The organism is Marinobacter sp. DUT-1 (genome assembly GCF_050379415.1).
Lineage (GTDB): Bacteria > Pseudomonadota > Gammaproteobacteria > Pseudomonadales > Oleiphilaceae > Marinobacter.
Map to the genome: position 1 here is coordinate 170,125 of NZ_JBNRLS010000002.1, position 57,671 is coordinate 227,795.

General features: G+C 59.1%; 46 protein-coding genes and 1 tRNA gene (2 of these 47 only partly in view). 38 read left to right on the forward strand and 9 right to left on the reverse strand.

The window, feature by feature from the left end:
* From ACQUTG_RS06410 to ACQUTG_RS06440, 7 genes are all read left to right on the forward strand, one after another.
* Window positions 1–1,601, forward strand: partial view of a secretin N-terminal domain-containing protein gene (locus ACQUTG_RS06410; RefSeq protein WP_428918614.1) — the 3' portion only. It extends 658 nt beyond the left edge of the window; the window shows 1,601 of its 2,259 coding nt (coding positions 659–2,259); the start codon falls outside the window, past its left edge; its stop codon occupies window positions 1,599–1,601.
* Window positions 1,601–2,080: a prepilin-type N-terminal cleavage/methylation domain-containing protein gene (locus tag ACQUTG_RS06415; protein ID WP_428918615.1), complete on the forward strand. Its 480-nt coding sequence runs from the start codon at window positions 1,601–1,603 to the stop codon at window positions 2,078–2,080. Before ACQUTG_RS06410 ends, ACQUTG_RS06415 begins: the two co-directional genes overlap by 1 nt.
* Entirely contained in the window at window positions 2,070–2,474 is a 405-nt protein-coding gene (locus ACQUTG_RS06420; protein ID WP_428918616.1) for a type II secretion system protein, read from the forward strand. Before ACQUTG_RS06415 ends, ACQUTG_RS06420 begins: the two co-directional genes overlap by 11 nt.
* The gene (locus ACQUTG_RS06425; protein WP_428918617.1) at window positions 2,449–2,928 is read left to right on the forward strand and encodes a type II secretion system protein; all 480 of its coding nucleotides are present in this window, start codon (window positions 2,449–2,451) and stop codon (window positions 2,926–2,928) included. Before ACQUTG_RS06420 ends, ACQUTG_RS06425 begins: the two co-directional genes overlap by 26 nt.
* Before the next feature lie 36 nt (window positions 2,929–2,964).
* A complete protein-coding gene (locus ACQUTG_RS06430; protein ID WP_428918618.1) occupies window positions 2,965–13,473 on the forward strand; it encodes a SpvB/TcaC N-terminal domain-containing protein in 10,509 nt (3,502 codons plus the stop codon).
* Window positions 13,470–14,102, forward strand: a complete 633-nt coding sequence (locus ACQUTG_RS06435) for a hypothetical protein (RefSeq protein WP_428918619.1) — start codon at window positions 13,470–13,472, stop codon at window positions 14,100–14,102. Before ACQUTG_RS06430 ends, ACQUTG_RS06435 begins: the two co-directional genes overlap by 4 nt.
* 151 nt (window positions 14,103–14,253) lie before the next feature.
* Complete coding sequence (locus tag ACQUTG_RS06440; RefSeq protein ID WP_428918620.1) at window positions 14,254–14,433, forward strand: hypothetical protein; 180 nt, start codon at window positions 14,254–14,256, stop codon at window positions 14,431–14,433.
* Here the strand turns inward: ACQUTG_RS06440 and ACQUTG_RS06445 are convergent.
* The 4 genes from ACQUTG_RS06445 to ACQUTG_RS06460 all read right to left on the reverse strand — a co-directional run bounded on the left by ACQUTG_RS06445 (window position 14,389) and on the right by ACQUTG_RS06460 (window position 16,534).
* Window positions 14,389–14,859: a hypothetical protein gene (locus ACQUTG_RS06445; RefSeq protein WP_428918621.1), complete on the reverse strand. Its 471-nt coding sequence runs from the start codon at window positions 14,857–14,859 to the stop codon at window positions 14,389–14,391. The genes ACQUTG_RS06440 and ACQUTG_RS06445 overlap by 45 nt on opposite strands.
* A gap of 76 nt (window positions 14,860–14,935) precedes the next feature.
* The gene (locus tag ACQUTG_RS06450) at window positions 14,936–15,424 is read right to left on the reverse strand and encodes a hypothetical protein (RefSeq protein ID WP_428918622.1); all 489 of its coding nucleotides are present in this window, start codon (window positions 15,422–15,424) and stop codon (window positions 14,936–14,938) included.
* Window positions 15,425–15,460: 36 nt separating this feature from the next.
* Window positions 15,461–16,015: a hypothetical protein gene (locus ACQUTG_RS06455; protein WP_428918623.1), complete on the reverse strand. Its 555-nt coding sequence runs from the start codon at window positions 16,013–16,015 to the stop codon at window positions 15,461–15,463.
* A gap of 276 nt (window positions 16,016–16,291) precedes the next feature.
* Complete coding sequence (locus tag ACQUTG_RS06460; protein ID WP_428918624.1) at window positions 16,292–16,534, reverse strand: hypothetical protein; 243 nt, start codon at window positions 16,532–16,534, stop codon at window positions 16,292–16,294.
* A 335-nt stretch (window positions 16,535–16,869) separates the two neighbouring features.
* Between ACQUTG_RS06460 and ACQUTG_RS06465 the strand changes: the two genes are divergently transcribed.
* Both ACQUTG_RS06465 and ACQUTG_RS06470 read left to right on the forward strand, forming a co-directional pair.
* Window positions 16,870–18,081: a pilin gene (locus tag ACQUTG_RS06465; RefSeq protein WP_428918625.1), complete on the forward strand. Its 1,212-nt coding sequence runs from the start codon at window positions 16,870–16,872 to the stop codon at window positions 18,079–18,081.
* A gap of 140 nt (window positions 18,082–18,221) precedes the next feature.
* Window positions 18,222–19,568: an erythromycin esterase family protein gene (locus tag ACQUTG_RS06470; protein ID WP_428918626.1), complete on the forward strand. Its 1,347-nt coding sequence runs from the start codon at window positions 18,222–18,224 to the stop codon at window positions 19,566–19,568.
* Window positions 19,569–19,648: 80 nt separating this feature from the next.
* Here ACQUTG_RS06470 and gltA read toward each other — a convergent pair whose 3' ends face one another.
* Window positions 19,649–20,923, reverse strand: coding sequence for a citrate synthase (gltA, locus tag ACQUTG_RS06475; protein ID WP_428918627.1), 1,275 nt, complete (start codon window positions 20,921–20,923; stop codon window positions 19,649–19,651).
* A gap of 477 nt (window positions 20,924–21,400) precedes the next feature.
* Here gltA and sdhC point away from each other — a divergent pair, with 477 nt between their 5' ends.
* From sdhC to ACQUTG_RS06565, 18 genes are all read left to right on the forward strand, one after another.
* The gene (sdhC, locus tag ACQUTG_RS06480; protein ID WP_428918628.1) at window positions 21,401–21,778 is read left to right on the forward strand and encodes a succinate dehydrogenase, cytochrome b556 subunit; all 378 of its coding nucleotides are present in this window, start codon (window positions 21,401–21,403) and stop codon (window positions 21,776–21,778) included.
* Window positions 21,775–22,116, forward strand: coding sequence for a succinate dehydrogenase, hydrophobic membrane anchor protein (sdhD, locus tag ACQUTG_RS06485; RefSeq protein WP_428919247.1), 342 nt, complete (start codon window positions 21,775–21,777; stop codon window positions 22,114–22,116). The genes sdhC and sdhD overlap by 4 nt, the downstream gene beginning before the upstream one ends.
* Window positions 22,117–22,119: 3 nt before the next feature.
* A complete protein-coding gene (gene sdhA, locus ACQUTG_RS06490; RefSeq protein WP_428918629.1) occupies window positions 22,120–23,892 on the forward strand; it encodes a succinate dehydrogenase flavoprotein subunit in 1,773 nt (590 codons plus the stop codon).
* A gap of 16 nt (window positions 23,893–23,908) precedes the next feature.
* On the forward strand, window positions 23,909–24,613 hold the full coding sequence (locus ACQUTG_RS06495; protein WP_428918630.1) for a succinate dehydrogenase iron-sulfur subunit: 705 nt from the start codon (window positions 23,909–23,911) through the stop codon (window positions 24,611–24,613).
* A gap of 307 nt (window positions 24,614–24,920) precedes the next feature.
* On the forward strand, window positions 24,921–27,758 hold the full coding sequence (locus ACQUTG_RS06500; RefSeq protein WP_428918631.1) for a 2-oxoglutarate dehydrogenase E1 component: 2,838 nt from the start codon (window positions 24,921–24,923) through the stop codon (window positions 27,756–27,758).
* Window positions 27,759–27,783: 25 nt separating this feature from the next.
* A complete protein-coding gene (odhB, locus tag ACQUTG_RS06505; RefSeq protein ID WP_428918632.1) occupies window positions 27,784–29,010 on the forward strand; it encodes a 2-oxoglutarate dehydrogenase complex dihydrolipoyllysine-residue succinyltransferase in 1,227 nt (408 codons plus the stop codon).
* A gap of 35 nt (window positions 29,011–29,045) precedes the next feature.
* Window positions 29,046–30,488 (forward strand): dihydrolipoyl dehydrogenase, encoded by a 1,443-nt coding sequence (gene lpdA, locus ACQUTG_RS06510; RefSeq protein ID WP_428918633.1) that lies wholly within the window; start codon window positions 29,046–29,048, stop codon window positions 30,486–30,488.
* Window positions 30,489–30,524: 36 nt separating this feature from the next.
* Window positions 30,525–31,691, forward strand: coding sequence for an ADP-forming succinate--CoA ligase subunit beta (sucC, locus tag ACQUTG_RS06515; RefSeq protein WP_428918634.1), 1,167 nt, complete (start codon window positions 30,525–30,527; stop codon window positions 31,689–31,691).
* The gene (sucD, locus tag ACQUTG_RS06520) at window positions 31,691–32,563 is read left to right on the forward strand and encodes a succinate--CoA ligase subunit alpha (RefSeq protein ID WP_092002410.1); all 873 of its coding nucleotides are present in this window, start codon (window positions 31,691–31,693) and stop codon (window positions 32,561–32,563) included. The genes sucC and sucD overlap by 1 nt, the downstream gene beginning before the upstream one ends.
* A gap of 158 nt (window positions 32,564–32,721) precedes the next feature.
* Window positions 32,722–33,936 (forward strand): tryptophan--tRNA ligase, encoded by a 1,215-nt coding sequence (locus ACQUTG_RS06525; protein ID WP_428918635.1) that lies wholly within the window; start codon window positions 32,722–32,724, stop codon window positions 33,934–33,936.
* A gap of 48 nt (window positions 33,937–33,984) precedes the next feature.
* The gene (locus ACQUTG_RS06530; protein WP_428918636.1) at window positions 33,985–34,815 is read left to right on the forward strand and encodes a segregation and condensation protein A; all 831 of its coding nucleotides are present in this window, start codon (window positions 33,985–33,987) and stop codon (window positions 34,813–34,815) included.
* 42 nt (window positions 34,816–34,857) lie between these two features.
* The gene (scpB, locus tag ACQUTG_RS06535) at window positions 34,858–35,478 is read left to right on the forward strand and encodes an SMC-Scp complex subunit ScpB (RefSeq protein WP_428918637.1); all 621 of its coding nucleotides are present in this window, start codon (window positions 34,858–34,860) and stop codon (window positions 35,476–35,478) included.
* 35 nt (window positions 35,479–35,513) lie between these two features.
* Window positions 35,514–36,476 carry a 23S rRNA pseudouridine(2605) synthase RluB gene (gene rluB / locus ACQUTG_RS06540; RefSeq protein WP_428918638.1) on the forward strand — a complete coding sequence of 321 codons (963 nt, stop codon included), beginning with the start codon at window positions 35,514–35,516 and terminating at the stop codon, window positions 36,474–36,476.
* A 158-nt stretch (window positions 36,477–36,634) separates the two neighbouring features.
* A complete protein-coding gene (locus ACQUTG_RS06545) occupies window positions 36,635–37,294 on the forward strand; it encodes a GntR family transcriptional regulator (protein WP_428918639.1) in 660 nt (219 codons plus the stop codon).
* 1 nt (window position 37,295) lies between these two features.
* Window positions 37,296–40,790 carry a chromosome segregation protein SMC gene (gene smc, locus ACQUTG_RS06550; RefSeq protein ID WP_428918640.1) on the forward strand — a complete coding sequence of 1,165 codons (3,495 nt, stop codon included), beginning with the start codon at window positions 37,296–37,298 and terminating at the stop codon, window positions 40,788–40,790.
* Between the two features lie 128 nt (window positions 40,791–40,918).
* Complete coding sequence (gene zipA / locus ACQUTG_RS06555) at window positions 40,919–41,986, forward strand: cell division protein ZipA (RefSeq protein WP_428918641.1); 1,068 nt, start codon at window positions 40,919–40,921, stop codon at window positions 41,984–41,986.
* 72 nt (window positions 41,987–42,058) lie between these two features.
* Window positions 42,059–44,092 carry an NAD-dependent DNA ligase LigA gene (gene ligA / locus ACQUTG_RS06560; RefSeq protein WP_428918642.1) on the forward strand — a complete coding sequence of 678 codons (2,034 nt, stop codon included), beginning with the start codon at window positions 42,059–42,061 and terminating at the stop codon, window positions 44,090–44,092.
* A gap of 185 nt (window positions 44,093–44,277) precedes the next feature.
* Complete coding sequence (locus tag ACQUTG_RS06565) at window positions 44,278–47,034, forward strand: hypothetical protein (protein ID WP_428918643.1); 2,757 nt, start codon at window positions 44,278–44,280, stop codon at window positions 47,032–47,034.
* A gap of 4 nt (window positions 47,035–47,038) precedes the next feature.
* Here the strand turns inward: ACQUTG_RS06565 and mnmC are convergent, their stop codons facing one another.
* Both mnmC and ACQUTG_RS06575 read right to left on the reverse strand, forming a co-directional pair.
* Window positions 47,039–48,916, reverse strand: coding sequence for a bifunctional tRNA (5-methylaminomethyl-2-thiouridine)(34)-methyltransferase MnmD/FAD-dependent 5-carboxymethylaminomethyl-2-thiouridine(34) oxidoreductase MnmC (gene mnmC / locus ACQUTG_RS06570; protein ID WP_428918644.1), 1,878 nt, complete (start codon window positions 48,914–48,916; stop codon window positions 47,039–47,041).
* A 3-nt stretch (window positions 48,917–48,919) separates the two neighbouring features.
* Window positions 48,920–49,537, reverse strand: coding sequence for a peptidylprolyl isomerase (locus ACQUTG_RS06575; RefSeq protein WP_428918645.1), 618 nt, complete (start codon window positions 49,535–49,537; stop codon window positions 48,920–48,922).
* Between the two features lie 155 nt (window positions 49,538–49,692).
* Here ACQUTG_RS06575 and ACQUTG_RS06580 point away from each other — a divergent pair, with 155 nt between their 5' ends.
* The 5 genes from ACQUTG_RS06580 (at window position 49,693) to ACQUTG_RS06600 (ending at window position 53,749) form a co-directional block, all read left to right on the forward strand.
* Window positions 49,693–50,517: a CheR family methyltransferase gene (locus ACQUTG_RS06580; RefSeq protein ID WP_428918646.1), complete on the forward strand. Its 825-nt coding sequence runs from the start codon at window positions 49,693–49,695 to the stop codon at window positions 50,515–50,517.
* Window positions 50,518–50,520: 3 nt separating this feature from the next.
* Window positions 50,521–51,726: an MFS transporter gene (locus ACQUTG_RS06585; RefSeq protein WP_428918647.1), complete on the forward strand. Its 1,206-nt coding sequence runs from the start codon at window positions 50,521–50,523 to the stop codon at window positions 51,724–51,726.
* Window positions 51,716–52,333: a flavin reductase family protein gene (locus tag ACQUTG_RS06590; protein WP_428918648.1), complete on the forward strand. Its 618-nt coding sequence runs from the start codon at window positions 51,716–51,718 to the stop codon at window positions 52,331–52,333. The genes ACQUTG_RS06585 and ACQUTG_RS06590 overlap by 11 nt, the downstream gene beginning before the upstream one ends.
* Before the next feature lie 22 nt (window positions 52,334–52,355).
* Window positions 52,356–53,273 (forward strand): LysR family transcriptional regulator, encoded by a 918-nt coding sequence (locus ACQUTG_RS06595; protein WP_428918649.1) that lies wholly within the window; start codon window positions 52,356–52,358, stop codon window positions 53,271–53,273.
* 104 nt (window positions 53,274–53,377) lie between these two features.
* The gene (locus tag ACQUTG_RS06600) at window positions 53,378–53,749 is read left to right on the forward strand and encodes a DUF7352 domain-containing protein (protein ID WP_428918650.1); all 372 of its coding nucleotides are present in this window, start codon (window positions 53,378–53,380) and stop codon (window positions 53,747–53,749) included.
* Between the two features lie 37 nt (window positions 53,750–53,786).
* Here ACQUTG_RS06600 and ACQUTG_RS06605 read toward each other — a convergent pair whose 3' ends face one another.
* Window positions 53,787–54,446, reverse strand: a complete 660-nt coding sequence (locus tag ACQUTG_RS06605) for a cupin domain-containing protein (protein ID WP_428919248.1) — start codon at window positions 54,444–54,446, stop codon at window positions 53,787–53,789.
* 71 nt (window positions 54,447–54,517) lie between these two features.
* The gene (locus tag ACQUTG_RS06610; protein ID WP_428918651.1) at window positions 54,518–55,048 is read right to left on the reverse strand and encodes an isochorismatase family protein; all 531 of its coding nucleotides are present in this window, start codon (window positions 55,046–55,048) and stop codon (window positions 54,518–54,520) included.
* Window positions 55,049–55,096: 48 nt separating this feature from the next.
* On the opposite strand from ACQUTG_RS06610, the gene ACQUTG_RS06615 reads away from it, so the two are divergent.
* From ACQUTG_RS06615 to ACQUTG_RS06640, 6 genes are all read left to right on the forward strand, one after another.
* Window positions 55,097–55,303, forward strand: a complete 207-nt coding sequence (locus ACQUTG_RS06615) for a DUF2905 domain-containing protein (protein ID WP_410330022.1) — start codon at window positions 55,097–55,099, stop codon at window positions 55,301–55,303.
* 127 nt (window positions 55,304–55,430) lie between these two features.
* Window positions 55,431–55,521 (forward strand) — tRNA-Ser (locus ACQUTG_RS06620).
* Window positions 55,522–55,684: 163 nt separating this feature from the next.
* The gene (locus tag ACQUTG_RS06625; RefSeq protein WP_428918652.1) at window positions 55,685–56,191 is read left to right on the forward strand and encodes a YeeE/YedE thiosulfate transporter family protein; all 507 of its coding nucleotides are present in this window, start codon (window positions 55,685–55,687) and stop codon (window positions 56,189–56,191) included.
* A complete protein-coding gene (locus tag ACQUTG_RS06630; protein WP_428918653.1) occupies window positions 56,188–56,799 on the forward strand; it encodes a DUF6691 family protein in 612 nt (203 codons plus the stop codon). The genes ACQUTG_RS06625 and ACQUTG_RS06630 overlap by 4 nt, the downstream gene beginning before the upstream one ends.
* A 12-nt stretch (window positions 56,800–56,811) precedes the next feature.
* On the forward strand, window positions 56,812–57,621 hold the full coding sequence (locus tag ACQUTG_RS06635; RefSeq protein WP_428918654.1) for a fused DSP-PTPase phosphatase/NAD kinase-like protein: 810 nt from the start codon (window positions 56,812–56,814) through the stop codon (window positions 57,619–57,621).
* Window positions 57,621–57,671, forward strand: the start of a protein-coding gene (locus tag ACQUTG_RS06640) for a DUF6969 family protein (RefSeq protein ID WP_428918655.1). 618 nt of this gene lie beyond the right edge of the window; the window shows 51 of its 669 coding nt (coding positions 1–51); the start codon lies at window positions 57,621–57,623; the stop codon falls past the right edge of the window. Before ACQUTG_RS06635 ends, ACQUTG_RS06640 begins: the two co-directional genes overlap by 1 nt.

A 57,671-nucleotide genomic window follows, 5' to 3' on the forward strand; every position in this document is an offset into this window, starting at 1 on the left:
ATGAGGTCAAGAGTGTGCCAGTCACCCTGTTTGCCGAAAACGTGACACTCCGGCAGGCCCTGGATCTGATCTTCCGGTCGACGGACACCCAGTACAAACAGATCGGCTCCAACACGCTCCTGATCGCACCGGATACTCCCGAAAAGCGTTCCCAGTACCAGGATCGGCTCCTGCGCACCTTCAGCCTGAACTCCATCAAGGCCGCCGAGATGGCGGAGATCCTCAAGTCCGGTCTGCGGCTGGAGTCTGTGGTCATCAACGAGCGAATGAACACCCTGAGCATTCGCGAGCCGGATGACATCATCGCGCTTGCCGAGAAACTCATCATCGCCAATGACCAGCCCATGGGGGAGGTCATTCTGGATGTGGAAGTGCTCGAACTGGACCGCACCAAATCCGAACAGCTGGGCCTCAACCTGGGCGAGCAGATCACGCTGGCCTATCCGCAATTCGAGACCGGGGACTCCATCCGGGACGACGTGCTGACGAAAGGGGTGGTCACCATCCCGACCATCACCTTCAACTACCTCAAGCGGGACGTGGGCGCGACGATGCTGGCCAGTCCCTCGCTGCGGGTGCTGGACAACCAGCAGGCCAAACTGCACATCGGTGAGCGGGTGCCGTTGCGCTCCTCCACCATCCTGGACGCCACCGGCCAGACCCGCACCACCTTCGAGTACCGGGATGTGGGTATCAAGCTTGAGGTCATGCCGGATATCCACCTCGATGGCTCGGTGGCGGCAAGCATCGGCATCGAGGTCAGCGCCCTGGGCGCCAACCTCGGCACACCGGACGAGCCTGCCATCAGCATCCTCACCCGCCGGGTGGAAACGGGCATGCTGTTGCGTGATGGCGAGACCGCCGTCATTGGCGGGCTGATCCAGGATATGGACAGCAACAACCGCGTCCGCCCCGTGGGCCTGGGCGAACTCGGCACGATTGGCAAACTGTTCAGTAACACCACCGACGAAAAGCGCCGGACCGACGTGATGCTCACCATCACCCCGCGGGTGGTGCGGCCTGCGGCGATGCCACCCCAGGCGGTCCGGTCTTTCTACTCCGGTAACTCCGAGCGCTTCACGTCCGAGCCCATGTTCGACTACATCGGCTCGAAGGCCAACGTCCGCATGCATGGCAAGAGTGCCGAACCGGGCCCGATGGCGCCGGCGGTTGCCGCGGCTGAAGACCTCGCCGAAAAAGCTGACGGTGAGGGCGCACCCGGCCTGGCATTTACCGAAGACAGTTATCAGACCACCTCCGGCAAAACCCTCACCGTCAGCGTACGCGCCGGTGACCTCGGTGCCATTGAGGAACTCCCGCTGGACGTTCTGTTCAATCCCGAGCTGGTGAGTTTCAAGGGCGTCCGCCCGGTGGGCGGCGGAACGCTTACGGCCGCCGCCGAGACCGGCGACAAAGCGGGCATGGTCACCATCAGGCTCTCTGGCCGGCCATCGGGAGCCTCCGGAAGCCTGATCGACATAGAACTGGAAGCCCGTAAGGCCGGCATCTCCTACCTGATGGCCCGCCCTGCAATGCTGGCCACGCCGGAGGGAGAGGCGCAGCCGGTAGACGGATTCAACTCGCGGGTGGTGGTGCGGTAATGCAGCGTTCCGCCGGGCTTTCACTGATCGAGCTGATGGTGTCCGTGATGATCCTGTCGGTTCTGGCGGCAGTGGCCTTGCCCTATGCGGAACGGGAATACATGCGCAAGAAGGAACTGGAATTGCGGGAAAGCCTGAGGACCATGCGTAACGCCATCGATGCCTTTCACAGCGACTGGCTCAAGGGCCGGATTCCGCCCGGCAGCGGCACCGCCAGTGAGGACGGCTACCCGGTTTCCCTGGAGGTGCTGGTGGAGGGCGTCGACAGCGGGACCATGGAAGGCGGCCGGCGGTATTACCTGCGCCGGATTCCCCGCAATCCATTTGCGGACCAGAGCCTGGAGACGACCAGTCACTGGCAGCTGCGCAGTTACCGGGATGAGCCGGATACCCTGGCCTGGGGAGGCGAGGATGTTTACGACGTATGGCCGGCCACCCAGGGCACGGCGCTTGACGGGAGTTGCCGCTGTGACTGGTAACCGATACGCGAGGCGACAGGCCCAGCAAGGCTTCACCCTGATCGAGGTGCTGGTGGTGATCGTGCTGATTTCGATACTGGCGGCGGTTGCCGTGCCGGTGGTGTCCGGCTCCGTTGAAAAGGCCCGGGAAGCCGCGCTGAAGGAAAACCTCCAGGTGATGCGCAAGTCCCTGGACGATTACTTTGCCGACCATGGGCGCTACCCGGCGAGCCTCGAAGCGTTGGTGGATCAGCGATACCTCCGCTTCATCCCGGAGGATCCGGTGCTGGAGGCCCCCGCGCCACAGTGGCAAACCGAACTCACCCGCTACAGCGACGGAGGGCAGGGCATTCACGATGTCCACAGCACCTCCGGGGGAACGGCGAACGATGGCAGCCGCTACGCGGATTGGTGACCGGCGCGCCGAACAGGGCGTGACCTACCCGGTGGTGCTGGGCCTGCTGATGGCCTTTGCCCTGGGCACGTCGGTGTCGGTGCCACTGGCATCGACGGAAATGAAAAGAATGCAGGAGGCGGAACTGCTGTTCCGCGGGATGGCCTACCGGAACGCCATCCATTCCTATTACGAGGCTGTCCCGCAGGCGCCGGAGTATCCGGCCGAACTGGATGACCTGATCAACGACCGGCGGTTTGCACACCGCCGACACATACGCCGGCTCTACGCAGACCCCATAACGGGTGGTGCCTGGGAGCTGATACGCACAGCCGGAGGCCGGATTGCCGGTGTCCGCAGCCGGAGCGGGAGGAAGCCCCTGAAAACGGGCAACTTCCCCTCAGGCCTGGAAGAATTTGCCGCGGCAACGCGGTACCAGGACTGGTGGTTTGTCTTCACCACGGACAACCCCTGATAAAAACTCGAAGAACGTAGTCTCGGGAGAAATAACATGGAATTCTGGCGCCAGAACCGCCGTACGTTTGCGTTTGTTGCCCTGTTTTCGTTGCTGGCCCCCCAGCTTGCGCAGGCGGCAACCATTACCATGGACTCGGTGCGAAGCTCCCCCAAGGGCTGGTCGCTACAGTCGGCGGCCGCCTTGCCCCCGGAAATCCAGGCGGTCGAATCGGCCACCCTGGAACAGGCCTTTGACCGGGACACGGCCACGGAATACACCGCCTACGACGACCAGAGTTTCGATATCACCCTCGAAGGCGAACGGGATGTAACGGCGATCCGGGTCTTTGGTGCCGCACCCTACACCCTGACCGTCCAGGAAAAGGCAAACACCGGCTGGCGGGACATCCAGGGTCTGAAAGGGCTGGACCTGACCAGCCTGCCGCCCACCTGGAACAGTTTCAGCACCAACAATGCGGCCAGGACCGAACAGGTGCGCGTGGTGCTGGAAATGGCGGATTCCCCCGCCACCGGACTACGGGAACTGGAAATCTGGTCCAACGGTGAACACCTGCCCGTCGAAACCGGCGAACAGCTGAGCACCCTGCTGGAAGAACAGGACCTGCCAGACCAGGCGGTCATGGCCCGGGCCACCCCTGCGCACGGCGAAATCGGACGCCGCTCGGAAACCAATCCCGACGACCCGACAGACAACACCTTCACTGCCCAACTCCCGATGCCCGCGAGCCAGATCAAGTACGCGTGGCTTGCCTACGAACTGAATGGCCTGTCGCACTGGGCGGAAGCGATCCGCGTTATCAACGACCAGCCGGCACTGGGTGGTGTGGTCGTCGAAGGCAGTGACAGCTGGAACGCGCAGCTGGAACGCATCAGCCCGACCTGGCTGAAACAGGGTGCTAACCGCATCCGCTTCACCGCCCCCTCCGACAAGGATTTCCTCTACCAGGTGCGTAATGTGCGCCTGGTGGTGGAGATGGACAACGGCGCCAACTTCGTCAGCTACGTCAGCGCCAGTGCCACCGACGATAACGCCACCATCGATAGCCTCTACGATGGCCAGACCGACAGCGGCATGGTGGTGTACAGCGGCACCGGCGTTGGCACCTCCACCAATACCTCGAGTAACGAGACCGCTCTGCCGCCAGGCCTGATCGATAATCCCGGCAACGGCCTGCACCTGGGCTGGGTGAAAGGCAAGGCCGCCTGGAAACAGGCACTGGCAAGCCAGACCACCATGGCCGCTGGCTCCGTGGTCGAACTGGGCTTCGATCGCGAAGTGGAACTGGAAACCGTCGGGTTTTATCTGCGGGGCAGTCTTGCGGGTAAGATCGGTGTTCAGCTCTACGTGAACGGCGGCTGGCAGGAAACCGGCGCACCGGACGTCTCGGCACGCTCCCTGAAGGGCGGCTGGAACGAGATCCCCGTTGCCAGCGGCAACCGTGTGCGTGGCGCCCGGTTGGTGTTCACCGGCGGTGAGGGCAGCGCCGGGGAAGTGCGGGAACTCACCGTGCGCGGCTCCGGTATCGGTGGTGCCTGGCTGCCGCCCGAGGTGGTCGTCACCTACCCGGATGCCGGCCAGTATTACGGCCGAGAAGCCTACATCCGCGGCTTCCTGCAGGGGTTGGAGAACGAGAGCGGTGAGGCGGAGCTTTTCATTGCCGGTCGCCCCCTGAATCACGTCAATGGCGAATTCCAGACTCTGATCAGCAAGGACGACATCGGCCTGGAAGAACAGCCGGACGATACCGCCTGGACCGTCCAGCTGGAAGCTGTCTATCCCGATGGCGAGCGCAGCTCCGTCATCGTTCCCCTGTACGTCAACAAGGGCGCCCTGCCGGAAGAAGGCGCCGTCAATGACGACAACGTCGATATGCCCCCGGTTACCAGCGTCCCGGTGACACCGGAGGAAGGCAACACCGGTGGTACCGGCGGCGCGGTGATAGACGTTGGCCCCGGAGCGGTCTACACGGACCTCGATATCAATATGATGCCGCTGCGTGGCATTGACCTGGCCACCATGGACTCCTGGATGACCAACGTCACCGGGCCGGACAATGGCTATCGCTTCCTGCCTCACGGCAAGCATTTCAAGAAGAAGGTGGAAGTCCGCATCAAGTACAACCCGAGCCTGCTGCCGCCGGGCTTCAGCGAGGACGACATCCGCACCTTCTATTTCGATGAGAACGCCGGCCAGTGGAAAGAACTGGAGCGCAAGTCCATCGACAAGGGCAAGAAGGAAGTGGTGGCGCTGACCGACCACTTCACCGACATGATCAACGCGGTGATCCAGATCCCGGATTCACCGCAGAACACCCAGTTCAACCCGACCCAGATCAAAGACATCAAGGCCGCCGACCCCGGCGCGAAGGTCAACCTGATTGAGCCACCCCAGGCCAACAACATGGGCGATGCGCGCCTGAGCTACCCGATCGAAGTGCCACCGGGTCGCCAGGGCATGCAGCCACAGCTGGCGGTGCAGTACAGCTCCGGTGGCGGCCACAGCTGGCTGGGCCACGGCTGGGACCTGAGCACCCAGGCGATCACCATTGATACCCGATGGGGCGTGCCGCGTTACGACGCAGAGAAGGAAACCGAAACCTATCTCCTGAACGGCAGTCAGCTGACACCGATGGCCCACGTGGGCGAGCCGGAAGCGCGCTCTGCTGAAAAGGTATTCCACACCCGGGTCGAAGGCGGTTTCCAGAAGATAATCCGCCACGGTGACAATCCCACCAACTATTGGTGGGAAGTAATCGACAAGTCCGGAACCCACTATTTCTACGGCGGCGACGATACCCGCAATGGGCCACAGGCTGATGACACCCTGCGTACAGCCTCCGGAAACATCGGGCACTGGGCGCTTCGGCTCGTGCGCGACAGCAATGGCAATGAAATCCGCTACTACAACACCCGGGTGACTGATTCCGGTCTGGGTGACGGCAAGGGTGGCGTTGCTGGCTATCAGATCTATACCGATCGTATCGAATACACCGGTTACAAGGGCCAGAAAGGTGCCTATGCAGTCAGCTTTACCCGGGATCGGGAGCAAGGCGGTTTCAACAGCTCAACCGATCGCCGCCAGGATGTGAACATCGATGCGCGCCTGGGCTTTAAACGCGTCACTGCAGATCTGCTCAAACGCATCGACATTACCTACAAAGGCCAGCCGGTCCGCAGCTATACCTTCGAGTACGAGCAAGGCGCCTTCGCCCGCACCTTACTGAGCAAGATGAACCAACTGGACAGTAAGGGCGAGTTCTTCAATGCCCACAGCTTCAGTTACTACAAGGACATCCTGAATTCCGACGGCAATTACCAGCCGCTGGCGGGCGAGGACCAATGGGCTAACACCGATGATCACATCGAGGCAGGTCTGTCCCTGGATCGGAACGGTTTTGAGGACGGTGCCAGTGCCACCAGTGGTATTGCGTCAAAATCAAAAGGGGACAGTAGCGCCGTAACCGCCGGCCCGAACGACGGTAACCTTGCTTGCAAAAGCAGCACCATCGGTGACACCCGGAACTCCACCAAATCCAGCAGCAAGGGGTTGCTGGCGCTGGCGGACATCAACGGGGACGGGCTGCCCGACAAGATCTTTGTCAGAGACGGCAGGATGCAGTTCCGCCCAGGTACCCCTGGCGGCGGCTTCAGCGGTCAAACCGTTCCGGTGGTCGGTGCTACCCGTTTCTATGAAGACACGGCCACTTCCAGTGCCAATGGGCAGCAGGCGGTGCTCGGTTGCAGCGGTGTTTCCGCCTCCTACAGCTCGGTGACGACCAATACCTACACCAGCTCCCGCACTTACTTTACCGATGCCAACGGCGATGGCCTGATCGATATCGCCATGAACGGCACCATCTATTTCAACCGACTGGATGATGGTAAACCGACCTTCCTGACCCATTCCGGAGACACGCCAAACCCGATTGAGGCGGGCGCCGATATTGATAGCGACGGCCTGGTGACCTTCGACCCACAGGAATACGAGCAACGTATTGACGACAACCCGCTTCATGACACCGTGCGTGTGTGGGAAGCCCCATACGATGGTCATATCGCCATCAGCGGGCCGGTGGCGCTGGTTGAGGACAAATCAACGGATCGTCGGAACTATGAGGATGCAGATGGTGTCACCGTGCACATCGAGCACGGGGGCAGGGCACTCTGGTCTGCCACCCTCGCAGCCAACGATTACACCCCCAGAACTCCCGAGGGTGTGTCGCGCATTCCGGTTACCCGTGGGGATCTGGTGTTCTTCCGGGTGCAGTCCGTGTTCGATGGCCTGTACGACCAGGTGAGCTGGGCGCCGGAGATCCGTTACCTGGATGTTCCCGCCGTCAGCGACGCCAATAACAAGCCCCTCTATACCTATCATGGTGACGGTGATTTCCTTGCCGTCGCCTATCCCGGCCAGACCGTCAATGCGCCCATCGCCGGCACCGTGCGCGTGGATGCGCCACTACACAAACAGGCAACCAGCGACAACGTCACCGTAACCGTTACCCTGGAAGACGAGGTGATCTGGCAACGGGAACTGGCAGCCGGGACGGAAGGTACGTTTAATCCGGATACGGTGGTGGAGGTCTCGGAAGGAGACACGCTTTCCTTCCGGATGGAAGCCAGCACCCGCATAGACTGGCAAGCCCTCGACTGGAAGCCCGCGCTGATCTATACCGCGGCTGAAGACAGCAACGTGAATGTCACCGACGGTGACGGCAATCCGCAGATCGTCATTCCCGGGATACCCTCGGCATCCCTGTACTCCGCTACCGTAACCCCGGTGACGGCGCCACTGACCATCCCGGAAGAGGTGCAGGTCCCTCTGAGCAATATCGGGGAGCGTACAGAACCGATGCCGGACGACGGCACCGTGGAAGCGGTGGTCACCCCCACAGCCACCTTTGACGCCAATGAGGGCGAGGTGGTGTTCACCGTCAAGCGCGATGGGGCGCTGGTCCACAAGGAAATGCTGGTGGTCTACGACGGCCAGCTGCTGCGCCCGGAAGACGTGCCGGAAGAAGACGAGAACAGACCGGACCCGTATCTGCCGACGCCGGAAGTGCGCTTCCCGGTGGTTCCGGGGGAAACCTACTGGCTTGAATACCACACGCCGGACACAAAGCTGGCGCAACGCGTCGAGTCCTCCGGGAGCGGGGTTTATTACCACAACACCGGTAACGGTACCTGGAGCACGTCGGTGTCTGAATCGGTCACCAGCGGATTCTATACCGTGCGGCAGGATTTCCGTTTCGGGCCGATGTTCCGCCAGTGGGGCCAGTTTGTCTGGAATGGCAACCGTGGCGCTGCTGAAAAGCCGATTGATGAAGCGAAGCTGGTGCTCGATCCCAACCTTGGGAATGACCGTTCCACGGACGGGTTTGAAGATATCAGTAACTCCGATCAGCTTGAATCCGAGTTCGATGCCAACGGTTACGATTCGACGTCTGCCGATCTGGTTCTGATGTTCCCGGGTATTGGCGGCAATACCTGGGAAGGCTACGACGCTGAGAGTTACATCCAGCCAGGACTGATGAGCAGCTCCCGCTATGGCCTGGACAACCCGGGCGATCCGGACCCGGTGGCAGGTGCCGGCGCCCGTGCGATTATCAAACTGACGCACAGTTACAACAAGAGCCGGACCCTCGGTGGCTCGGCCATGGGAGTCAGCGGCGGTGCCGGGGAGACCAACGGCGAATCCCGCACCCTGGTGGATTTCCTGGATATGAACGGCGACCGGTACCCGGACATCGTTGGTCCGTCACGGATCCAGTACACGTTGGCTAACGGTGGACTGGAAGCCGCTCCCATCAGTCTCGAGGAACTCGACGGGTTACCCCGTGTAAACAAAACCGAGGCGACCTCCTTCAACGCTGGGGGCTCGGTTGGCAGCTCCGAACCCCAGAAAGAACGAACCTTCGGGGGAATGACGATTATTTATGCCAACTCGCCCCCCTCGGTGGGTATCACCGGCAACCTTGGCAACAGCGAGGACCAGGAACAGCTCGGCTGGACCGATATCAATGGTGATGGCCTGCCGGACCGCATCTATAGCAACGGCACAGTGGCCCTGAACCTCGGCTATGATTTTGCGCCCGCCGAAAACTGGGGTGCCGTCAACCGCAAAGGTGAGAGCGAGAGCGCGGGCCTGAGCCTGGGCTTTAACTTCGGTGTCATGAGTATTGCCGGCGGGCTCTCTCTGTCCCGATCTGAAACCTCGCCTCAACAACAGTTATTTGACGTAAATGGCGACGGCTTGCCGGATGTTGTCGATTCGGCTGGCAGTGGTCCCATCAAAGTTGCCATCAACGCCGGCAGCGGTTTCCTGGCGCCCATGCTGTGGCAGGGAGCCCATGTAACCAACCAGACTGCGTCGGTTACCGAGGGTGGCAACGTCGCGGCCACCTTCTGCACGCCCTTCCCGCCATTTGCTCCGGTGTTCAAGGCCTGTGTTAACAAGGGTCGCAGCAAGTCCAAAGGCATCAGCCGCGAGGAACATTCCCTCAACGACATCAACGGCGACGGCTACCCGGATTTCCTGACCTCCGGCAATGACGGTGACCTGCGGGTGAAGCTCAACACCCACGGCCGTACCAACCTGCTCAAGTCTGTCCAGCGCCCACTGGGTGCCAGCTTCGAGCTGGACTACGAGCGGACCGGCAACACCTACGACATGCCCCAAAGCCGCTGGGTGCTGAACAAGGTGACCGTGCACGACGGCTTTGAAGGCGATGGTGTAGACAGTCTGCTGAAGACCTTCAGCTATGCCAACGGCTATTACGACCGCCGGGAGCGGGACTTCTTCGGTTTCGAGACCGTGAACGTAGCAGAGCGTGACGCCGGTAAACCGGAACAGCCAGTCAGCCGCAGCATGACGCAAACCTACCTGAACGGCAGCGTGTACGAGCGCGGCTTGCTGGTCAACAGCAAGATGACCGACGGCCAGGGCAACCCCTGGACCGAATCCACCAAGGCCTACCGGTTCGCCGACATTCACAGTGGACAGACAGTACCACTGGAGGCACTGCCGTCGGTGACCGCGGCCACCATCTTCCCCCAGGTCACAGAAGAAACCACTCGCTTCTACGAAGGCCAGCGAACACCGGGTAAATCCACCCGCGTCCGCTACCTGGAATACGACGACGTAGGCAACGTCACCCACCTGATCGACGAGGCCGACAGCGGCACCGAAGACGATGTGGAAGCCGTCATCAGCTACTTCCGGGATGAATCCGCCTGGATCATGGGGTCGCCGGAGTCCATCCGGGTGACCGGCGCTGGCGGCCTGCTCCGTGAACGGTTCTCCGACATCGAGCCGGGCACGGGCAATGTGAAAGCCATCCGACAGACGGTGGAAGAGGGCGAAGCCCGTTACGACTTTGCCTACGACCAGTACGGCAACCTGACCAAGGTGACCGGCCCGCAGAACTATCGCGGCCAGCGTTACGGCCTGGACTACTTCTACGACCCCGATGTCCACACCTATGTGGAGCGGATGAAAGACAGCTTTGGCTATGTTTCCTCCGCGGACTACGACCGGTACTGGGGCGAGGCGAAGGAAACCGTCAGCATCAACGGCCAGCGAATTATCACGACCTACGACTCCGTAGGCCGCGTGAAAACCATCACCGGACCGTATGAGCAAAAAGAAAACCAGGCAGTTACTACTGGGCCAGATGAGGATGAAAACCGTAAGGTGACCATCCGGTTCAAATATGAACCCCAGGTCGCACTCGGGCAGATCAACCTGAACCAGACCCTCAACCGGGCCCTGACCCAGCACTACGATCCGGAACACCCGAACGATCCGATCGAGACCGTGCTGTTCACTGACGGCCTCAAGCGGGTGCTGCAGACCAAGAAAGACAGCCAGATCGGCACCGGCGTGGACGATCCACAGGCGGTCATGGTGGCCTCCGGCCGGATCCTCTTCGACCACCTGGGCCGCAGCGTCGAGCAGTATTACCCGGTCACCGAACCGGTGGGCAGCGCCCTGCGCTTCAATGCGACGTTCGACCCGATCCCGCCGACCGTCACCGAATACGACGTGCAGGACCGGCCGCTGACGGTCACCCAGCCGGACGGCGCCACCACCGAATTCGACTACGGCTTCGGCACCGACCGGGACGGCCGGCAGCAGTTCCGCACCACCGTCACCGACGCCAACGGCGTGCGCAAGGACAGCTTCCGCGACGTGCGCCAGCTGATTACCGCCGTGAAGGAATACAACCAGGGCGGCAACGAAATCCTCTGGACCAGCTATCGCTACGATCCGCTCAAGCAGATCACCGACGTGTTCGACGCCCAGAACAATCACACCAGCGCCGGCTACGACCTGCTGGGCCGGCGCACCCTGCTGGCCAACCCGGACACCGGCAAGGTGGTGATGGACTTTGACCTGGCGGGCAACCTGATCCACAAGGAAACCCCGAACCTACGGGCGCTGGGTGAGACCATCACCTACCGCTACGACTACAACCGCCTGAGTGCGATTGAGTACCCGCAGTACCCGGACACCAACGTCAGCTACGAATACGGCGCCCCCAACGCACCGCACAACGGGGCCAACCGGATCATCCGGGTCACCGACCAGGGCGGCTGGGAAACCCGCCAGTACGGTCCCCTGGGCGAACTCACCCAGAGCACCCGCTACCTGCAATGGAGCGCCGGTCCCGGCGAGCAGTACACCACCCAATACACCTACGACACCTGGAACCGCCTGCAGCAGCTGGTGTACCCGGATGGCGAGGTGCTGACCTACGACTACGACGTCGGTGGCCAGATGCACGCCGTCCAGGGCCGCAAAGGCAGTTACGACTACCCCTACGTACAGCGCCTGGACTACGACAAGTTCGGCCAGCGCACCTACGTGCTGCACGGCAACAACACCGTCAGCCGGTACAGTTACGATCCGTACAACCGCCGCCTGAGCCACCTCACCGTGGGCAAGGGCGACGGCAACCCGTTCATGGACCTGTCCTACGGCTACGACGAGGTGGGCAACATCACCGACCTGGCCAACCGGGCCAGCAACAACAGCCCGGCCCAGATGGGTGGTGCCACCAATTACACGTACACCTACGACGACCTGTACCGCCTCACGGACAGCAGCGGCACCTTCGACGCGCCCCCGGGCAAGCAGCACCGCTTCACCCTGAGCATGGGCTACGACACCATCCACAACATCACCCGCAAGACCCAGGTGGATGTGCTCAGACAGCCCTCGGGCCAGGAAGTCACCCAGAAGAAAACCACCTACGACTGGACCTACCGCTACGACGGCAACCAGCCGCACGCCCCGACCCATCTGGGTGACCGCACGTTCACCTACGACGCCAACGGCAACCAACTGGGCTGGAGCCACGACCAGAACGGCACCCGTAGAAGCATCACCTGGGACGACGAAAACCGCATAAGAGAAATCCGGGACAACGGCCACCGGCTGACCTACACCTACGACGCGTCCGGCCAGCGCCTCACCAAGCGCGGCCCGCAGGGGGAGACCGGCTACATCAACCAGTGGTTCACCCTGCGTAACGGCGAAGTGGGCACCAAGCACATCTACGCCGGCACTACCCGCGTCGTCTCCAAACTGGTGAAGCAGGACAAGCCCAATTCCAAGCGGAAAGGGCGGATCGTGTACGAGAAAGACCAGTACACCTACCACCCGGACCATTTGGGCACCAGCGCCTACATCACCCACACCAACGGGCAGGTGTACCAGCACCTGGAGTATTTCCCGTTCGGGGAGACCTGGGTGGAGGAGCACTCGAACAAGCAGCGGACGCCGTACCTGTTCACGGCCAAGGAACTGGATGAGGAATCGCAGCTGTATTACTTTGGGGCGCGGTATTACGATCCGCGGACGAGTGTTTGGCAGAGTTCGGATCCAATTTTTAATCAGTACCTGAACGGTCAGATTAACGGTGGTGTATTTAATCCACGGAACTTGGGTTTATACAGCTATACGTTTAATAATCCGATGATTTTTGTCGATCCAGATGGTCGAGCTGGCGAATACGTCGCGTTTAGAGCTGTCTGGAGTGTTGCGGTGGTGGATTTGTTTACACCGGATGCTAGCGATGCTGCAGCTCCTGTAAAGGCGGCAGGCTATAGTGGCGCGCTGATTGGGACAGCGATCGGAGGCACGGTAAGCCTCGGTCTAAATTGGATGATGAATCAGGGAAGTAAAGGTGGGGCGCAGGGCAGTAGCGATGCGAGCTCAGAAGGTGCTGTAGAAAGTGAAAATTCAGGTCCCGCTACAGGGAATACCGATCTCGATGAAGTCCTATCTGGTGCGACTCCAAAAGACGGTGGGAAGAAAGGGTACAGCCTACCCGGAACTCAAGATGAGTTAATTGGTAATCTCGGGGACATTGATGGTGCAGAGCAAATCGACCGTCCTGACGGCGGCACTACTACCGTTTTGCCTGATGGAACTAAGGTCGACACATACCCGGGCCGGAGCTCTACTGGCAAACCAGGTTGGTCTGTAACCAAGCCTGGCGCGACAAAGCCCAGGATTAAGGGGGATACAGAGCTATGACAAAGTTCTATTTTGAGAATAGTGATGAATTTTACAGTTCCTTTGCTTGGAAGTCTGAGCGACAGGTCTTGAAGGATAACCACTCATACCTTCTGTCTGTTGATGAGGCAAATGATCTTAATGTAGAGGTCTTTTTTTCCAGAGGTCAGAATGACGCGAAGCCAATCCTTAATCAGGATTATAGTTTTTTTGCTATTCCCCATGAATTAGACGACTTGTTTTTTCTAGATTCAATTGATGGAGATTGTTTATCCACAGTATTGGCGCTGGCTAATAAATATTTGACTGGAACAAAATATATTGCTTCGACTGATCCTAGAAAATGTTGTGTGGTCGAGACTCAGGAATTAAATGAAGACGTTGTTTGGAGTTTGTTTTCTGGGCATCTAAATACACCTTTTCTAATTTTTGATATAAACAGATTGGTCTTTATCTTGATCGACTTCGATCTTCCGTTGCAGATTTTTGGCTCTAAATTAAATCGGATTTCCATTGATGAAATTGATTTTTGGAGAGAATATGTACGTAAGAATTGGCAGGCGGTCGTAGCTCAGTATAGTCACTATGAAATGCTTGACAGTATCATTAGAAATTATTATTCATTTATTTTTGGTGGTAGGTCAGGGTGATATTCTAAAAACATAATCTCTAACCGGAGGGGTGAAAAACTAGGATAGGCCTAATTTGTGTGGTCTGTTCGTTTTGTCGCTACTCGGTCTTTAGGCTCTTTAACAGTCTGATAGCTTGCCGGGCAACCAGAGCACTCACTTGGGAGCGCACATGCCCCGGTCGGGCGAGCAGTACACCTACGACACCTGGAACCGCCTGCAGCAGCTGGTGTACCCGGATGGCGAGGTACTGACCTACGACTACGACGTCGGCGGCCAGATGCTACTCTGCAACATTAAAGGGCGATCAATTGAGACACAGCTCGTGTTCACCATGGACCCATTCCATTAATACACCCGCATAAGCTTCAAGGTTCCCAAGAAACATGATGTCGTAGTAGTAGGTTTTAACGGTAGTAGTTGTCCCAGACTGCTTTGAGGCGGTTGTCACCAACACATTGACAGCCTCTGAGTCTGGCATTCCCGACCCTTTAATAAGGTAGGTAAGTACGAGGCTGTCGTTGGTGGCTCCGGGGTAAAAACGCACGAATCGGTCGGTTGTTACGCCACCATCGTTAACATGGCGGTTCAGGCAGCGTGGTGCTGTCTCTTCGAGGATATTTTTGACCTCCGAGTAAGGTCGATTGATCGTGTCGGTCCGGGTTGAGTAAACGTCCCCACCATCTTCTGCAAGGACACGGTTATGGTCATAAGTGATGGCCGGTGCCATGCAGCCGGACATGACTGCTGACATAAATATCAAAAAAAGTGCGCGCATATTTTCGGGTTCTCCGGGGATCAGTCGGGTTTGAAAAAGCCGGGAGAAATTCCCGGCTGTATGCGATCTCTCAAACTCAATAAGACAAGCACATATCGTGCTCACCCCGGGCCCACTCAACGACGATATCGGAGAAGACCTCGTAGGTCCCTGCCAGCGGGGGATGATAGTGATGGGTTTTTATGTAAGTAGTGGCTGGTGTTTTGGATGATACTTCTGCCACCAGGATGTTTCCTGCTTCCTCATCAGGCGCACCGTCAAGTTTGAACAGGTAAGCGAGTATAAAGCTGTTTTCGGTATCTCCCGGATGAAAGCGAACAAAACTCTCAGAATTGCCATAGATCTGGGATGTCTGCTCGCGGGCTGTTTTGGTCAGGCAACGGGGAGCGGTCCTTTCAAGATCCGCTTTCACCTCCGCATAGGGGCGTTCGATGACTTCTGAATGGGTGTTAAAAAGTAAGCCGCCGTCCTGCGCGATAATCTTATTGTGGTCTCGCATCATGGCCGGTGGTGCAACGCAACCCGAAACTGCTGTGATCAGTGCTAGTAGCGCTAGAATTCTCATGACAGGTTCGTCCTCCCTGGCTCGGTAGGTGTTGAATTAATTGAGGTACTGATCGCAGATAGTCGGATCGAATTCGGCAATTTTCTCGATGTCTTTTTCGCCGTCCGGCGTTTTCTTCTTGAAGAAGAAGTCCCCGACGACTCTGCCGGATGAGGTTTCCAGGCGCTTGTAGCTGATTGAATAGTCTGTGTCGGCCTCGGCAAGAAATACGACATCGATGTAGTTGATAACGGTGTAGTTGCCGCCGCCATCATGAAATTCGGCAACTGCGCGGAGCGGCTTGGCGGGAATGCGCATGGCCGGACTGGGGTCGTCGGAGTCGGCCTCAATGGTGCCAAGATAGGCGTTGTCCTTGATGATGGTCTCCTTGGCGATCAAGCCCTCCTGGCCGCAGGCCTCGCCGTTCTGGATCATCGTGAAGTCGTAGAGGTGAACGTAGATCTCGCGGTCGAAAAAGGTATCGGCTTCGGCACTGATCTTGAGCGTCGCGCTTTCACCATCGATGGCTTTATCCCGGTAGGTTTTGATGCCGGAGCAGCCGGCGAGAAAGGTTGAGGCAAGGATCAGGGCCAGGCTTGTTTGGATTCGCATTGTTTCTCCTTCTTTATTGGCGACCAGTGGGCGGAAATGGTGTGTCTCAGGCATCACACCCTCCCGATCCATGTGCCGTCCAAGCGGAGTCAATCGCGAACGCGAAGGTATGAAAATCCCTTTCATTTCAGTAGCTAGTGACGTTAGCAAAATGGGAATGTACAAACAGGCGACATTTTGTGACGGTTTGAAAAGAAGGGTAACCGGAGGATGCTTCGATCAAGAGGGGCAGGCGCCAGGCAGCGGACGGCTTTGCCACTACCTGGCTGTTGGTTGTCAGGACATTGTGTCGAGTTTATCCAGTGCTTCCCTGAGCACTTTCACTGATTCTGAATGCTTGCCCTGGTTGTGCAACGATTCCCCCTGATCCCTGAGAGCTCTGATGCTGGCTTCGGTCTCACTATCGAGCTGGGCTGACTGAAGCTGCTGGTCGATCTGGCTCACCAGAGAGGGGCATTGGCCGGCGAGTGCCGAACCGGCGAAAAACACAGTTAACAAAAGTGCAGCTAAGTAACGCATGGTATTGCCTCCTTTTGTGCACGCCCCGTGGAAGTATAGTTCATCCGGCCATAGTTTGATTGGTCGTTTTTTGATCGGTTCCCTCGCATTCTCGCGAGAAAGTGCACCATATTATTGAACCTGATCACACTCCGGCTAACACGTCCGTGAAATTGACAGTTCGTCGTGGAATGGATTTGATGCCGTTTCTATACTGCTTTTCTACTGCGTGGATGCACCGCAATGATTCCTCCCGCCTGTATGGACTCGTTCATTGTCCTGTGCTTTCGCCCGGTTGGATAACCGGGCCCGGGAAGTGGCCCGTCACCCTGTAGTCATTAAATTGAGGGAATAGCATGGAATTGGTTTACAAGAACGAGAAGCCGCTGCTCAGGATAGCGGTCGTGTTTTCAGCGATTATCTGGCTGGCGTTGTTTGTCGGCACCTTCGGGATCGTCTTGTTGTATCTGCTTCTGGGGTATGTGTTCTTTCTGTTCGCGCATTCTGCTTTTATCTCCCACCTGAAAGGGTCGGGGGTGCGGATCAGTCAGGAGCAATATCCGGATTTGTATGAGCGGCTGGTCCGTTGTTGCCAGAAGGTTGGCGTCAAGGAAGTGCCTGAGGCCTACCTGCTGCGTACGGATTTTTTTAACGCACTGGCCACCAAGTTCCTGGGCCGGCATTTTGTGGTGCTGTTTACGGATGTGATCGATGCCCTGGAGGATCAGCCCGGTGCAATCGACTTCTACATTGGTCATGAACTTGGCCACATCCATCGGAAACACCTTTCCTGGCGCGCGTTTGTGATGCCTGGCTCACTGCTACCAGTGGTTGGTCCGGCTCTGCGTCGTGCTGAGGAGTATACCTGTGATCGTTACGGCGTTGCCTGTTGTCAGTCCGAGGAGGACATCAAGGCAGCCATAGCCGCGATTGCCGCCGGGGATACCCGCTGGAAGACCATCAACGTGGATGCGTACGTCAGTCAGGTACAGGCCACCAATGGTTTCTGGATGTCGTTCAATGAGCTGACCGGTGACTATCCGTGGCTGACCAAACGGATGGCGACTGCGGTGGCACTTGCCCAAGGCAGGGAAGTCAAGCATCCGCGCCGCAGCCTCTGGGCCTGGACACTGTCGATGTTTGTGCCCCGGGTCGGTGGCGGTGCTGGTGGGGCGGCGTCGCTCCTGGTAACGGTGGCGATTATTGGTATTCTGGCTGCGGTGGCCATCCCCGCGTACCAGCAATATACTGAAAAAGCCCGTTACTCGGCAGCCTACTCGGAGGCTCAGGGCGTTCAGGAAAAGGTAACTTCCTACGCCTACGATAATCAGGCCTGGCCAGTAACGATGCAGGAGCTCGGCTATCCGGAGCTCACGCTGGGGAATGAGGTGCAGAATTACTCTATCGACGTTTATGAAGATGGCCTGATTGGTGTGGAAATGGGCGTCGATGATTCCGGCGAGTCGGAATACATTGTGCTGGAGCCCTCCGTGGAAAGCGGCGAGATCAGCTGGGTCTGCTATGGCCAGAACGTGAACGAGCAGTATTTGCCCGCTGATTGTCAGTAGGCTCAGGCTGTAACCAAAAAGGGGCTTTCGGGTCCCTTTCTCGTTATTTCATGGTATTAGCTGCACTTCATAGAATTGACCTGAGCTTCCCCTGGTGTACTAGACTGTAATCAGGACACCGACTGAGGGGAGGGCTCGCCATGGCCATTGGTTATGATCCATTCGGTTTTGGAGGTTCCGCGGGTACTGGCGGACCAGACCTGTCAAAGGCAATCGCCGGCCTTGCCGAGCCCTTCAGTTCCGTGAACGCCCTGTCTCTCGATGGCCTGCTGGACCGTGTTGGTGATGCGCGAGTGGTCCTTCTGGGAGAGGCGTCCCACGGTACAGCAGAATTTTATCTTGCCCGCCAGCGCATCACCCGCGCCCTGATCGAGAAGAAAGGCTTTTCCTTTGTGGCTATTGAAGGGGACTGGCCGGACGCGGCGCGGGTGGATCACTACGTCCGCCACGCCGAATACCCGCCCTCGGAATGGACTGTGTTTTCCCGTTTTCCCACCTGGATGTGGCGCAACGAGGAAGTGCGGGGTTTTGTCGACTGGTTGCATGACTATAACAGCGCCCGCGCGTCGAATGAGCGGGTGGCGTTTCATGGCCTCGATCTTTACAGCCTCTACAGCTCTATCCGCGCGGTGCTGGAGTACCTGGAAGAGGTGGATCCGGATCTCGCGATCCATGCCCGGCAGCGCTATGAATGCCTGGCGCCTTTTGAGGGTGAACCGGCTACCTACGCCAAAGCGGCGCTCAATCCGGATTATCAGACCTGCGAAAAGCCCGTCCTCGATATGCTCAACGAATTGCTTGGCCGGCATCGTCGCTATGCAGAGCATGATTCCGACCGGTTTCTGGATGCGATCCAGAACGCCCGGCTGGTGGCGGATGCCGAAGAGTATTACCGCACCATGTATTACGGGTCCCACAGTGCGTGGAATCTGCGGGATACCCACATGTTCGAGACCCTGGAATCCCTGTTGAAGCATTACGGGGATAACGCCAAAGCGGTGGTCTGGGCCCATAACAGCCATGTGGGCGATTCCGATGCCACGGACATGAGCCGGCGTGGCGAGTTCAATATCGGCCGGCTGTGCCGGGCCCGGTTTGGCAAGGAACTTTATACCATCGGGTTCGGCACGGATCATGGTACCGTGGCAGCGGCATCGAACTGGGATGCGCCGATGGAAATCAAGCAGGTCAGGCCATCGATGGAGGGCAGTTTTGAGCATTTATGCCATCAGACTGGCATCTCCGGCTTTTTGCTTCCGTTTCAGAAGGCCCGGGGCAGGGTGTTTGAAGCATTATCGCAGCGGTTTCTGGAGCGGGCCATCGGTGTGATTTATCGGCCGGAAACGGAGCGGCAGAGCCATTATTTCCGGGCCTGTCTGCCGGAGCAGTTCGATGAGTATATCTGGATGGATGAGACCCGGGCGATCACGCCGTTTGCCACAGGTGTTTTGCCGGGGGTGCCGGATACCTATCCGTTCGGGTTGTAGGCGGTGAACGCTGGGGGATAAAAAAGAGGCCGCTGAAATCAGCGGCCTCTCTCGTTCCGGCTTGCAAGTCTTTGAGAGACTTACTTCTTCGGATAGTCGCGCTTGTCGGAGCCGGTGTACAGCTGGCGCGGACGGCCGATGCGGTAGTTGCCGCTGACCATTTCGTTCCAGTGAGAGAACCAGCCGATGGTGCGGGCCATGGCGAAGATCACGGTGAACATGGAGGTTGGAATACCGATCGCCTTCAGGATGATGCCGGAGTAGAAGTCGACGTTCGGGTACAGCTTGCGCTCCACGAAGTACTCGTCTTCCAGGGCAATCTTTTCCAGGCGCTGGGCGATCTTGAGCAGCGGATCGTTTTCCAGGCCCAGCTCCTTCAAAACTTCGTGTGCAGTCTCGCGCATGACCTTGGCGCGAGGGTCGAAGTTCTTGTAAACGCGGTGGCCGAAGCCCATCAGGCGGAACGGGTCGTCTTTGTCCTTGGCCTTCTCGATGAACTTCTCGATGTTGGCTTCGTCGCCGATCTCGGCCAGCATATCCAGCACCGCCTCGTTGGCGCCACCGTGAGCCGGGCCCCACAGGGCGGCAATGCCGGAAGCGATACAGGCGTACGGGTTGGCGCCGGTGGAGCCGGCCAGGCGTACGGTGGAAGTAGAGGCGTTCTGCTCGTGGTCCGCGTGCAGGATGAAGATCTTGTCCATGGCCTTGGCCAGAACCGGGTTCGGCTTGTATTCCTCGCAGGGAACGCCAAACATCATCTGCAGGAAATTCTCGGAGTAGGACAGATCGTTCCGCGGGTACATGAACGGCTGGCCCAGGCTGTATTTGTAACACCAGGCGGCAATGGTCGGCATCTTGGCGATCAGACGATGCGCGGTGATCTGGCGCTGGGTCTCGTCGGTCACGTCCATCTGGTCGTGGTAGAACGCGGACAGGGCACCGACTACGCCGCACATGATGGCCATCGGATGCGCGTCACGGCGGAAGCCGTGGAAGAAGTTGCGCATCTGATCGTGCAGCATGGTGTGGTTCTTGATGGTGTCGTGGAACCGCTTGTTCTCTTCCTCGGAGGGCAATTCGCCGTTCAGCAGCAGGTAGCAGACTTCGAGGTAGTCCGAGTGGTCGGCAAGCTGGTCAATAGGGTAGCCGCGGTGCAGGAGAACCCCGTTGGCGCCGTCAATGTAGGTGATGGCTGATTCGCAGGCCGCTGTGGAAACAAATCCCGGGTCATAGGTGAAAACGCCTTCCTGGACCAGGCCTCGTACGTCGATAACGTCAGGGCCGACGGTGCCGGAATAAATCGGTAGCTCAATGGACTTGTCCCCCACCGAGAGCGTGGCTTTCCTGTCGGTCATGGTGCTCTCCTATTTATCAGCTTTGGAAGCTTTATCTGCATGTGTCGATGCGCTAGAAGGCGCGTATTATCGCAAAACTGGCGGCAAAATATAGGGCGTCAGCTTTTTTTGTCAATGGAGGTTGCCGTAAAAAGGTCGAATTCCCCGTTGATGTAAATCAGGGAAATCCCGAATAACGCCTGATGCAATGCAGAAATGGATTTGTCAATAATCCTTATAGCTGTCTTAACCCCCGTAATTAGGCGGTTCCGGAAGGGTATCCCGTTTGTAATTGTAAGGGTCACTCCTTATAATCCGTAGCCCGGAATCGGGGATGCACTTTCACGCAAGCTGCAGCATAGCAAGCTATCTGGATGGCATCCGCCCTCCTGAACCAATCGGTTATCGGTAGCGTATCGATCGGCCGAACCTTACATACCAACCATCCGCACGTCGGCTCGCCGGCTCCGCGGAACCAAGAGAGAGTGTGAGAGCGCTGTGAATAGCAAACGACCAGTAAATCTCGATCTCGGCAAGTTTCACTTTCCACTGCCAGCCATTACGTCCATATTGCACCGTATCAGCGGCATCATCATTTTTGTTGGTGTTGCGTTCCTGCTTTATGGACTTCAGCTTTCCCTGTCCGGGGAAGAAGGGTTCAGTCGGGTAAGTGAACTGCTGGACAGCTTCCTTGCCAAGCTGATTACCTGGGGCATTTTGTCTGCTCTGCTTTACCACCTGGTTGCAGGTATCAAGCACCTGTTCATGGATATGGGCATCGGTGAAGAGCTTGAGAGCGGTCGCCTTGCTGCGAAAGCTACGATCGTGGTTTCCGTCATTCTCATCGTTCTGGCAGGAGTCTGGGTATGGGCATGAACAGCGCAACGAATATTGGTCGTAACGGGATTCAGGACTGGATCATCCAGCGGGTCACCGCTTACGTATTGGCCCTTTATACACTGTTCCTCCTTGGCTTCCTTGTGACCACTGATGTTGATTATCAGTCCTGGTCCGCTCTGTTTGGCCAGGGGTGGTTCAAGATCTTTACACTGCTCGCTCTGCTGTCCATTGCCGGGCACGCATGGGTTGGCTTGTGGACCGTTTCCACCGACTACATAAAATCGGCGATGCCGCGTTTCCTGTTCCAGGCTGCCTGCGTACTCGTGGTTTTCGTGTATGTGGTGTGGGGCATTCAGATTCTTTGGGGGCTTTAATCGATGGCTAACATCAAGACCATGTCTTTTGACGCGATTGTTATCGGTGGTGGCGGTGCCGGTATGCGAGCCGCCCTGCAGTTGACTGAATCCGGTATCAATACCGCGTGTATCACGAAAGTATTTCCGACCCGGTCTCACACCGTGTCCGCCCAGGGCGGCATCACCTGTGCGATCGCAAGTGCCGATCCCAACGATGACTGGCGCTGGCACATGTATGACACCGTCAAGGGTTCCGACTACATCGGTGACCAGGATGCCATCGAGTACATGTGTTCTGTAGGTCCCCAGGCCGTTTTCGAGCTGGAGCACATGGGGCTGCCGTTCTCCCGTACCGAGCAGGGCCGTATCTACCAGCGTCCGTTCGGTGGCCAGTCCAAGGACTACGGTAAAGGTGGGCAGGCTGCCCGTACCTGTGCCGCTGCCGACCGTACTGGTCACGCGCTGCTGCACACCCTTTACCAGGCCAACCTGAAAGGCGGCACTACCTTCCTTAATGAATGGTACGCCGTCGATCTGGTCAAAAACGCCAAGGATGAAGTGGTTGGTGTTGTCGGGATCGAGATCGAGACGGGTGAAGTCTGCTATATCAAATCCAAGGCCACGGTTCTGGCCACCGGTGGTGCCGGCCGTATCTACGCCTCCACCACCAACGCCATGATCAACACCGGTGACGGTATCGGTATGGCCCTGCGTGCCGGCTTCCCGATGCAGGATATGGAGATGTGGCAGTTCCACCCGACCGGTATCCACGGTGCCGGTACGCTGGTAACCGAAGGTTGCCGGGGTGAGGGTGGTTACCTGATCAACTCGGAAGGTGAGCGATTCATGGAGCGCTATGCTCCGAACGCGAAAGACCTGGCTGGCCGTGATGTTGTGGCCCGCTCCATGGTTCTGGAAATTCTGGAAGGTCGCGGCTGCGGTCCCGACAAGGATCACGTGCTGCTGAAGCTGGACCACCTGGGTGAAGAAACCCTGAACCTGCGTCTGCCGGGCATCTGTGAGCTGTCCCGCACCTTTGCGCACGTGGACCCGGTGAAAGAGCCGATTCCGGTTGTTCCGACCTGTCATTACATGATGGGTGGTATTCCGACCAACGTTGGTGGTCAGGCTCTGACCCAGGACGAAAACGGCAACGACAAGCCGATCCCGGGCCTGTTTGCCTGTGGTGAGGCTGCCTGTGTATCCGTACATGGTGCCAACCGTCTGGGTGGCAACTCTCTGCTGGATCTGGTTGTGTTCGGTCGTGCGGCTGGTCTGCACATCGAGGAGCAGCTGCGCGGCGGCTTCGAAGTGGACGGTGCCAGCGAAGAGGACATCAAGCGTGCCATGGCGCGCCTGGAGCGCCTGAATAGCGCTTCCGAGGGTGAGAGCGTTGCAGAGGTTCGCAAGGATCTTCAGAACTGCATGCAGCTGTATTTCGGTGTATTCCGTGATGGCAAGAGCATGGAAGAGGGTTTGAAGAAGCTGGAGGCTATTGGCGAGCGTGTTCGTAACACCAGGCTTGCTGATACCAGTGATGCCTTCAATACCGCTCGCATAGAGGCGCTTGAGTTGGACAATCTTTATGAGGTTGCTCTGGCGACAGCCATTTCCGCGTTCGAGCGTAAGGAAAGTCGTGGCGCCCACGCCAGGAACGATTTCACCGAGCGTGACGACGAGAACTGGCTGAAGCACTCCATGTACTTCCCTCTGGACAAGCGGGTTGGCAAGCGTGACGTGAACTTTGCGCCGAAGACCGTGCCGATGTTCGAGCCGAAGATCCGGACTTACTAAGGGGAGGATGTAGAGAATGTTGGTAAGCCTGTACCGTTACAATCCCGAGACTGACAACGCCCCCTACATGCAGGACGTTGAGGTAGAGATTCCCGCGGGCAAGGATCTTATGGTTCTTGACGTGCTGAATCTGGTGAAGGAAAAAGATGAAACCATGTCCTACCGTCGCTCCTGCCGCGAGGGTGTGTGCGGCTCCGACGGCATGAACATGAACGGCAAGAACGGCCTGGCCTGTATCACGCCTGTTTCCCAGGTGGTGAAGAATAACAAGCTGGTGCTGCGTCCGTTGCCGGGTCTGCCGGTCATCCGTGACCTGGTGGTCGACATGAGCCTGTTCTACAAGCAGTACGAAAAGGTCATGCCGTACCTCATCAATGACGAGCCGGCGCCGGCAATCGAGCGTTTGCAGTCTCCGGAAGACCGGGAGAAGCTGGACGGCCTGTACGAGTGTATTCTCTGTGCCTGCTGTTCCACTTCCTGTCCGTCCTTCTGGTGGAACCCGGACAAGTTCATTGGCCCGGCTGGTTTGCTGCAGGCCTATCGGTTCCTGGCGGACAGCCGCGATACCGCCCAGGCCGAGCGGCTTGCGGACCTGGATGACCCGTTCAGTGTGTTCCGCTGCCGGGGCATCATGAACTGTGTCAGTGTCTGTCCGAAAGGCCTGAACCCTACAAAGGCTATTGGTCACATCCGGAACCTCCTGCTGCAACGGGCAACCTGATCAGCAGGTTCCGACACAGACGCTATACTGTTCTGACCAGGTTAGCACCCCGAAGGCCTCGCTCTACGCGGGGCCTTCAACCAAAGGCTTATGGTCAAAAGTCTTAGTCGGGTGCACACTACGCATGCCGTGACGATAACTTAAAAGGTTTTCGCGGCTTTGCCGAGTATAAAAACCACTGGGGAATGGAAAACATCCGTGTCGCGTGTGGTGGTCAAAGTCATGCCGTAGATACCCGTATTGACTGAGTTTTACCCCTGACCGACCATACCGGCTCCCCGCACCAGCCCAAGGTGAGCTATTCAAGATGCACGAAAGCATAATGGAGCAGTTGTGGCAGACTTCCCACCTGCAGGGTGGAAATCTTGCCTACGTTGAACAGCTTTTCGAAACCTACCTGACAGACCCCAACGCCGTTCCCGAAGAGTGGCGAAGCTACTTTGACAAGCTTCCCAGCGTTGACGGCTACCACGGCCGCGACATCGTCCACTCTTCCATCCGCGAACAGTTCGAGCATATTTCCCGAAACCAGCGTTTCCTGGCCGCCAGCGGCGTTCCCGCCAGTGCCACATCTGACGCGGACAAGAAGCAGATCCGCGTACTCCAGATGATTAACGCTTTCCGTTTCCGCGGCCACCAGGAAGCGAAGCTCGACCCCCTCGGCGTTTGGCAGCGTCCCCAGGTTGAAGACCTGGATCCCCGGTTCCATGAACTTGGCGAATCCGACCTCGATCTCGAATTCCAGACCGGTTCCCTGAACTTTGGTTCCGAGACCATGATGCTCTCGGACATCGTTGACGGGCTGCGTCAGACTTATTGTAAGAGTATCGGCGCGGAGTACATGCATGTTGTCGATACCCGTGTGAAGCGTTGGTTCCAGCAGCGCATGGAACCGGTCCGCTCACGGCCGGAATACGAAGCGACCACACGCAAGCACATCCTTGAGCGTTTGACCGCCGCCGAAGGGTTGGAGAAGTACCTGGGTTCCCGTTACCCGGGCGTCAAACGTTTCGGTCTGGAAGGTGGCGAGAGCCTGATTCCCTGCCTGGATGAACTGATCCAGCGCGCGGGCTCCTATGGTGCAAAAGAAATCGTTCTCGGTATGGCTCACCGTGGTCGCCTGAACGTTCTGGTGAACACACTCGGCAAAAACCCGAAAGAACTCTTCGACGAGTTTGAGGGCAAGAAACTGGCGGACTCCGGCTCCGGGGACGTCAAGTATCACCAGGGCTTCTCTTCCAACGTCATGACTCCAGGCGGCGAAGTTCACCTGGCGATGGCATTCAACCCGTCTCACCTGGAAATCGTGTCTCCGGTGGTTGAAGGTTCGGTGCGTGCGCGCCAGACCCGCCGGGGCGATACCGATGGCAGCCAGGTCGTGCCCATTGTCATGCACGGTGATGCTGCCTTCGCCGGCCAGGGTGTGGTGATGGAAACCTTCCAGATGTCCCAGACCCGGGGTTATGGTGTGGGCGGTACCATCCACATCGTGATCAACAACCAGGTTGGCTTCACCACCAGCAAGCAGGAAGATGCCCGCTCCACCGAGTACTGCACCGATGTTGCCAAGATGGTTCAGGCGCCGATCCTGCACGTGAACGCGGATGACGCCGAGGCGGTCATGTTCGCCACCCAGATGGCCATGGACTACCGCAACGAATTCAAGGGCGACGTGGTCATCGATCTCGTTTGTTACCGTCGTCGTGGCCACAACGAGGCCGACGAGCCGGCTGCAACCCAGCCGCTCATGTATGAAAAGATCCGCAAGCTGAAAACCACCCGCGCCCTGTATGCAGATCAGTTGGTCGAGGCGGGTGTTATCTCCGAAGACGAAGCCAAGCAGATGGAGACTGAGTACCGTGACGCCCTGGATAATGGCGAGCACGTTGTGAAGTCTCTGGTCAAGGAGCCCAACACCGAGCTGTACGTTGACTGGACGCCGTACCTGGGGCACGAGTGGACAGCCAAGTGCAAGACCAGCGTCAACCTGAAGACTATCCAGAAGCTGGGCAAGCAACTGACCTCCCTGCCGGAAGGTTTCAGTGTCCAGCGCCAGGTGTCCAAGATCGTCAATGACCGCGAGAAGATGACCGCGGGCGCTCTGGCCCTGAACTGGGGCTACGGTGAGATGATGGCCTACGCCACGCTGCTGAACGAAGGCCACCCGATCCGTCTGACCGGTCAGGACGTGGGCCGGGGTACTTTCTCCCACCGTCATGCGGTGCTGCATAATCAGAAAGATGGTTCGACCCATATCTCCCTGCAGAAGCTGTCCGACGACCAGCCACAATTCGAGATCTACGACTCGCTGCTGTCCGAAGAAGCGGTCATGGCGTTCGAGTATGGTTACTCCACCACCACTCCGAACGCACTGATTGTGTGGGAAGCCCAGTTTGGTGACTTCGCCAATGGTGCCCAGGTGGTTATTGACCAGTTCCTGACCAGTGGCGAACACAAGTGGGGCCGTCTGTGTGGCCTGACGCTGCTGCTGCCACACGGTTATGAAGGGCAGGGCCCGGAGCACAGTTCCGCTCGCCTGGAGCGCTTCCTGCAACTGTGTGCGGAGCACAACATTCAGGTATGCGTGCCGACCACGCCGTCCCAGGTCTTCCACATGCTGCGCCGTCAGGTCAAGCGCCCGCTGCGTAAGCCGCTGGTGGCAATTACGCCGAAGAGCCTGTTGCGCCACAAGGAAGCGACCTCCGGCCTGGACGACCTGACCTCAGGTACCTTCCAGACCGTATTGCCTGAGAAGGAGCCTTCCGATCCGAAGAAGGTCACCCGCCTGATCATGTGCAGCGGTAAGGTCTACTTTGATCTTCTGGAGAAGAAAAAGGCGGACGAGCGTGATGATGTCGCCATTGTCCGTATCGAGCAGCTTTACCCGTTCCCGGGGGATGACCTGGATGAGCTGCTCAGCCAGTACACCAAACTCAAGAATGTGGTCTGGTGTCAGGAAGAGCCGATGAACCAGGGCGCCTGGTACTGCAGTCAGCATCACATGCGTAATGCACTGCAGCGCCTGAACCCCAAGCTGTACCTTCAGTATGCCGGTCGTGATGCCTCGGCTGCTCCTGCCTGTGGACATATGTCTGTCCACATTGAGGAGCAGAAGAAACTGGTCAACGACGCGTTTGAAATCTGACGAGCTACCGAACTAAGGATTTGTAATGTCAACTGAGATTAAAGCCCCCGTTTTCCCGGAGTCGGTCGCAGAGGGTACCGTCGCGACCTGGCACAAGCAGCCGGGCGAAGCCTGTTCCCGCGACGAGCTGATCGTCGATATCGAAACCGACAAGGTTGTCCTCGAAGTGGTTGCACCGGCGGACGGTGTGATTGAGGAAATCGTCAAGAATGAAGGCGATACCGTCGAAAGCGGTGAAGTGATCGGCAAATTCAAGGAAGGCGCCGCGGGCGAGTCCAAGCCTGCCGAAAGCAAGCCGGAAGCAAAAGAGGAAGCACCGAAGGAAGAGGCCGGATCAGAAGCCGCTTCCGGCGAAGCTATCCTGAGCCCGGCCGCTCGCAAGCTGGCCGAGGAAAACGATGTCGATCCGAACGCCGTCAAGGGTACCGGCAAAGACGGCCGCGTCACCAAAGAAGACGTTCAGGCTCATATCGACACCCGCAAGGCCTCCGGTGGCGCCGCCAAGCCGGCCGCTCCGGCGGGCATGCCTGAAGTGAATGTTGCCGCCGGCGAGCGTCCCGAGAAGCGCGTTCCGATGACCCGTCTGCGTGCCAGCATCGCCAAGCGCCTGGTCGAAGCCCAGCAAACCGCGGCCATGCTGACCACCTTCAACGAAGTCAACATGAAGCCGATCATGGAGCTGCGCAAGCAGTACCAGGACAGCTTCGTGAAGCGCCACGGTATCAAGCTGGGCTTTATGTCCTTCTTCACCAAGGCGGCAACCGAAGCCCTGAAGCGTTTCCCGGCGGTTAACGCGTCCATCGACGGCAACGATATGGTTTATCATGGCTATCAGGATATCGGTGTCGCAGTCTCCACCGATCGTGGACTGGTGGTTCCGGTCCTGCGCGATTCCGACGCCATGGGTCTGGCCGACATCGAGAAGAAGATCGTCGAGTACGGCACCAAGGCCAAAGAAGGCAAGCTGGGCATCGACGAGATGACCGGTGGCACCTTCACCATCACCAACGGCGGTATCTTCGGCTCGTTGATCTCCACGCCGATCCTGAACCCGCCGCAGACCGCAATCCTGGGCATGCACAAGATCCAGGAGCGCCCGATGGCGGTAAACGGTCAGGTTGAAGTCCTGCCGATGATGTATCTGGCGCTGTCATACGATCACCGTATGATCGATGGTAAGGAAGCAGTGCAGTTCCTCGTAGCCATCAAGGAAATGCTCGAAGACCCGGCACGTATTCTGCTGGACGTGTGAACTGACACTTAACGAATCAGAGAACGGGATAAATTATGTCTGATAAGTACGACGTCATTGTCATCGGTGCCGGCCCTGGCGGTTACGTGGCCGCTATCAAAGCCGCCCAGCTTGGCCTGAAAACCGCTTGTGTCGAGTCCTGGACGTCCAAAGACGGCAAGAGCCAGGTGCTTGGCGGTACCTGCCTGAATGTGGGTTGTATTCCTTCCAAGGCCCTGCTGGAGATTTCTCACAAGTACGAGGAAGCCAGCCACGACTACGAGATGCAGGGCATCATGGCGAAAGAAGTCTCTATGGACATCGCCAAGATGATGGAGCGTAAGTCCGGCATCGTTCAGCAGCTGACGGGCGGTATTGCCGGTCTGTTCAAGTCCAACGGTGTAACTCCCATCCACGGCCACGGCAAGCTGCTGGCAGGTCGCAAGGTGGAAGTGACCGACAAGGACGGCAAGACCAAGACTTACGAAGCCGACAACGTCATCCTCGCCACCGGCTCCAAGCCGATCGAGATTCCGCCGGCTCCGTTCGACGGTGACTACATCGTCGATTCCGAGGGCGCGCTGGAGTTCAGCGAAGTGCCCAAGCGTCTGGGCGTCATTGGTGCCGGTGTCATTGGCCTCGAATTGGGCAGTGTATGGGCCCGTCTGGGTTCCGAAGTCACGGTTCTGGAAGCCCAGGACACCTTCCTGCCGGCGGTTGACCAGCAGGTTGCAAAGGACGCCCTGAAGCAGTTCAAGAAGCAGGGCCTGAATATCGTCATGGGTGCGCGGATGACCGGCGCTGAAGTCAAGCGCAAGCTGATCAACGTCACCTATGAAGATTCCAAAGGCAAGCAGGAAGCCAAGTTCGACAAGCTGATCGTTGCGGTTGGCCGTCGTCCTTACACCGATAACCTGCTGGCCGAAGACGCCGGTGTCCAGATGGACGAGCGCGGTTTCATCTTCGTGGATGACAACTGCAAAACCGAAGCACCGGGTGTATGGGCAATCGGTGACGTGGTTCGTGGTCCGATGCTGGCCCACAAGGCGTCTGAAGAGGGGGTGATGGTTGCCGAGCGCATTGCCGGACACAAGCCGCAGGTCAATTACGACTGCATTCCGAACGTGATTTACACCGCGCCGGAAGTGGCCTGGGTTGGCAAGACCGAAGAGCAGCTCAAGGCGGAAGGTGAAGAATACAATGTCGGTACCTTCCCGTTCGCTGCCAACGGCCGCGCCATGGCAGCCAATGCAGCCAGTGGTCTGGTCAAGATTATCGCTGACGCCAAGACTGACCGCATCCTCGGTTTCCACGTGGTAGGCCCCCAGGCTTCCGAAATCGTGGCCCAGGGTGTGATCGCGATGGAGTTTGGTTCCAGCGCGGAAGATCTGGCCCTGACCTGTTTCGCGCACCCGACTCTGTCCGAGTCTGTGCACGAGGCAGCACTGGCTGTTGGCGGCGGCGCGATTCATATCGCGAACCGTCGCAAGAAGAAGTAACGCAAACCAGGAATTCTTTAATTCGGGACATTTACTATGAATTTGCATGAATATCAGGGCAAGCAGCTGTTTGCTGAGTACGGCCTGCCCGTATCCAAGGGTATTGCCTGCGATACTCCCAAGGAAGCCGTAGCAGCGGCAGACGAAATCGGCGGTGACGGCTGGGTAGTCAAGGCCCAGGTTCACGCGGGTGGCCGTGGTAAGGCCGGCGGTGTAAAGCTGGTCAAGAGCAAAGAAGAAATCCGTGAGTTTGCCGAGAAGTGGCTGGGCCAGAACCTGGTTACCTACCAGACCGACGAGAACGGTCAGCCGGTCAGCAAGATCCTGGTCGAATCCCTGACCGATATCGCTGAAGAGCTGTACCTGGGCGCCGTGGTTGACCGTGGTACCCGTCGTATCGTCTTCATGGCATCCACCGAAGGTGGTGTCGAGATCGAGAAGGTTGCCGAAGAAACTCCGGAAAAGATCCTGAAGGCCGAAATCGACCCGCTGGTCGGCGCTCAGCCGTACCAGGGCCGCGAGCTGGCCTTCAAACTGGGTCTGGAAGGCAAGCAGATCGGTCAGTTCACCAAGATCTTCCTGGGTCTGGCCAAGCTGTTCGAAGAAGCTGACCTGGCACTGGTAGAGATCAACCCGCTGGTTATCACTCCGGCCGGTGACCTGCACTGCCTGGACGCCAAGGTTGGTGTGGACGGCAACGCCCTGTACCGCCAGAAGAAAATCCATGAGATGCACGATCCTTCCCAGGAAGATTCCCGCGAAGCCGAAGCGGCCAAGTGGGAGCTGAACTACGTGGCACTGGAAGGCAACATCGGCTGCATGGTTAACGGTGCCGGCCTGGCCATGGGTACCATGGACATCATCAAGCTGTCCGGCGGCCAGCCTGCCAACTTCCTGGACGTGGGCGGCGGCGCGACCAAAGAGCGTGTTTCCGAAGCGTTCAAGATCATCCTGTCTGACGACGCGGTTCAGGCCGTTCTGGTTAACATCTTCGGTGGTATCGTTCGCTGCGACATGATCGCAGAGGGCATCATCGGCGCTGTTAAGGAAGTCGGTGTAAAAGTTCCTGTGGTTGTTCGCCTTGAAGGTAATAACGCCGAGCTGGGCACCAAGGTACTGGCCGAGAGTGGCCTGAACATCATTGCCGCCACCAGCCTGGCGGATGCTGCAGAGCAAGTCGTTAAAGCCGCAGGGGGTAAGTAATGAGCATCCTGATCAACAAAGACACCAAGGTTATCTGCCAGGGCTTTACCGGCTCCCAGGGTACCTTCCACTCCGAGCAGGCCATTGCCTATGGCACCAAGATGGTTGGTGGTGTAAGCCCCGGTAAGGGCGGCACCGAGCATCTGGGCCTGCCGGTATTCAACACCGTTCGTGACGCTGTTGAAGCGACCGGCGCGGAAGCCACCGTGATCTACGTACCGGCTCCGTTCTGTAAGGACGCCATCATCGAAGCGGCAGACGCCGGCATCCAGCTGATCGTCTGCATCACCGAAGGCATCCCGACCATCGACATGCTGTACGCCAAAGAATACGTTGATCGTAAAGGCGTTCGCATGATCGGTCCGAACTGCCCGGGCGTGATTACTCCGGACGAGTGCAAGATCGGCATCATGCCGGGCCACATCCACAAGAAGGGTAAGGTCGGCATCGTATCCCGCTCCGGTACCCTGACTTACGAAGCGGTCAAGCAGACCACTGACTTCGGTTACGGCCAGTCCACCTGCGTCGGCATCGGTGGTGACCCGATCCCGGGTTCCAACTTCATCGATATCCTGAAGCTGCTGCAGGAAGACCCGGAAACCGAGGCCATCGTCATGATCGGTGAGATCGGCGGTACTGCCGAGGAAGAAGCGGCTGCGTTCATCAAGGAGAACGTAACCAAGCCGGTTGTTTCCTACATCGCGGGTGTGACTGCGCCTCCGGGCAAGCGTATGGGTCACGCCGGTGCGATCATCTCCGGTGGTAAGGGTACTGCAGACGAGAAGTTCGCTGCCCTGAACGACGCCGGCGTCAAGACCGTGCGCAGCCTGGCCGAGATCGGCAAGGCCCTGAAGGAAGTGACTGGCTGGTAAGCCTTTCCTCCTGAAGGAAAAACCCCCGGCACCAGACGGTGTCCGGGGGTTTTTTGTTTTTTGGCCTGTATCCTTAACGGCGAGGGGCTATCAGACTATAATGCCCGGTCAGCCTCTTTCGCCGGGGCGCACTATTCGCAACAGAAGGAGTTCGTGCTTTGAGTTCTGTAGATTCCCAGCAGCGGGTTTTGTCGGGCATGCGTCCGACCGGAAAGCTTCACCTTGGTCATTACCACGGTGTGCTGAAAAACTGGGTCAAACTCCAGCACGAGTATGAGTGCTTCTTCTTCATCGCCGACTGGCATGCCCTGACCACCCAGTACGACGATCCCTCGGGCATCGAGCAGAGTGTCTGGGACATGGTGATCGACTGGCTGGCAGCCGGTGTGAACCCGGGGTCCTCCACCATGTTCATCCAGTCCCAGGTGCCCGAGCACGCGGAACTGCACTTGCTGCTGTCCATGATCACGCCTCTGGGCTGGCTTGAGCGTATTCCCACCTTCAAGGACCAGCAGGAGAAACTGCGGGAGAAGGACCTGGCCACCTATGGGTTCCTCGGATACCCGCTGCTCCAGAGCGCCGATATCCTGATTTACCGTGCCGGCAAGGTGCCGGTGGGTGCCGATCAGGTCTCCCACGTGGAGATCACCCGTGAGATCGCCCGCCGTTTCAACCATATCTATGGCCGGGAGCCGGGCTTCGAGGAGCAGGCGGAAGGCGCCATCGTCAAGATGGGCAAGAAGAACGCCAAGCTTTATCGTAACCTGAAAAGGCGTTACCAGGAGGAGGGCGATCTCGAGGCCCTGGAAACCGCCCGTGCACTGCTGAAAGAACAGCAGAACATTTCCCTGGGCGACCGGGAACGTCTGTACGGTTACATTGAGGGCGGCGGCAAGGTCATTCTGCCGGAGCCCCAGCCACTGCTGACACCGGAATCCAAAATGCCGGGACTGGACGGTCAGAAGATGTCCAAGTCCTACAACAACTACATCGGCCTGCGTGAGGAGCCGGATGCGGTCGCTGACAAGGTCCGCACCATGCAGACCGATCCCCAGCGGGTACGCCGAACCGATCCGGGTGAGCCGGAAAAATGTCCGGTCTGGGCACTGCACAAGATCTATTCCGATGCCGACACCCAGGAGTGGGTGCAGACCGGATGCCGGAGTGCCGGCATCGGTTGCCTCGACTGCAAGAAGCCGCTGATTGATGCCATTGTCGAGGAGCAGCGCCCGCTGCACGAACGGGCCCGGGAATACGAGAACAACCCGGACCTGGTGCATTCGATCCTGCAGGAAGGCCGCGAGCATGCCCGGGATGCAGCCCGTGATACGCTGGAGGAAGTGCGGGCAGCCATGGGGCTGCATTACCGCTAACGATCAGCCGCTGACCCTGTCCCGGTCAGTGTCATCCGAGGGAAGGCTATGACGGACGATACCAGTACCACGGTAGCGGAAGCAGAACAGGCGCCTGATGAACAGACGCCCCTGGCATTGGTTTCCGGCAAGCCCGTCGTTGATCTTCCCAAGGACCTGTACATTCCACCCGATGCGCTTGCGGTGTTCCTGGAGGCTTTCGAGGGCCCGCTGGACCTGCTGCTGTACCTGATTCGCCGCCAGAACATGAATATCCTGGATATTGATGTCAGCGAGATCACCCGGCAGTACATGGACTACATCGGCGCTGTGGAGGCGATGCGATTCGAATTGGCGGCGGAGTATCTGGTGATGGCCGCCACCCTGGCCGAGATCAAGTCCCGGATGCTGTTGCCGCGTCAGGAGTCCGAGGATGAGGAGGAAGTGGATCCCCGGGCGGAACTGATCCGTCGTCTGCAGCAGTACGAGCGTTTCAAGCAGGCTGCCGAGGATATCGACGAGTTGCCCCGGATGGAGCGCGATACGTTCGGCGCATCCGCCGCATTGCCGAAGCTGCCATCCAGCCAGCCCCATCCCGATGTGGATCTCCGGGAGCTGCTGCTGGCCATGCAGGGGGTACTGAAGCGTGCGGACCTGTTTACCAGCCATCACGTGGAGAAGGAAATCCTGTCCACCCGTGAGCGGATGTCACACATCCTTTCGGTGCTGCAGGACGACCGGTTCGTGTCCTTTGAAAGCCTGTTCACCCCTGAAGAAGGTCGGCTGGGCGTGGTGGTAACCTTCCTGGCCACACTGGAGCTGGTCAAGGAACAGTTGATCGAGGTGGTGCAGGGCGAAACGCTCGGGCCGATTCACGTACGGGCCCGCGCTGCCAGCTGAACGTTATCAAGTCCAGAAATACCAAGATACCGGATTCTGATCATGAATGAAGAACATCTGCTAAGGATTCAGGCCATTGCCGAGGCAGCGCTGCTGGCAGCGGGCAAGCCGCTGTCACTGGAACAGCTCCGGGAACTGTTCGCGGAGGACGAGCGACCGGCCAGGCAGGTGATGGAGCATGTCATGGTTCAGCTGGAGGCGGCGTGTGAGGGGCGCGGTTTCGAGTTGAAGAAAGTGGCCAGTGGTTACCGGCTTCAGGTTCGGGAAGAGTATGCCCCCTGGGTCGGACGCCTGTTCGAGGAGAAACCCCAGCGCTACTCCCGGGCCTTGCTGGAAACGCTTGCCCTGATTGCCTACCGGCAGCCGATAACCCGGGGGGAAATCGAGGATATCCGTGGTGTTACGGTAAGCAGCAATATCATTCGTACCCTGCTTGAGCGAGAGTGGGTGCGCGTTGTCGGCCACCGGGATGTGCCCGGTCGTCCGGCCATGTACGCCACGACCAAACAATTCCTGGATTACTTCAACCTGACCGGCCTGGATCAGTTGCCGCCACTCTCGGAAGTGCGGGATCTCGAGGAAATCGGTCGGGAAATCGAGAAGAACATGCAGGGGGAGATCGAGTTTGAGTCCCCCGAATCCAGTCAGCAGACCATTCACTGACCACATACACGTCAGTCATTATCAAGGATTTAACCATGGCGTCAGATCGACCAGGCCAAGGCTCAGCAACACGTCAGGAAAAAGCAAACGCAGACGCCTCGGAACGGGTGCAGAAACTCCTGGCCCGGGCCGGTGTGGGTTCTCGTCGGGAAATCGAGGGCTGGATGGAAGCGGGCCGGCTTACCGTTAACGGTCAGCCGGTCAGCCCGGGCCAGAAAGCCACGGCACACGACCGTTATGAGCTGGATGGCAAACGGCTGGACGTCACTGGGGCTGCCGACGTGCTGCGCCGGGTACTGATCTACAACAAGCCGGAAGGCGAGGTGACCACCCGCAAGGATCCGGAAGGCCGGCCGACGGTGTTTGACCGTCTGCCCAGACTGAAGGACCGACGTTGGGTATCCATCGGTCGCCTGGATATCAACACCACGGGCCTGGTGCTGTTCACAACCGATGGCGAGTTGGCCAACCGGTTGATGCATCCGTCCAGCGAGATCGATCGTGAATACGCCGTGCGTATCTTCGGGGAAGTGGACGAGGCCATGATCGAGCGCCTGATGGAAGGGGTGTTGCTCGAAGACGGGATGGCGAAGTTCACTGACATTACACCGGCCGGCGGTTCCGGCATGAACCAGTGGTTCCATGTGACGCTGCTGGAAGGACGCAACCGCGAGGTTCGCCGGCTCTGGGAATCCCAGGGTGTGAAGGTGAGCCGACTGAAGCGGGTCCGTTACGGGCCGATCTTCCTGCCCAGCCGCCTGACCGTAGGAAAATGGGAAGAACTGGACCAGAAGGCGGTCGACCTCCTGAGCCGGACCGTGGGTCTTGACCCGGTCCAGATCCCGGCCAAGACTCCGGGCGAAAAGGCGGCCCACGATCGCCGCCGACGCAAGGCGCCTTCCCGTCCGGGCCGTAAGCCTGGAGCCAATAAATGGCAGGTTGCTGATTCCGCTCCTGAAAAACCGAAAGCGCACCGCCGGCCCAGTTCCCGGAAATAAACCAGGAGAGAGTCCCCGGGGAAATCCGGAGTGGGGCAATCAAAATGTCGGACAAGGGGGTGGGACCAGTGCAAGCCTGTGCTAAACTCCAGCGCTTGTGACTGTATTCACCCGGGAAGTGAGCGCCAGAATTTATGAGGTTTCAGGCTCCTGAAAGTTTGTCCGAACAGATTGCCCAGCACCTGGGGCAAAGGATCATCACCCGTGATCTCAAACCAGGCGAACGAATCCAGGAACTCAAGGTCGCCGGCGACCTGAATGTGAGCCGCGGCTCCGTCCGTGAGGCCCTGCTGATCATGCAGCGGCGCCACCTGGTGGAGATCTTCCCCCGCCGTGGTGCCGTGGTCTCGGGCCTGACGGCTGACAGCGTCAACAACCTCTACGATATCTACATTGATCTCCTGTGCATGCTGGGGCGCAAGGTCCTTGAACGCTGGTCCGGCGAGGAACTGGGCGGCGTCATGGGCCAGGTCCGGGAACTGCAGGCGGTTATCGACGCCCTCAACTCCAACAGTGCCGACGCGGCGGAACAGGTGATCGACGCCGGCTTCGGTGTCATGCGCTATGCCTACCGCCTGGTGGAGAACCCGTTCCTTGAGGAAACCCTCGAGAACTTCCGGCCGGCCATCAGCCGCACCTACTTTGTGGCGTTGGAACATTTCCGGGAAGAAATTGACGAGACGGCGACTTTCTTCCGCCAATTGGCGGATGCGGCCACGGCCGGCGATGCAGACCGTCTCCAGGCGGCCATCCAGGCCTTCGGTGAGCACCAGCGCCAGCAGGTCCTGAGTATTCTCAGGGAGGAGGAGAGCGCCTGATATGCGCCTGAAGTCCATCAAACTCTCCGGTTTCAAGTCCTTTGTCGACCCGACGACGGTGCCGTTTCCCTCCAACATGACCGCGGTGGTGGGACCGAACGGCTGTGGCAAGTCGAACATCATTGACGCGGTGCGCTGGGTCATGGGGGAAAGCTCTGCCAAGTATCTGCGTGGCGAATCCATGACCGACGTTATCTTCAACGGCTCCAGTGCCCGCAAGCCCGTCGGCCAGGCATCCATCGAACTGGTTTTTGACAACAGCGACGGCTCCGCGCCGGGAGAGTTTGCCCGCTTCAACGAAATTTCCGTGCGCCGGCGGGTGTCCCGGGAAGGCCAGTCCGAATACTTCATGAATGGCGCCAAATGCCGTCGCCGTGACATCACCGATCTGTTCCTGGGTACCGGTCTCGGACCCCGAAGCTATGCCATCATCGAGCAGGGGATGATCTCCCGGCTGATCGAGGCCAAACCTGAAGAGCTCCGGGTCTATATCGAGGAAGCGGCGGGTATTTCCAAGTACAAGGAACGGCGCCGGGAAACCGAGAACCGGATCCGTCGTACCCAGGAAAATCTGGAACGCCTGACCGATCTCCGGGATGAGCTTTCCAGACAGCTGCAGCATCTTGAACGCCAGGCCGCTGCTGCCGAGAAGTACAAGGCCTACAAGCAGGAAGAACGCCAGAAGAAGGCGGAGCTGACAGTGCTGCGCTGGCAGTCCCTGGATAATGATCTGCAGACCTGGCGTGGCAAGATCCGGGACACCGAGCTTGAGCTTGAAAAACAGCTGACCGAACGGGTCAGCCTGGAAACCTCCCTGGAATCGCTCCGGGACAGTCATCAGGACCGCACCGAACATTTCAACCGCGCCCAGGCCCGCTACTACGAGGCCGGCGCCGATATTGCCCGTATCGAACAGAGCCTGGAACACCAGCGCGAGCGTAGCCGCCAGACGGCCACGGAACTGGACCAGGCGATGGCTAACGAGCGTGAGCTGGCGCGGGAGCTGGAGCAGGACGAGGAAAAACTGGCCGGTATCCAGGAAGAACTGGACATGATGGAGCCGGAACAGGAAGCCCTGGCGATCCGTTCCGAGGAGTCCGGTGAGAAACTCCAGCAGGCCGAAGATGCCATGAGCGACTGGCAGCACAAATGGGAAGACTTCAGTACCCGTTCTTCCGATGCCCGCCGTCAGGCCGAGCTGGCCCAGTCCCGGATCCGGTCCCTGGAAGATGCCATCGAACAGCTCCGGAACCGTAGCCGGAAACTGGAGGACGAGCGTGAACTGCTCGAAGGCCAGATGGACCGGGCCGAACTGGAAGGCCTGTTGGAGCAACAGGAGACCCTGGAGCTCCAGCGGGAAGAAGCCTCCGAGCGCATTGCGGATATCCAGGACGAACTCTACGAAGCCCGCCAGCAACAGCGGGAAGCCGAAAATGTTCTTTCAGACGAACGCCAGCGGGTCCAGAGCCTCCGGGCGTCCCTCGAGTCGCAGCAGGCGTTGCTGGATGAACAATTGGGTAGCCAGGATGATCGGCTGCAGTCCTGGCTCTCCGATCACGACCTGATGGATGCTCCCCGTGTGGCCTCCCGCCTCCGGATTGACGACGGCTGGGAATTTGCTGTGGAGCAGGTCATCGGCCGGTTCACCCAGGGTCTGGCCTTGCCGGGCATCTCCGAACTCTCCGGTGCCATGGCGGACGCCCCGCGGGGACTGGCGGTGGTTGAGGACCGTTCCGGGAATACCGGCAGCGATAGCGGGCTTGCTGCAAGGGTCTCTGGCGTTCCGGCGGTAACCGCGATGCTCGACGGAATCGACACCGCTGAAAATCTGGATGAGGCGCTGGCCTCGCGCGCAAGCCTTGGCGCAGGGCAGAGTCTGATCACCCGGGAAGGTATCTGGGTCGCCCGTGACTGGATCCTGATGCCGGACTCGGACGCCGGCCAGGTGGGGGTGATTGAGCGCCAGAAAAAGGTAGCCGAACTGACGGAACAGCTTGCCAGCGCCGAGGAAGCCATGGAGGTGTCAAGCGAACGCCTGGAGCAGCTCCAGGAACGTGCCGAACGGGCTGAAACAACCCGCGAGGACGCTCAGGCGAAGCTGTCCGAAGCCGAGCGCGAACTCAGCAGTCTCGGCTCGCGGATCTCCGGCCTCAAGGCACGGGCCGAGCAGATCGATGCCCGTCTGCAACGGATTACCGAGGATCGCGAGGACGTCGCCGTGAGCCTTGAGGACCAGCAGGAAAGCCTGCAGATGGCCCGGGAGGAATGGCAGCAGGCACTGGCTTCTACGGAGGACAGTGACGAAGAAAAGGAACGGTTGCTGGAACAGAGAGACACACTCCGGGAGAACCTGGACCGCCTGCGCCAGGAGGCCCGTCACGACCGCGACCATGCCCACCAGCTGCAGCTACAGCTCCAGACCCTGAATAGTCAGCGCGAGGGTCTGAAACAGACCATTGACCGGATGCAGCTCCAGAAGGAACGGATCCAGGAGCGCCTCGAGATCCTGCGGGAAGCGCGGGAGAGTGCCGAGGAGCCCATGGAAGACCTGCAAATGCAGCTCGAAGGCTTACTGGACCGACGGCTGGCGGAAGAGGAAAAACTGGGTGCAGCCCGGGACTCCCTGGAAGAGATTGACCGGGAGGTCCGTGAGAAGGAGCAGGCCCGCAGCCGCATTGATCACGAAATCCAGGATGTCCGCGCCCGGCTGGAGAAACTCAAGATGGAGTCCCAGGCACTGGAGATCCGGTCCGGCAACCACATCGAGCAGCTCACCGAACTGGATGTGAAGCTGCAGGAAGTACTGGAGCAGTTGCCGGAAGGCGCCAACGAGAAGGACTGGGCCGAGGAGCTTGAGAAAATCGGCAACCGGATTCAGCGGCTCGGAGCCATCAACCTGGCGGCCATCGAGGAGTATCAGGTCCAGAGCGAACGCAAGACCTATCTGGACAGCCAGCACGAAGACCTGATGGAAGCCCTGGAAACGCTGGACAACGCGATCCGGAAGATCGACCGGGAAACCCGCCAGCGCTTCAAGGAAACCTTCGACCAGGTCAACGGCGGCCTGCAGGCACTGTTCCCGAAAGTGTTCGGGGGCGGTAATGCCTATCTGGAGCTGACCGGCGAGGATTTGCTGGAAACCGGTGTCGCCATCATGGCTCGGCCCCCGGGCAAGAAGAACAGCACCATCCATCTGCTTTCCGGTGGTGAGAAAGCCCTGACGGCGATCGCACTGGTGTTCTCCATTTTCCAGCTCAACCCGGCCCCGTTCTGTATGCTCGATGAGGTGGATGCGCCGCTGGACGATGCCAACGTCGGCCGCTACGCCAATATGGTCAAGGAGATGTCAAAGCAGGTGCAGTTCATCTACATTACCCACAACAAGATCGCCATGGAGATGGCGGACCAGTTGATGGGGGTGACCATGCACGAACCGGGTTGTTCGCGGCTGGTGTCCGTGGATGTGGAGGAAGCCGCAGCCCTGGCCGACGCCTGATGCCGGAACTGGTTGAATTGCCATCAAGGATGACAAAAATGCCATCTGGCCCGGCTGCGCGTTGTATTCATTACAGGCTTTTCTTAGAGTAGCAACATTATTGAACCTGCAGACAGGACGACAGCACTATGTCTCTTAGGGAATGGTTAATCGCCATAGGTACCCTGGTTATTCTCGGCATCGTGATCGATGGTATTCGTCGGATGCGCCGGGCTCGGAAAGAGTCCATGGCCATTTCGTCGGGGATGGGGGCAGATGACCTCGACGAATCTCCTCTCGAAGAGGAGTACAACCCCGAATTGCCCAATGGCGGTGCCCGGACGATCTCCCGTGACGTCCTGGAAGAGCGGGGTTACGTCAAACCCGAAAAATCCAGCCGCTTCGGCAATCCGCCGCCCAAACCGACCCGGCCGGCGAAGGAAACCCGCAAACCCGAACAGCCCGCTGAGCCTGAACCCGAAATGCCGGAGGAAGAGCAGCTGTCTTCTGCCGATCAGGATGACTACCTCCAGGATGCCGGCTGGGGCGCCCGTGACGATGAATCGTTTGATGATGGTATTATCGGCGAGCCCCGCACTGTGGCGCCAGAACCAGCGCCCCGGCCTGCAGAGCCCGAGGTCACTGAAGAGCCCCGGGGTGCCAGAAAAGCGGAGACAGAAAATGCTCCCCCCATTGTCACCAGTGAGGTTGAGGAGGACACCGCCCGGAGAACCCCCACCGCGCGTCGTTCTGACCAGCCACTGGCCGGAGCCAACCGTCCCGAGGCCCGGGAAGTGATTGTGATCAACATACTCGCCCGCAGTGGCGAAGAGTTTACTGGTACCGCGCTCAAGAAACTGTTCGAGGCGTGCGGGCTTGAACATGGTGATATGGACATTTATCACCGCCACGAGGAAGCGGACACCACCAGCCCGGTGCAGTTCAGTGTGGCCAATGCGGTGGAACCCGGCACCTTCAAGCCCTCCGACATTCCGGGCATGAAGACGCCCGGGATCAGCTTCTTCATGAGCCTGCCCGGTCCGTCCAAGCCCCTTCAGGCCTTCGATTTCATGCTGGAGACCGCCCAGGCGGTGGTTCGTAACCTGGGAGGTGAACTCAAGGACGAACGACGCAGTGTGATGACGCCCCAGACCATCGAGCATTGTCGCCAGCGCATCCGCGAGTTCGAGCGCAAGCAGCGATCCCAGCGGGTCTGAGGGTCGTAACACCGAAAGCGTAATGCCCGGCACTGGTCCGGGCATTTTTGTGACAGCCGAGAGTGCCCATTGATGAGCAAAGCCACGCCCGAGATTATCCAGCGTGTTGAAGAACTCCGGTCCCAGATCGAGGACCACAACTACCATTATTACGTCCTGGATGATCCCCGCATTCCGGATGCGGAATACGACCGCCTCTTCCGCGAGTTGCAGCAACTCGAGTCAGACTACCCCGAGCTCGCCTCCGACGACTCGCCGACCCGACGGGTGGGAATCAGTGCCGAGACAAGCTTCGAGGAAGTGGTCCACCGGCTGCCGATGCTCTCCCTGGATAATGCCTTCAGCGAAGAAGAGCTCAGGGATTTCGACCGGCGCGTTCGTGACCGGCTCGATGCCGACAGCGAAATCGAGTACGTGTGCGAGCCAAAGCTCGATGGCCTGGCGGTCAGCCTTCACTACGAGAACGGTTCCCTGACCGTGGCCGCCACCCGGGGCGATGGCTACAGCGGCGAGGACATCACTGCCAACATCCGTACAATCCCATCCGTGCCGCTCAAGCTTCGTGGTGACGATGTGCCGGAGATGGTGGAAGTCCGGGGCGAGGTCTACATGCCCAAGGTGGGCTTTGAGAAGCTCAACCAGCGGCTGGCAGACCGGGGTGAGAAGACCTTTGTGAATCCCCGTAACGCCGCCGCCGGCAGTCTGCGCCAGAAGAAATCCACGGTGACCGCCAAACGTCCCCTGGAGATGTGTGCCTACAGTGTTGCTGTCACCGATGAGAGTCTCTTGCCGGATACCCAGTGGGACGGTCTACAGCAGGTCAAGCGTTGGGGCTTCCGGATCAATCCGGAAATGCGCAAGGCCAAAGGTGTGGATGAGTGCCTTGAGGCCTATAACGAGCTTATGGAAAAACGGGACTCCCTCCCGTACGAGATCGATGGCATCGTATTCAAGGTCAACCGGTTGGATCTTCAGCAGCAACTGGGTTTTGTGTCCAGGGCGCCCCGATGGGCCATTGCCCACAAATTCCCGGCCCAGGAAGAGCTGACTGTCATCGAGGACGTGGAGTTCCAGGTTGGCCGTACCGGTGCCGTAACTCCGGTGGCGCGCCTCAAACCGGTCTTTGTGGGCGGCGTAACCGTCAGCAACGCGACCTTGCACAACATGGACGAGATCCGTCGGCTGGACGTGCACATCGGCGACACCGTATTCATCCGCAGGGCCGGGGATGTGATTCCCCAGGTGGTCAAGGTGGTCGCCGACAAACGTCCGAAAAACGCCAAAGCGGTGGAACTTCCGAAGACCTGTCCGGTGTGCGGTTCCGACGTCATCCAGATCGAAGACGAGGCCGTGGCCCGTTGCTCCGGCGGTCTGTATTGTCCGGCCCAACGGAAAGAGGCTATCCGCCATTACGCTTCCAGAAAGGCTTTGGATATCGAGGGGCTGGGGGACAAATGGATCGATATCCTGGTGGACCGAGGCATGGTCAAGACCGTCGCGGATCTGTATCACCTCAAGGTCAAGGACCTGACCAGTCTGGAACGAATGGGCGAGAAGTCTGCAAGCAACCTGGTCAATGCCATCGAGAGCTCCCGGGAGCCGGTGCTGTGGCGTTTCCTCTATGCCCTCGGAATCCGGGAAGTGGGCGAGGCGACGGCCAAGGGCCTGGCCAGTCATTTCGGAACCCTTGAAGCCATCGCCGATGCCGACGAGGAGGCCCTGCAGGAAGTGCCGGACGTTGGCCCCATTGTCGCCGGACATATCCGCAGCTTCTTCGATCAATCCCACAACCAGGAAACCCTCCAGGCCCTGAAGGACGCCGGTGTCCGGTGGCAGGAAGAGGTGGTGGAACAGGGCGAGAAACCGCTCCAGGGCGAAACCTGGGTTCTCACCGGCACCCTGTCCGGGATGACTCGTGATGAGGCCAAGGAGAAGCTGGAAGCCCTGGGCGCGAAAGTCGCCGGGAGCGTTTCGAAGAAAACCGCCTGTGTTGTGGCGGGCGAGGCGGCCGGCTCAAAGCTGGCCAAGGCCGAGCAGTTGGGTGTGCCGGTTCTTGACGAGGAAGGCCTGGTCAAGCTGTTGAAAGAGCACGGCCTCAAAGGCTGAGCCCTGGATCACAATCGCGTAGCTGCCCGCATACCATGGAGGTTTACGGGCAGCGATTCTGAGAACTCGCGCAGATCCCGCCTTCGACAAATTGGCTACCATGGCGTTGTTCTGTAACGGTGTGTAAATCGGCCCTGGCGGCTGGCTCGCACCGATAATAACAACGCTCCGAAACGGACTTTTCCATGCGCGCCGATAGTTGTTCCCGCATCGCTTCCGGTCTCCGCTTTACCGGCCTGATACTTCTCCTGACCGCTCTCGTTGGCTGTAAAACCGAGAAAGACCCGGATCAGCCAACCATCCTGGGAGCGCCGCCGTCGAATGCCTACCTGGGCGTGGAGTATTACTACAACTGGGGCGCCTACGGGGGCGAGGGCATTCTCGACTACAGCCTGACCAACGCGCCGTCCTGGCTGGCGCTGGAAGACATCAGCAACAAGGCTCGCCAGGGCGTAATCATGTATGGCGTGCCCGGACTGACCGGGGGCAATCGGGGAGAAGCCGATCTCGGGAAGACAGAAGACATCAATCTGGTAACCACGGACGGCAGCCTGGCCGGTACCATGCCGTTCGATATTGAAGTGCGCTACAACCCCCTGGTTCTGGAAGCCGGCAGCTTTACCGAGGGCGAGGTACCGGAACTGGCGGCTCCGATAGGGGAACATTGCGAGGTCCCGGACTTGTCCGAACCGGGAAAACATACCTTCACCATCAACACCTATGACGATTCCGGCGCGGTTGATGGTGAAAAGGAAGTGACGTTGCCCACTCGCCAGGTTGCCGTCAAGGTGAGCCTCGAGAAGCCCTCGGTGACCCGCGTTGGCGTCGCCTTTGAGCTGAACTCGCAGTATGACCCCTCCAGATGTGATCCGTCGTTCACTGGAACCGAACCCCACCAACAGTGCGATTTCAGTGCTGCCAATGGCAGTGACGCCATCATCGGCAAGGACATTGTTGGGCTTGGCACGGACTCTCCGGAACCAGTGGATGAAAACGGCGATCCGCTGGGCTACCTGTCCTACGAAGCGGATGAAAACGGCTATCTGACCCGGGGTATTGTTACCCTCGAACCCGGAATCACCGAATGTTATATCCGCCTTGAGGTAGTGGAGGACAGCTTTGCTGAGCTTTCCGAGTCGGCGCGGCTGACCCTGACCGAGGTCCGCTCCGGCCTTGCCGGGCTCGGGCCCAATAACGGCGGGGTACAGACGACCCTCACCATTGATGACAACGAACCGGTGGTTGCTCTGGAAACCCTTGAGGGTGGGCTTCGAGATACCCTGAACGTGGGAGACTCCCGCGAATACCGGGCCACGTTGACCGGTGATCGGGATGGAATCGTCCAGGCCCGTTTGATCCATTCCGAGAGCTCCACCGCGCGACTCCACAGCGAATTTGTGATCGAGCAGCAGGAGAACGGACTCTGGGTGGAGAAACCGACCCTGAGTTTCCCTGTGGATCAGGATCAGGTCACCTTCCGTGTACGCGTGCCTGCCGATAGCTATACCAATCCGGACCTTGCCGACCGGTTTATCCAGATGGCTCTGGACGAGGCCTACCAGGCCGGGCGCGAGGCATTTGCACGGACGGCGTCCGAGGATCTGCTGCGCATCAGCCTGAATGAGCTGACAACACCGGTCGTTCTGCCTGGCTCCGGGGGGTTCGTGCCCACGGACATGGCTCTTGGTCACAATGGCCGGCTTTTCCTGGCCGGATACGATAGTGGCGATGGCAACCGGGTGAAGGTCAGGATTTTTGACCAGAAAGGAAACCAACTGCAGGAGGTGGGAGTCACGCTGGCAGGCGCCAGCATTGCACCGTCGTCCCCTGTAATTGGCGTGGTGAACAGGAAGGTTACCGAGAATAATACCAAGGTTGACCGGTACGAGTTCGTCGTCGCCTACACCACCGGCGATGACATTGCGGGAACAACGCCGGCAGGGGGTGACGATGTCCTGGTGTCGTTGTTCCGGTTCGACGGTGATTTTAACGGAGGCGAGTACGTTCCCTACTGGACATTGCGAAGTGGCACCGCAGGTGATGACCGGATAAGAGAGGCCGGGATCAATCCGGACTCCGGTTATGTGATCCTGTCCGGTGAAACCAGCGGGACCTGGCCAGGAGAAAGTTCGGCTGGCCGTGTGGACAGTTTCCTGCAACGGATTGATACCGTGCTCGACGGCGAAACACCGGTGCCCGCAGTCGCCTGGACCCGACAGGTGGGATCCGCCGGTGACGATGCCGTGGCGGGCAGCTCGGTGCTGTCCATGTCGCCCACGCTGTTCGGCTCGGCAGCAGGCTCCGTAGGTGGTGCCGAGGTCATTGGCGGGGAAGATGCCTATTTCTATGCATACAGCGGGGCGTCAACCATGCCGACCGTCCATCAGGTGGGAACGGCAGGTAATGAGACGGTCGTGGCCGGTCTCTTCGGTGGGAATAATCTCTGGTTGTTGGGCGAGGGTGATGGGAAGTATTCCGTCGCTACCGGCGAGGACGATCTTCAGACCCTGGTACGAGAGCCGTTGTCCAGTCAGGCCGGTTTCCTGTTGTCCTATTCCTCGACCGGAGAGGTGAGCAGGGCGTTCACCTTGAACGATACAGCGGATGCCTCCAGTGAGGTTTTCCACGCCCTGACCGGGTTCGATGGCGATATGGTGGCCGGGGGCGATACCAACGGCAATTTCACCGGAGCTGCGGTTCCCTCATCCGGTCAGACCCAGGGCATCGTCAGCCGCATTTCGCTGGTCGAACCGGTCGCAACGGATGACAGCGAGCCGGCGTTCCGCAACGAGTGGCGTTATCAACTGGCGGTTGGGGATACCTCGGTTCAGGGGCTCGCCAATTATCGGGACGATGAGATCACCGCGCTGGTGCACAGGGGGGAGGACCGGATGATCCTCCTGTTCAGTCCCGAGGGGCAGCTGCTGACGCCCCTGAACTGAGGCCTCAGCCGGCCCGGAGCCGGCACATCCGGTCCGGGCGGACGCTGTGCGCGAGCGTCGCGGGCAGGCAGGCCGGTTGCCCGGTGAGCTGATCCGCCACGTATTCGGCCAGGAGAGGGGCGTAGGTAAGGCCCTTGCTCCCAAGGCCGGTAAGCAGGTAGACACCCTCAAGAGATTGCCCATTGCAGTCTGCCATCATTCCGGCCACGGGCTGATAATCGTGGGTGGTGCAGCGAAATCCGACCCGCCCCTCGAAATCCCGGTTGCTGCCGTCCTCGGCAAACAATCCCGGCAACATGTCACCGAGCTTCTGGAGGTTCTCGGTGTTTGCCTCGCGGGTGACGGAGGGATCGGCGCTGTGCAGGTCAAAGGTGGCCCCGGTCACGGCCAGACCGTTCTGGCACGGATTCAGGTATTTCTGGCCGCAGATAACCGCCTTCGGTGCCCGGATGGTTTCTTCGGGGATATGAGTTACCTGACCCCGGATGGCCTTGAAGCGGTACTCGCCCTTGAGGGGAATCAGTTCCGCCGACTTGTGGCCTGCGGCAATCACCACACTGTTTGCGATGATATCCGCGCCACTACAGCTGGAAAGATGCCACTTGCCGTTGCAGGGCATCAGCCTATCCACCCGTGTACCGAATCGGCAATCAATCAGGGCGTGATCGACCAGCTCCCGGCAGAGGCTGCCGGGTGACAGCCAGCCATTGTTGGGAAACCAAAGCCCACCGTTGGTTACGGGGATGCCGGTGAGTTCGGAGGCGGTGGCTGCATCCACAGGGTAGAGAAGACCCTCGGGATACTGATTGCGGTCGAGAAAACGGGCCTGCCTGTCCTGTTCCTGCGGATTCCAGGCCAGCTGCAGCAGGCCCGTCGGATGCCAGAAAGAATCCCGGTAGGGTTCGTAGGCGCGCTGACTGAAGGTCAGGGCGGAGAGCGCCAGTTCTGTCTGGGCATTAAACTCGACACCGAGTTTGACATACATCGCGCCCTGAAGATTTCCGGAGGCAGCGGCACCGGCATATTCTTCCGTATCGATCAGGGTGACGGCTACCCCGCGGCTGGCCAGGTTCCGGGCCAGCAGGGTGCCAGCGATGCCTGCACCGATAATGGCCACGGTGTGGGACGGGTTGGTCGAGTCGCTGGAAGCGGTGCCGGTCAGTGCTCCGGCAATCATGTCCCGTTTGCGTCCGTAGCCCGGCGACTTGCGCATCTCGAAGCCTTCGCTCTCAAGCGCCCGGCGTATCCTGCCCACCGCGGTGAAGGTGGCCAGGGTTGTGCCCGGTCTGCTGTGTTCGCGGATCAGCGCCATGGCCTGGTCAAGCCACATATCGGGATTCAGAGCCGGGGCGAAGCCGTCCAGAAACCAGGCGTCGGCAGAGAATGAAAGAGCCTTCCAGGCATCCAGTACATCGCCAAAGTACAGGGTCAGGCGCACGCGGCCTTCATCCAGTACCAGGCGGTGTGTACCCCGGACCAGAGGCGGGTAATGAGCGAGCAGGTCCCCAGCGAGCGGTGCCAGTTCGGGCCAGAGGTCCAGAGCGCGCTTGAGATCATTGCGCGTGAGCGGGTAGCGCTCGGCCGAGATGAAATGCAGTACGGACCCGTTATCCGGCCGGTGTTTCCGCCAGGCCTGCCAGGCGGCCAGAAAATTGAGACCGGTACCGAAGCCCGTCTCCGCGATCACGAACGCACCCTGAGGTGGCAGGTCCCGGAACCGGTCGGGCAGGTTGTTGTGGTTCAGGAAGACATGCCGGGTTTCTGCGAGGCCATTGTCCCGGGAGAAATAGACATCCCCGAACCGGGCCGACTCCGGTATTCCGTCGCGCCAGACAAGGTCCGCGGGCTCAATGGCTGGCGGGTGCACAGTGCAGTCAGTCATGTTCTACTCGTCGTTGCTGACCACCGAAACCTTCTCGATGATGACCGGATCGACCGGTACGTCTCTCATGCCACGGGCGTAGCCGGTTTCGACACCGGCGATGGCGTCAACCACATCCATGCCTTCGGTTACCTCGCCGAACACGGCATAGCCGGGGCCACGAACGCCGGCATTGAGAAAATCATTGCCGACCACGTTGATGAAGAACTGCGAAGTAGCTGAATCCGGATTGCTGGTGCGGGCCATGGCGATGGTGCCCCGCTGGTTCGGGAGGTCCTTGCTGGCTTCGTTGACGATCGGGTCCCGGGTGGGTTTACGGGACAGTTCCGGGGTAAACCCTCCACCCTGGATCATGAAGCCGGGGATGACACGGTGAAACACCGTACCTTCATAAAATCCGTCGCGGACGTATTGAAGGAAGTTCTCTACGGTTTCGGGAGCCACATCGGGGCGCAGTTCGAGCACGAATTCACCCTGGTTTGTTTGAAACCGGACTTCCGGCGTTGTCGCATCTGCGTCACCGGACTGGGCCTGGGCCGGCGCGGAGACCAGGCAGAAGGCAGCCAGGGCAGCCAGCAACGGAGAAAGCAGGTGGCGGGGAAAAGGGGCGTATTGGGTCATATCCGGGACACTCTCGATGTTGTTGCCAATGTTCCGACTGGGCAAATCAGCAGGACCAGCTGTGTGAAGCAGGATGTTAGCAGATTGATCCCACGCAACGGCCAGCCGAAGGTGGTAAAATGCCGCTTTGATTACGCGAATATAATAATGAGTCAATGGAAACGATAAACACAAGCGACTATCAGGCCCTGCAGATCTATCTTCGGGATGCTTGCGGGATTCTGCTGCGAGACAGTGCCCGGGATCTGGCCCGGCGACGCCTGCGCCCGGTTTTGGATAACCATCAGCTGACGTCCATCGAAGAGTTGTTGGCCCGGCTGGATAAACCGGGGCGGTCCGGCCTGAAGGAAGCCGTCATTGATGGGGTTACCATGAGCGAGAGCCAGTGGTTCGGCGAAGCGGCGGTATTCTCGTTACTGGGTGATCAGGTGCTACCCGACATTGTCGGGCGGAACCCCGGCAAACGGGTGGCTGTCTGGTCGGCCGCCTGTTCTACCGGGCAGGAGCCTTATTCGGTAGCCATGCTTGTACGCGAGCTCAGCGAGAAGAATCCCGGTACGCTAAGTGAACCCAGGGTTCTGGCGACGGATACTTCACGCAGTGCCCTGGAAGTCGCGCGGCGGGCACACTACGAAATCGGCCCCGACGACACCGGCGTTACCGCCGTGCGCAAGGAGCGTTTTTTCCGATCGATCGAGAAGGGGGGCTGGCAAGTCAGTCCGGACATTCGTGCCCTGGTCGAGTTCCGTGAACTGAACCTGCTGCAACGCACTTTGCCGGGCAAGTTCGATGTGGTGATCTGCCAGAACGCGCTGGTTTACTACTCGGCAGAAAAGAGAAAGGCCATATTGGCCCGGTTCCATGCCGCCCTCAATCCCGGTGGCTACCTGATCGCCGGATCCTCCGAGCTGACGGGCGACATGACCGAACTTTACGAACCCATTGCGTGCCCCAGTGGCACCGCCTACAGGAAAAAGTAATTCATGCCTCTGAATGTCTGGGTGCTGGTGGCTGCGCAGGCGCTGGCCATGTGTACGGCACCGTTCATTATCGTTATCGGCAGTATCCAGGGCCGGGCCCTGGCACCCTCTGCGGAGTGGGCCACGCTTCCAGTGGGGCTTGTGGTGGTCGGGACGGTGGTCTCGGTCAAGCTTGCCACCTGGTTGATGGAGCGCATAGGGCGCAAACCGGTCATGCTGCTGGGGGCCATAATGGGCATCCTGGCCGGGGGATTGGGCGCATTGGCTTCCTTGCAGGGATCTTTTCCGCTGCTCTGTGTGGCTGCCGTCGTGGGTGGCAGTGGCCTTGCCGTAGTGCATCAGTATCGTTTTGCCGCAATGGAGTCGGTCGGACCGGAACTTGCGGCTTCCGCTGCAGCCAGGGTGCTTCTGGGCGGGTTGGGTGCAGCCTGGTTAGGGCCTGAAATTGCCACTCTCGGAGCCGGCCCGGATGAAGCCCATCCCTTTATGGATAGCTGGCTTGGGTTGCTGGCGGTGCAGGCGGTAGCCCTGGTGACGCTTTTCGCAGGCTATCGTTCGAAAGGCGAGCTGGTCCGTGAGGACCATGTTGGCGGCGGTCGACCACTGCGTGAAATTCTGGTCAATCCCCTGGTACTGGCAGCGATCGGTGCTGCCGCCATCGGCTATGCGGTGATGAGCTTCATCATGACGGCGACACCGCTGAGTATGACCGAAATGGCCGGTCACAGTCTGGACGATGCCAAGACAGTCATCCAGCTCCACATCATGGCCATGTACCTACCGTCACTGATCAGTGGCTGGCTGACCCGGGTCGTGGGCATTCCGCTTATGATGGTTGGCGGGCTGGCGGCCTATCTCGCGTGTGTGCTGCTTGCTGCAGCCGGTATCAGCTTTCACCACTACCTATGGGCGCTTCTGTTGCTGGGCGTGGGCTGGAATTTCCTGTTCGTAGGGGGAACAGCGCTGTTACCAAGGGGCTATCAGGACTCCGAGCGTTTCCGGGTACAGGGGCTGAACGATCTCCTGGTCTTCGGTTCCCAGGCGGCCGCGTCGCTGTCCGCCGGGGCGGTTTTTGCCTGGGTCGGGTGGTCCGGTCTGGTTATGGTCGCCGTACCTTTCCTGGCACTTCAGGGCATTCTCGTTATGCTATGGCTGGCTCGTTCCAGGGCAACACAGAAGCTGCAGACAGGAGGCGCAGATGCAGATTGATTTTGATGGCATGGACCCGAAAGACGTCTATCACATCCTGACCCAGACCATCATTCCCCGGCCGGTCGCCTGGGTGCTGAGTGAAAACCCGGACGGTGATTACAACCTGGCGCCGTTCTCGTTCTTCACGCCGATTACCAGTAATCCGCCATTGCTGATGTTTTCCGTCGGCAAGAAACCTACGGATGGCTCTTTCAAGGACACCCGGGTGAATATCGAAACCAACCGGCACTTTGTGGTGCATATTGCCCACCGGGAACTGGCAGAAGCGATGACCGAAACCTCCCGGACATTGCCGCACGGAGAATCCGAGCTCAAGAACGTAGACCTGGAACTGACGGAATTTGATGGTTCTCCTCTGCCGCGCCTGAAAGACTGCCGGGTGGCACTGGCCTGTGAGCTCTATGACATCAAGGAGATCGGCGCGGCACCCCAGTCCCTGATTTTCGGTAAGATCAACGCCATCCACGTGGCTGATGAGGCCGTGACCCGGGATGACAAGGAGCGACTGCGATTCGACGGTTCCGCCATTGATCCCCTGGGGAGACTCGGCGGCAGTGAATACGTTACTTTCGGTGAGATCCTGAAGGTCCCCCGGCCGGCTTGACTCCCGCAGGAGGTCAGAATCCATGGAACAGCTCAACCTCCGGCATCTGTATTATTTCTGGGTGATCAGCCGGGAAGGCTCGATCGCCCGCGCCAGCGAGGTGCTCGATCTGGCACCGCAAACCCTGAGCGGTCAGCTGGCCACCTTCGAGTCGGCGGTCGGCGGAAGGCTTTTCCTCCGGGAACGGCGAAAGCTGGCACTGACGGATCTCGGCCGGATGATCCTCGGCTACGCTGATGACATATTCGCCCTGACCGGGGAGCTGACCGATACCCTGCAACTTGCACCCGCGGACCGGCCATTGACCCTGGCCGCGGGTATCTCCGCCTCGATCCACAAACTCATTGCCTATTACCTGTTGCAGCCGGCCATGGCGCTCAAGCGACCAGTTCAGCTGGAATGCCGGACCGGCAGAACCGAGGATCTCGTGCTGAGCCTCAAACGAAAGGAGCTGGATGTCGTACTGGCGGACCGGATGCCGGGGCTGGATGAGCACGGTCCTTTTACGGTACACCCGGTTGCGGGCTCCAGTATCAGCCTGTTCGCTGCACCGGCACTGGCTGCCAACCTGAAAGAGGGCTTTCCCGATTCCCTGAATGGCCAGCCATTGCTGGCCAATGCCACCGATGCACCGTATTTCGAGCGCCTGATGAACTGGCTGTCACTGCAGGGCGTGCGGATGAAGCTGATGGCCCGGGTCGATGACAGCGCGCTGATCAAGGTCTTCGGCCGCCAGGGTTATGGGGTGTTTGCCGCACCCACGGTGATACGACGGGAAGTCTGCCGGCAGTATGAGGTCGAGCACATCGCCAGAATTGATGAAGTGCAGGATGAACTGTTTGCCATCACGCGGGGCCGGAAGCTGGCCCATGAGGGCGTCCGGGCAATTTGCATGGACCCTGTCAATTTCAACGGGCTGAGTACGGATCTGGACAACTAATGCATCGAATATTTCGATGTTAAAAGCTCAAAAAAGATTATTTTCTCGAAGTAGTGTTCGGAGGAACATAGGAATTGTGAAGTGGCAACTCGGAGGACGCAGCCATGAAAACGATTCACAAGTTCCGCGTTGAAGCCGGTAAAGAGCCGACAACCCTTCACCTGAAAGAGGGCTACCGCGTAGTGCGCTGCGAATACATCGTCCCGCACAAGGCCGTATACCTCTGGGTGGAACAGCCGCTGAATGTAGGAACACCTACGGTCGAGCGTCAGTTCCGTTTGGCCCTTTCCGGTGAACCGGTGCCTGACCGCTTCGACTACTTGGGTACGGCACTGGATCCGTTCGGACCGGAGGCATATCACGTGTTCGCCCTGCCGGCCGGTGAAAAAGGCTTGCACTACACCCCCGCAGACGATGGTGCGAGCAACGACCTCTTCAGCAGCGTCGGTTGGCAGTCCTCAGCAATGTCATCCTGATGCGCACTCTCTTGGCCCTTCGGGGCCTTTTTTCTTTTTACGGTGCTGCCAGGGGAAGGTGGCCGGTCTTGACCCAGATAACGGTTTCCTGCTCCACGAAGGGGTGATGCTGGCTCATGTGCGGGCTGCGAATCCAGGTGCCGACCGGATAGCGCCCATGTTCATCGCAGAATTCGCCGGAGAGCACAAAGATTTCCTCGCCACCAAAGTGTCGGTGGGGCTGGAATACCTCATTGGCCGGCCACTTCACCAGTGCCACATGCTCGTGCTCGAAATCGTGCAGGGGCATCACCTGAAGCCCGCCAATCCCCGGAAGCCACTCGGCCGTGCGGGTATCCACCCGGACAGTTTCCGTGTCTCTTTCGTCAAACTGGTGCAGTTTGACCAGCAGGGTACACCCTTCCTTGCTGAAGGGAGCATGTCCGCTGCCGGGCGGGTTTCGAAGATAGGTGCCGGCCGGATAGTCGCCGGTCTCGTCGGAGAAGACGCCTTCGAGTACCAGGATTTCCTCGCCCAGCGGGTGTTCATGGCGCTTGAACGATGCTCCAGGCTCATAGCGAACCACGCTGGTTGCGTGACCCCGTTCGGCTTCTTCCCGGGCCAGTGGCTTTCGCAATACTCCGCCGGCTGGGCTGGGCACCCAGTCCATCTCTGCGGTACGGATCACGACTTTTTCACTGAAATCCATATTGAGCATGACAAACCTCTGATAACTGGAGTGCCGGGAATACGCCAGCGGATGGACGCTGGATGACCCCATCAGGCCCTTTACTTGATGAGCGTCTGGATATCCCGGAATCGCGGATGCCGGCAATCGCGCATCCACTCGAAAGCAACCATTTCCAGGGTAACAATCCGGGCTCCACTCTCGTTCAGCCGGTCCAGGGCGACATCCCGGTCAAAATCGTTTCTGGATCCGGTGGCATCCGCCACCACCCAAACCTTATAGCCCGCATCCAGGAGGCTCAGGGCAGTCTGCATCATACAGACATGCGTCTCACAGCCACCAATGACAATATGCTGCCGACCCTCCGGCAGCTGGTCGATCAGGCCATCCGGGCAGGCATCAAAATGGGTCTTGTCGAGAACCGAATCGCAGAGTTCCCGCACCGAGTCAATATTGGGGCCGAGTTTGTCCGGCAACTGTTCGGTGCCGAGCACAGGAACCCCTAGGAGCCCCGCAATCGTCGCGAGTGTCGTACACCGGTCTGCGACTTCCTCGCCGAAGCTGATCGCGGGCATCAGCTTTTCCTGGACATCGATCAGGATCAGGACTGATTGGTCTGCTTTCATCAGCATTGTTATTCTCCTTGTTCTGAGAGGGCAGTTTCGTAAGAGGAGTTCCCCATGGCGCGATGGCTGGTGATCGCGGGCCTTATTCTTGTTCTGCTTGGAGCCATACTACATTTCGCCCCGGGCCTGCTGAACTGGTTCGGCAAATTACCGGGGGATATTAACATCCGATCGGAAAACAGTCGGGTGTTTATACCGATTACCTCGATGATTATCATCAGCGTTCTGTTAACGATAGTTCTGAACCTGTTCAACCGTTAACCGGAATTCGGGCCAACGTGAAATTTTTTCGGTGATTTCCGGATAGGGTGTTGCCAAGGGCCTGAAAAACCATTACAGTTTGCGCCCTCAAATGAGCGGCAACACCGCTGATTTGAAACAGTTTATTGGAGAGGTGGCCGAGTGGCTGAAGGCGCACGCCTGGAAAGTGTGTATACGTTAATAGCGTATCGAGGGTTCGAATCCCTCCCTCTCCGCCAATACAAAACCCCGTCAGAAATGGCGGGGTTTTTTATTGGGCGTATTCCAGGTCTAAACTTGATGAGTATCACTTCTTGAGCGGTATCCAGCCTCGTGGGTTTGACAGTAGGGAATAACTATATATAAAAGAGGTATAACCTACTGTATGACAAGGAGCACTGTATGTCTCCACGCCCCTTCTGGTCACCTCTATGGGCAGGCATCGCCCTTGGGTTGGCGTTATTTCTCACCTTTGTCCTGACCGGTCACGGCTTGGGCGCCAGTGGTTTCTTTACCCGGTTTACCGCGGAAGTTGGTCAGTGGCTGGCACCGGAGCTGACGGCGGCCAACCGCTACCTGGGCGATTATGTCCGGGGTGAGCCGCTGCAGGCCTGGATCACCTGGGAGGTGCTCGGAGCGTTCATTGGGGCACTTGTCGGCGCGCTCTCCGGTCGAAGGTTCAGGCCTCAGGTGGAACGGGGACCGTCATCCGGGGTGAGTAGCCGGCTCGTGCTGGCTCTGATCGGTGGCGTCCTGACAGGGCTCGGAGCCCGATTGGCACGCGGCTGCACCAGCGGCCTCGGTCTTTCCGGTGGCGCGGCACTGGCGGTCGGGGGCTTTGTGTTCCTGATCTGCTTCTTCGCAGCGGGTTTCCTGTTCAGCTTTGTTGTAAGGAGGTACTGGCAATGATCTGGCCTCTCTATGATTCTGGCATTGCGTCCGGTTTGCTTGCCGGCTTCCTGTTCGGCTTTGTACTGGAAAATGCAGGATTTGGTAGCCCGCGGAAGCTCACCGGGCAATTCCGCCTTGAAGACTGGTCCGTGTTCAAGGTGATGTTTACCGCGGTTATTGTGGCGGCTGTACTGCTGTGGCTGTCGAAACAGTTCGGTTTGATGGGGATTGGTAGCTACTACGTACCTACCCCGTTCTACATCGCGATGGCGGTCGGCGGGTTGCTGATCGGGGCCGGATTTGCCATTGGCGGCTATTGCCCGGGCACTTCGGTGGCCGGGTTCGCCGGGGGGCGGATCGACGCCGTCGTGTTCATGGCCGGAATGGTGCTGGGCACCGCACTGTTTGCCGCCTGGTTCGGCCCGCTTGAGGAGCTCTACTTCGCCACACCCGGCCCGCAAGGGCAGACTCTGATGGATCTTACCGGTATTCCCGAATGGCTCATTATTCTCGTACTGGCGGCAATGGCCTGGGGCGGTTTCAAGCTGGGCAGCAAGCTTGAACAGAAGCTGGGCGGACCCTACCAGGCCTCTGACCTTTATCCGGCCGACAACAAACAGAACTGAAGGAGCACAGTCATGACCTGTTACCGTTTCAAACGTGCCGCATTGCCTGTGGCCATTACCATCGCCCTGGGCATGGGTGTTACCGGATGCTCCGATTCGCAGAACCCGGCAGCAACACCGGCTCAGACAAGCAGTCAGTCGGCCGCCAATCCCTGTGCGGCCGCGAATCCGTGTGCGGCCGCCAGCCAGAGTGCGGCGAACCCCTGTGCCGCCGCCAACCCTTGTGCTGCAGCCAGCCCGTCAGCGAACCCCTGTGCGGCGGCCTCCGGTTCGGGTAGTGGTGCAGCCCGGCCGATGCCTGCTGCCGTTCCCGGAACGGCCACGCAGAATCCTGATCGCGCCTTACCGTTTGCAATCGAAAACGATTGGGCCATGGTGCCCTACGGCAGCGAGATGCCTCAGGTTGTCAAAAACTACAATCGGCCGTCACCGTTTATTGCCGCCGGCGGTCACGTCGAGAAAGGTGCAATGGCAGAACTGAAGGCCCAGGGATTCAATACCGTGGTCAGTCTGCTCACCGAAGAAGAAGGGGTGGCAGAGGAAAAGGCCGAGGCACATGCCGCCGGCCTGAATTTCTATGCACTTGGCGTTTCAACCACGGCGCCAACCCAGGCTCAGGTGGAGGCGTTCGCGAAGATCGCATCCTCGCCGGCGAACTATCCCATTCTGGTTCACTGCGCCAGCAGTAACCGGGTAGGCGCCATGTGGGCGCTGTATCGGTTCCATATGGGTGTGCCAGCGGAAATTGCCATTGAGGAAGGGCGCGCTGCCGGCCTGAAAACGAGCCGGGAAGGTGCCGTCCGGGAACTCATGGGCCTTTGATGGATTTTCAGCCTGACCTCTCGGCCCTGACGGACAATGAGCTCGAAAGC

Bases quoted from the DNA above. Each gene is read 5' to 3' on its own strand.
- ACQUTG_RS06415 (WP_428918615.1), top strand. From the start codon at position 1,601: ATGCAGCGTTCCGCCGGGCTTTCACTGATCGAGCTGATGGTGTCCGTG.
- ACQUTG_RS06425 (WP_428918617.1), top strand. From the start codon at position 2,449: ATGGCAGCCGCTACGCGGATTGGTGACCGGCGCGCCGAACAGGGCGTG.
- ACQUTG_RS06430 (WP_428918618.1), top strand. From the start codon at position 2,965: ATGGAATTCTGGCGCCAGAACCGCCGTACGTTTGCGTTTGTTGCCCTG.
- ACQUTG_RS06435 (WP_428918619.1), top strand. From the start codon at position 13,470: ATGACAAAGTTCTATTTTGAGAATAGTGATGAATTTTACAGTTCCTTT.
- ACQUTG_RS06440 (WP_428918620.1), top strand. From the start codon at position 14,254: ATGCCCCGGTCGGGCGAGCAGTACACCTACGACACCTGGAACCGCCTG.
- ACQUTG_RS06445 (WP_428918621.1), bottom strand. From the start codon at position 14,859: ATGCGCGCACTTTTTTTGATATTTATGTCAGCAGTCATGTCCGGCTGC.
- ACQUTG_RS06450 (WP_428918622.1), bottom strand. From the start codon at position 15,424: ATGAGAATTCTAGCGCTACTAGCACTGATCACAGCAGTTTCGGGTTGC.
- ACQUTG_RS06455 (WP_428918623.1), bottom strand. From the start codon at position 16,015: ATGCGAATCCAAACAAGCCTGGCCCTGATCCTTGCCTCAACCTTTCTC.
- ACQUTG_RS06460 (WP_428918624.1), bottom strand. From the start codon at position 16,534: ATGCGTTACTTAGCTGCACTTTTGTTAACTGTGTTTTTCGCCGGTTCG.
- ACQUTG_RS06465 (WP_428918625.1), top strand. From the start codon at position 16,870: ATGGAATTGGTTTACAAGAACGAGAAGCCGCTGCTCAGGATAGCGGTC.
- ACQUTG_RS06470 (WP_428918626.1), top strand. From the start codon at position 18,222: ATGGCCATTGGTTATGATCCATTCGGTTTTGGAGGTTCCGCGGGTACT.
- gltA (WP_428918627.1), bottom strand. From the start codon at position 20,923: ATGACCGACAGGAAAGCCACGCTCTCGGTGGGGGACAAGTCCATTGAG.
- sdhD (WP_428919247.1), top strand. From the start codon at position 21,775: ATGAACAGCGCAACGAATATTGGTCGTAACGGGATTCAGGACTGGATC.
- sdhA (WP_428918629.1), top strand. From the start codon at position 22,120: ATGGCTAACATCAAGACCATGTCTTTTGACGCGATTGTTATCGGTGGT.
- ACQUTG_RS06495 (WP_428918630.1), top strand. From the start codon at position 23,909: ATGTTGGTAAGCCTGTACCGTTACAATCCCGAGACTGACAACGCCCCC.
- ACQUTG_RS06500 (WP_428918631.1), top strand. From the start codon at position 24,921: ATGCACGAAAGCATAATGGAGCAGTTGTGGCAGACTTCCCACCTGCAG.
- odhB (WP_428918632.1), top strand. From the start codon at position 27,784: ATGTCAACTGAGATTAAAGCCCCCGTTTTCCCGGAGTCGGTCGCAGAG.
- lpdA (WP_428918633.1), top strand. From the start codon at position 29,046: ATGTCTGATAAGTACGACGTCATTGTCATCGGTGCCGGCCCTGGCGGT.
- sucC (WP_428918634.1), top strand. From the start codon at position 30,525: ATGAATTTGCATGAATATCAGGGCAAGCAGCTGTTTGCTGAGTACGGC.
- sucD (WP_092002410.1), top strand. From the start codon at position 31,691: ATGAGCATCCTGATCAACAAAGACACCAAGGTTATCTGCCAGGGCTTT.
- ACQUTG_RS06530 (WP_428918636.1), top strand. From the start codon at position 33,985: ATGACGGACGATACCAGTACCACGGTAGCGGAAGCAGAACAGGCGCCT.
- scpB (WP_428918637.1), top strand. From the start codon at position 34,858: ATGAATGAAGAACATCTGCTAAGGATTCAGGCCATTGCCGAGGCAGCG.
- rluB (WP_428918638.1), top strand. From the start codon at position 35,514: ATGGCGTCAGATCGACCAGGCCAAGGCTCAGCAACACGTCAGGAAAAA.
- smc (WP_428918640.1), top strand. From the start codon at position 37,296: ATGCGCCTGAAGTCCATCAAACTCTCCGGTTTCAAGTCCTTTGTCGAC.
- zipA (WP_428918641.1), top strand. From the start codon at position 40,919: ATGTCTCTTAGGGAATGGTTAATCGCCATAGGTACCCTGGTTATTCTC.
- ligA (WP_428918642.1), top strand. From the start codon at position 42,059: ATGAGCAAAGCCACGCCCGAGATTATCCAGCGTGTTGAAGAACTCCGG.
- ACQUTG_RS06565 (WP_428918643.1), top strand. From the start codon at position 44,278: ATGCGCGCCGATAGTTGTTCCCGCATCGCTTCCGGTCTCCGCTTTACC.
- mnmC (WP_428918644.1), bottom strand. From the start codon at position 48,916: ATGACTGACTGCACTGTGCACCCGCCAGCCATTGAGCCCGCGGACCTT.
- ACQUTG_RS06575 (WP_428918645.1), bottom strand. From the start codon at position 49,537: ATGACCCAATACGCCCCTTTTCCCCGCCACCTGCTTTCTCCGTTGCTG.
- ACQUTG_RS06580 (WP_428918646.1), top strand. From the start codon at position 49,693: ATGGAAACGATAAACACAAGCGACTATCAGGCCCTGCAGATCTATCTT.
- ACQUTG_RS06585 (WP_428918647.1), top strand. From the start codon at position 50,521: ATGCCTCTGAATGTCTGGGTGCTGGTGGCTGCGCAGGCGCTGGCCATG.
- ACQUTG_RS06590 (WP_428918648.1), top strand. From the start codon at position 51,716: ATGCAGATTGATTTTGATGGCATGGACCCGAAAGACGTCTATCACATC.
- ACQUTG_RS06595 (WP_428918649.1), top strand. From the start codon at position 52,356: ATGGAACAGCTCAACCTCCGGCATCTGTATTATTTCTGGGTGATCAGC.
- ACQUTG_RS06600 (WP_428918650.1), top strand. From the start codon at position 53,378: ATGAAAACGATTCACAAGTTCCGCGTTGAAGCCGGTAAAGAGCCGACA.
- ACQUTG_RS06605 (WP_428919248.1), bottom strand. From the start codon at position 54,446: ATGCTCAATATGGATTTCAGTGAAAAAGTCGTGATCCGTACCGCAGAG.
- ACQUTG_RS06610 (WP_428918651.1), bottom strand. From the start codon at position 55,048: ATGCTGATGAAAGCAGACCAATCAGTCCTGATCCTGATCGATGTCCAG.
- ACQUTG_RS06615 (WP_410330022.1), top strand. From the start codon at position 55,097: ATGGCGCGATGGCTGGTGATCGCGGGCCTTATTCTTGTTCTGCTTGGA.
- ACQUTG_RS06625 (WP_428918652.1), top strand. From the start codon at position 55,685: ATGTCTCCACGCCCCTTCTGGTCACCTCTATGGGCAGGCATCGCCCTT.
- ACQUTG_RS06630 (WP_428918653.1), top strand. From the start codon at position 56,188: ATGATCTGGCCTCTCTATGATTCTGGCATTGCGTCCGGTTTGCTTGCC.
- ACQUTG_RS06635 (WP_428918654.1), top strand. From the start codon at position 56,812: ATGACCTGTTACCGTTTCAAACGTGCCGCATTGCCTGTGGCCATTACC.